Origin of the sequence: Kitasatospora sp. NPDC018619 (genome assembly GCF_044391605.1) — a bacterium.
In the GTDB taxonomy this organism is placed as follows: domain Bacteria; phylum Actinomycetota; class Actinomycetes; order Streptomycetales; family Streptomycetaceae; genus Kitasatospora.
In genome coordinates this window covers 441,007-498,677 of sequence record NZ_JBISAI010000002.1, presented here as the reverse complement: position 1 = coordinate 498,677, position 57,671 = coordinate 441,007, and the positions used below count along the sequence as shown (strand labels likewise).

Annotated in this window: 41 protein-coding genes and 1 pseudogene; 20 read left to right on the top strand and 22 right to left on the bottom strand. The window is 75.8% G+C overall.

Going from position 1 to position 57,671, the window contains the following annotated elements:
* Positions 1-684 precede the first annotated feature (684 nt).
* Positions 685-2,517, top strand: coding sequence for a BTAD domain-containing putative transcriptional regulator (locus tag ACH5AR_RS04770; RefSeq protein WP_396299934.1), 1,833 nt, complete (start codon positions 685-687; stop codon positions 2,515-2,517).
* A gap of 16 nt (positions 2,518-2,533) precedes the next feature.
* On the opposite strand, the gene lanKC is transcribed toward ACH5AR_RS04770, so the two are convergent.
* From lanKC to ACH5AR_RS04755, 3 genes are all read right to left on the bottom strand, one after another.
* Complete coding sequence (lanKC, locus tag ACH5AR_RS04765) at positions 2,534-5,083, bottom strand: class III lanthionine synthetase LanKC (RefSeq protein WP_396299933.1); 2,550 nt, start codon at positions 5,081-5,083, stop codon at positions 2,534-2,536.
* A gap of 97 nt (positions 5,084-5,180) precedes the next feature.
* Entirely contained in the window at positions 5,181-6,431 is a 1,251-nt protein-coding gene (locus tag ACH5AR_RS04760) for an MFS transporter (protein WP_396299932.1), read from the bottom strand.
* A 161-nt stretch (positions 6,432-6,592) separates the two neighbouring features.
* Positions 6,593-6,769 carry a hypothetical protein gene (locus tag ACH5AR_RS04755; RefSeq protein ID WP_396299931.1) on the bottom strand — a complete coding sequence of 59 codons (177 nt, stop codon included), beginning with the start codon at positions 6,767-6,769 and terminating at the stop codon, positions 6,593-6,595.
* Between the two features lie 396 nt (positions 6,770-7,165).
* Between ACH5AR_RS04755 and ACH5AR_RS04750 the strand changes: the two genes are divergently transcribed.
* The 3 genes from ACH5AR_RS04750 to ACH5AR_RS04740 are packed head-to-tail and all read left to right on the top strand — an operon-like array spanning position 7,166 to position 11,680.
* Positions 7,166-10,285, top strand: coding sequence for an adenylate/guanylate cyclase domain-containing protein (locus ACH5AR_RS04750; protein ID WP_396299930.1), 3,120 nt, complete (start codon positions 7,166-7,168; stop codon positions 10,283-10,285).
* A complete protein-coding gene (locus ACH5AR_RS04745) occupies positions 10,282-11,139 on the top strand; it encodes a S8 family peptidase (protein WP_396299929.1) in 858 nt (285 codons plus the stop codon). Before ACH5AR_RS04750 ends, ACH5AR_RS04745 begins: the two co-directional genes overlap by 4 nt.
* The gene (locus tag ACH5AR_RS04740) at positions 11,123-11,680 is read left to right on the top strand and encodes a GAF domain-containing protein (RefSeq protein WP_396299928.1); all 558 of its coding nucleotides are present in this window, start codon (positions 11,123-11,125) and stop codon (positions 11,678-11,680) included. Before ACH5AR_RS04745 ends, ACH5AR_RS04740 begins: the two co-directional genes overlap by 17 nt.
* On the opposite strand, the gene ACH5AR_RS04735 is transcribed toward ACH5AR_RS04740, so the two are convergent.
* The 6 genes from ACH5AR_RS04735 to ACH5AR_RS04710 form a co-directional block, all read right to left on the bottom strand.
* Positions 11,671-12,552 (bottom strand): virginiamycin B lyase, encoded by an 882-nt coding sequence (locus ACH5AR_RS04735; RefSeq protein WP_396299927.1) that lies wholly within the window; start codon positions 12,550-12,552, stop codon positions 11,671-11,673. The genes ACH5AR_RS04740 and ACH5AR_RS04735 overlap by 10 nt on opposite strands.
* Before the next feature lie 54 nt (positions 12,553-12,606).
* Positions 12,607-13,713, bottom strand: coding sequence for an AI-2E family transporter (locus ACH5AR_RS04730; RefSeq protein ID WP_396299926.1), 1,107 nt, complete (start codon positions 13,711-13,713; stop codon positions 12,607-12,609).
* Positions 13,714-13,887: 174 nt separating this feature from the next.
* Positions 13,888-14,592, bottom strand: a complete 705-nt coding sequence (locus ACH5AR_RS04725; protein ID WP_396299925.1) for a glycerophosphodiester phosphodiesterase — start codon at positions 14,590-14,592, stop codon at positions 13,888-13,890.
* Positions 14,589-15,038 (bottom strand): hypothetical protein, encoded by a 450-nt coding sequence (locus ACH5AR_RS04720; RefSeq protein WP_396299924.1) that lies wholly within the window; start codon positions 15,036-15,038, stop codon positions 14,589-14,591. The genes ACH5AR_RS04725 and ACH5AR_RS04720 overlap by 4 nt, the downstream gene beginning before the upstream one ends.
* A 51-nt stretch (positions 15,039-15,089) precedes the next feature.
* Complete coding sequence (locus ACH5AR_RS04715; protein WP_396299923.1) at positions 15,090-15,506, bottom strand: molybdopterin-binding protein; 417 nt, start codon at positions 15,504-15,506, stop codon at positions 15,090-15,092.
* 91 nt (positions 15,507-15,597) lie between these two features.
* Positions 15,598-16,782, bottom strand: a complete 1,185-nt coding sequence (locus ACH5AR_RS04710; protein WP_396299922.1) for an ROK family transcriptional regulator — start codon at positions 16,780-16,782, stop codon at positions 15,598-15,600.
* A gap of 121 nt (positions 16,783-16,903) precedes the next feature.
* Between ACH5AR_RS04710 and ACH5AR_RS04705 the strand changes: the two genes are divergently transcribed.
* The 7 genes from ACH5AR_RS04705 to ACH5AR_RS04675 all read left to right on the top strand — a co-directional run bounded on the left by ACH5AR_RS04705 (position 16,904) and on the right by ACH5AR_RS04675 (position 23,845).
* Entirely contained in the window at positions 16,904-18,154 is a 1,251-nt protein-coding gene (locus ACH5AR_RS04705; RefSeq protein WP_396299921.1) for an MFS transporter, read from the top strand.
* Between the two features lie 92 nt (positions 18,155-18,246).
* Positions 18,247-19,017 carry a dienelactone hydrolase family protein gene (locus ACH5AR_RS04700; protein WP_396299920.1) on the top strand — a complete coding sequence of 257 codons (771 nt, stop codon included), beginning with the start codon at positions 18,247-18,249 and terminating at the stop codon, positions 19,015-19,017.
* A gap of 456 nt (positions 19,018-19,473) precedes the next feature.
* Entirely contained in the window at positions 19,474-20,190 is a 717-nt protein-coding gene (locus tag ACH5AR_RS04695) for a TVP38/TMEM64 family protein (RefSeq protein WP_396299919.1), read from the top strand.
* A gap of 99 nt (positions 20,191-20,289) precedes the next feature.
* Entirely contained in the window at positions 20,290-20,805 is a 516-nt protein-coding gene (locus ACH5AR_RS04690) for a DinB family protein (RefSeq protein ID WP_396299918.1), read from the top strand.
* A gap of 294 nt (positions 20,806-21,099) precedes the next feature.
* The gene (locus ACH5AR_RS04685; RefSeq protein ID WP_396299917.1) at positions 21,100-21,492 is read left to right on the top strand and encodes a cell division protein SepF; all 393 of its coding nucleotides are present in this window, start codon (positions 21,100-21,102) and stop codon (positions 21,490-21,492) included.
* A 155-nt stretch (positions 21,493-21,647) separates the two neighbouring features.
* Positions 21,648-22,289, top strand: a complete 642-nt coding sequence (locus ACH5AR_RS04680; RefSeq protein WP_396299916.1) for a TetR/AcrR family transcriptional regulator — start codon at positions 21,648-21,650, stop codon at positions 22,287-22,289.
* The gene (locus ACH5AR_RS04675; RefSeq protein WP_396299915.1) at positions 22,286-23,845 is read left to right on the top strand and encodes an MFS transporter; all 1,560 of its coding nucleotides are present in this window, start codon (positions 22,286-22,288) and stop codon (positions 23,843-23,845) included. Before ACH5AR_RS04680 ends, ACH5AR_RS04675 begins: the two co-directional genes overlap by 4 nt.
* A gap of 109 nt (positions 23,846-23,954) precedes the next feature.
* Here the strand turns inward: ACH5AR_RS04675 and ACH5AR_RS04670 are convergent, their stop codons facing one another.
* The 7 genes from ACH5AR_RS04670 to ACH5AR_RS04640 all read right to left on the bottom strand — a co-directional run bounded on the left by ACH5AR_RS04670 (position 23,955) and on the right by ACH5AR_RS04640 (position 35,725).
* Positions 23,955-26,477: a SpoIIE family protein phosphatase gene (locus ACH5AR_RS04670; protein WP_396299914.1), complete on the bottom strand. Its 2,523-nt coding sequence runs from the start codon at positions 26,475-26,477 to the stop codon at positions 23,955-23,957.
* 146 nt (positions 26,478-26,623) lie between these two features.
* Entirely contained in the window at positions 26,624-27,244 is a 621-nt protein-coding gene (locus ACH5AR_RS04665; RefSeq protein WP_396299913.1) for a TetR/AcrR family transcriptional regulator, read from the bottom strand.
* 113 nt (positions 27,245-27,357) lie between these two features.
* On the bottom strand, positions 27,358-28,956 hold the full coding sequence (locus tag ACH5AR_RS04660) for a 4-coumarate--CoA ligase family protein (RefSeq protein WP_396299912.1): 1,599 nt from the start codon (positions 28,954-28,956) through the stop codon (positions 27,358-27,360).
* 322 nt (positions 28,957-29,278) lie between these two features.
* Positions 29,279-30,466, bottom strand: a complete 1,188-nt coding sequence (locus ACH5AR_RS04655; RefSeq protein ID WP_396299911.1) for an acyl-CoA dehydrogenase family protein — start codon at positions 30,464-30,466, stop codon at positions 29,279-29,281.
* Between the two features lie 59 nt (positions 30,467-30,525).
* Positions 30,526-32,448: an acetyl/propionyl/methylcrotonyl-CoA carboxylase subunit alpha gene (locus ACH5AR_RS04650; protein WP_396299910.1), complete on the bottom strand. Its 1,923-nt coding sequence runs from the start codon at positions 32,446-32,448 to the stop codon at positions 30,526-30,528.
* Between the two features lie 8 nt (positions 32,449-32,456).
* Positions 32,457-34,055: an acyl-CoA carboxylase subunit beta gene (locus ACH5AR_RS04645; protein ID WP_396299909.1), complete on the bottom strand. Its 1,599-nt coding sequence runs from the start codon at positions 34,053-34,055 to the stop codon at positions 32,457-32,459.
* Positions 34,052-35,725: an acyclic terpene utilization AtuA family protein gene (locus ACH5AR_RS04640; RefSeq protein ID WP_396299979.1), complete on the bottom strand. Its 1,674-nt coding sequence runs from the start codon at positions 35,723-35,725 to the stop codon at positions 34,052-34,054. Before ACH5AR_RS04640 ends, ACH5AR_RS04645 begins: the two co-directional genes overlap by 4 nt.
* 343 nt (positions 35,726-36,068) lie before the next feature.
* On the opposite strand from ACH5AR_RS04640, the gene ACH5AR_RS04635 reads away from it, so the two are divergent.
* The 3 genes from ACH5AR_RS04635 (at position 36,069) to ACH5AR_RS04625 (ending at position 40,499) form a co-directional block, all read left to right on the top strand.
* Complete coding sequence (locus ACH5AR_RS04635; protein WP_396299908.1) at positions 36,069-37,298, top strand: C40 family peptidase; 1,230 nt, start codon at positions 36,069-36,071, stop codon at positions 37,296-37,298.
* Positions 37,299-37,452: 154 nt separating this feature from the next.
* A complete protein-coding gene (locus ACH5AR_RS04630; protein WP_396299907.1) occupies positions 37,453-37,866 on the top strand; it encodes a VOC family protein in 414 nt (137 codons plus the stop codon).
* Between the two features lie 257 nt (positions 37,867-38,123).
* Positions 38,124-40,499: an ATP-binding cassette domain-containing protein gene (locus ACH5AR_RS04625; RefSeq protein ID WP_396299906.1), complete on the top strand. Its 2,376-nt coding sequence runs from the start codon at positions 38,124-38,126 to the stop codon at positions 40,497-40,499.
* A 152-nt stretch (positions 40,500-40,651) separates the two neighbouring features.
* Here ACH5AR_RS04625 and ACH5AR_RS04620 read toward each other — a convergent pair whose 3' ends face one another.
* The 4 genes and pseudogenes from ACH5AR_RS04620 to ACH5AR_RS04605 form a co-directional block, all read right to left on the bottom strand.
* Entirely contained in the window at positions 40,652-41,191 is a 540-nt protein-coding gene (locus ACH5AR_RS04620; protein ID WP_396299905.1) for a GNAT family N-acetyltransferase, read from the bottom strand.
* 61 nt (positions 41,192-41,252) lie between these two features.
* Positions 41,253-43,121: pseudogene (locus tag ACH5AR_RS04615) on the bottom strand (endonuclease/exonuclease/phosphatase family protein).
* Positions 43,122-43,344: 223 nt separating this feature from the next.
* On the bottom strand, positions 43,345-44,298 hold the full coding sequence (locus ACH5AR_RS04610) for a Gfo/Idh/MocA family protein (RefSeq protein ID WP_396299904.1): 954 nt from the start codon (positions 44,296-44,298) through the stop codon (positions 43,345-43,347).
* Between the two features lie 1,376 nt (positions 44,299-45,674).
* On the bottom strand, positions 45,675-46,586 hold the full coding sequence (locus ACH5AR_RS04605) for a LysR family transcriptional regulator (RefSeq protein ID WP_396299903.1): 912 nt from the start codon (positions 46,584-46,586) through the stop codon (positions 45,675-45,677).
* A 223-nt stretch (positions 46,587-46,809) separates the two neighbouring features.
* Between ACH5AR_RS04605 and ACH5AR_RS04600 the strand changes: the two genes are divergently transcribed.
* From ACH5AR_RS04600 to ACH5AR_RS04580, 5 genes are all read left to right on the top strand, one after another.
* On the top strand, positions 46,810-48,267 hold the full coding sequence (locus ACH5AR_RS04600) for a hypothetical protein (RefSeq protein WP_396299902.1): 1,458 nt from the start codon (positions 46,810-46,812) through the stop codon (positions 48,265-48,267).
* Between the two features lie 168 nt (positions 48,268-48,435).
* Positions 48,436-49,152: a hypothetical protein gene (locus ACH5AR_RS04595; protein WP_396299901.1), complete on the top strand. Its 717-nt coding sequence runs from the start codon at positions 48,436-48,438 to the stop codon at positions 49,150-49,152.
* Positions 49,149-49,961 (top strand): hypothetical protein, encoded by an 813-nt coding sequence (locus ACH5AR_RS04590; protein ID WP_396299900.1) that lies wholly within the window; start codon positions 49,149-49,151, stop codon positions 49,959-49,961. The genes ACH5AR_RS04595 and ACH5AR_RS04590 overlap by 4 nt, the downstream gene beginning before the upstream one ends.
* Entirely contained in the window at positions 49,958-51,361 is a 1,404-nt protein-coding gene (locus ACH5AR_RS04585; RefSeq protein ID WP_396299899.1) for a TolB family protein, read from the top strand. Before ACH5AR_RS04590 ends, ACH5AR_RS04585 begins: the two co-directional genes overlap by 4 nt.
* A 151-nt stretch (positions 51,362-51,512) precedes the next feature.
* Complete coding sequence (locus tag ACH5AR_RS04580) at positions 51,513-53,072, top strand: hypothetical protein (protein ID WP_396299898.1); 1,560 nt, start codon at positions 51,513-51,515, stop codon at positions 53,070-53,072.
* 256 nt (positions 53,073-53,328) lie between these two features.
* Here the strand turns inward: ACH5AR_RS04580 and ACH5AR_RS04575 are convergent, their stop codons facing one another.
* Both ACH5AR_RS04575 and tdh read right to left on the bottom strand, forming a co-directional pair.
* Entirely contained in the window at positions 53,329-54,522 is a 1,194-nt protein-coding gene (locus ACH5AR_RS04575) for a glycine C-acetyltransferase (protein WP_396299897.1), read from the bottom strand.
* Positions 54,523-54,551: 29 nt separating this feature from the next.
* Entirely contained in the window at positions 54,552-55,580 is a 1,029-nt protein-coding gene (gene tdh / locus ACH5AR_RS04570) for an L-threonine 3-dehydrogenase (protein ID WP_396299896.1), read from the bottom strand.
* Positions 55,581-56,122: 542 nt separating this feature from the next.
* On the opposite strand from tdh, the gene ACH5AR_RS04565 reads away from it, so the two are divergent.
* The gene (locus tag ACH5AR_RS04565) at positions 56,123-57,589 is read left to right on the top strand and encodes a serine hydrolase domain-containing protein (RefSeq protein WP_396299895.1); all 1,467 of its coding nucleotides are present in this window, start codon (positions 56,123-56,125) and stop codon (positions 57,587-57,589) included.
* Positions 57,590-57,671: the final 82 nt, after the last annotated feature.

Here is a 57,671-nt window from a genome sequence, read left to right as displayed (position 1 = left end):
GGCCCTGACCGCCCCGGCCGGGAGGGCCGTCGGCGGTGAGGTGGGGTCGCCCTGTGCCTGGGTGGCGCTCAAGGACGCACTCCTTCGGAACGTCGTGCGAATGGATGGCGATCCATGATCCGAACAGGCCGCCTCCGCACCCCAGGGCCCTTCGGCCCGCGCGCCCGGGGCCGCTGGGCCCGAGTTCCCGGGCCCCGACCGGGACCTCCCGACCGGGCGCACGGGGGCTCCCGACCGGGCGGCCGGTGCCCCGACCGGGCGACCGACGCCTCCCGACCGTACGGCGGGAGTGTCCTGACCGGCCGTCGGGCCGCCGCCCGGCCGTACGGCGCGCCGCGCTCGGGCCGCGCTCGCCGCGGCGCTGAGCCCCGGTCGAGAACCGCCGGAACCGGCCGCCGACCGCCGCTGCGCCCGGCCGCCCGACGCAGCGCCGGGAACCGCCCGCCCGCCCGGCCCGGGCGGGCCCCGCCCGCTCGCCCGACCTGCCGGAACACCGTACGAAACCCACCCCCGATCCCACCCGCCGGAGCCCCGCCTGTGTGCCCGGCGTGACCGGACCCGGTCGATTCGGTGCCCTTCAGCGCCGATCGGCCGTCCAGTAGCCTGCGCCCACCACCGAACGGCCGCCCGCCGCGCGCCCGAGCCCCGCCCCACCGCCGCCGACCACGCCCCGGAGGTACGCCGATGCCCCTGGCCCAGCCCGCCACCCCCGCCCGGGTGCGCTTCGCCGTGCTCGGGCCGCTCACCGGCGAGGCCGACGGCCGTCCGCTGGCCCTCGGCCCGCTGAAGCAGCGGCTGGTCCTGGCCGTCCTGCTGATCCGCGCCAACACCGCCGTCCCGGTCGAGCTGCTCACCGACGCCGTCTGGCCCGAGGAGCCGCCGCGCACCGCCCGCAAGAACCTCCAGGTCTACGTCTGCGCGCTGCGCACCCTGCTCGGCCGCGAGTCCGGGCCCGACCGGCTGGTGCACTCGTCGGCCGGCTACCTGCTGCGGGTCGCCGAGCCCGAGCTGGACCTGCTCCGGTTCCGGGCCCTCGCCCGGGCCGGCCGCGCCGCCGCCGACGGCGGGGCGCTCGCCCCCGCCGCCCGGCTGCTGCGCCAGGCCCTCGACCTCTGGCAGGGCCCGCCGCTCGCCGACCTGCGCCGCTCCCCCGCCGTCGAGGCCGAGGCGCGCCGGCTGGAGGCCCGCTGCCTGGGCGTCCACGAGGACTGGGCGGAGGCCGAGTTGGAGCTCGGCAACGCCGGCGCCGTCGCCGAGGACCTGGCCGAGCTCGCCGAGCGCCACCCGCTGCGCGAACGCCTCCAGGCCGCCCGGATGAACGCCCTCCACCTCTCCGGCCGCCAGGCCGAGGCGCTCGCCGTCTACGACACCCACCGCCAGCTGCTCGCACGGGAGTTGGGCCTGGAGCCGAGCCCGGCGCTGACCGCCCGCTACCGCGAGCTGCTCGCCCGCGGCCGCTCCCTGCCCCCCGCCTCCGGACCGGACCGCGGCACCGCCCCGAGCGGCGCCCTGCTGCCCACCGACACCGCCGACTTCACCGGCCGGACGGACGAACTACGATTGATCGTCGGGGAGTTGGGCGGTGGCGGCGGCCGCGTCGCGGTGCTCTCCGGCCCGGCCGGCAGCGGCAAGACCGCGCTCGCCGTGCACGCCGGCCACCTGCTCGCCGACCGCTTCCCGGACGGCCGGGTGCTGGTACGGCTGCGCACCGAGGACGGCACCGCCCGCCCGCTGGCCGAGGTGCTCGCCGAACTCACCGCCCTCACCGCCCGCCCGGGCACCGCCCCCGCCGCCGACCCCGGCGACCCGGGCCGGGCCGCCGCCCTGTGGCGCGCCTCGCTCGCCGGCCGCCGGCTGCTGCTGATCCTGGACGACGCCCCCGGCGAGGCCGTGGTCCGCGAGCTGGTGCCGGGCTCCGGCCCGGGCGCCGTGCTGGTCACCTCCCGCAGCCAGCTGGCCGGCCTCGCCTCGGTGCGCCGCGTCGCCGTCCCGCCGCTCGCCCCGGCCGAGGCCCTGGACCTGCTCGGCCGCATCGTCGGCACCGGCCGCACCGGCGCCGACCGCGCGGCCGCCGCCCGGATCGTGGCCGCCTGCGGGCTGCTGCCGCTCGCCGTACGGGTCGCGGGGACCCGGCTGGCCGTGCTGCGCCACCTCCCGCTCGCCGAGTACGCGGCCCGGCTGGAGGACCCGGCGGGCGCCCTGGACGAGCTGGTCGCCGGGGACGTCACCGTCCGGGCCCGGCTGGACTCCGGCTGGCGCGACCTCACCGACCAGGGCCGGCTCGCCCTGACCCGGCTCGCCGCCCTGCCGCTCGACCTGCTCTTCACCCTCCCGGAGGCCGCCGCCGCGCTGGGCCGGCCCGAACGGCTCGCCCTGCGCACCCTGGAGGCGCTCACCGACACCGGGGCGGTCACCTCCCCCACCGGCGAGGTCACCGCCCATGCCGCGCTGTACGCGCTGCCCCGGCTCACCCACCTGCACGCCCGGGAGCGGGCGCTGGAGGGCGCGCTGCCGTAGCGCACGGCGCCCCGGCTCACCCCAGCGTCAGCAGGTCCAGGACGTCCGGGCGCTCCTCCTCCAGGCCGCACAGCGCGAGCAGCACCCCCGCCGCGCCCGTGTGCAGGTCCGCCGAGAAGCGCCGCAGCCGCATCCCCGGCACCAGCAGGCCCTCCGGGCGGGCCACCAGGTGCCACTGGAGCCTGCGCACCTGCCCGAGCACGGCCTCGCGGTCCGGCGCCGGGCCCAGCCGGTCCAGCGCCAGCGTCAGCCCGACCCGCCCCCGGAACAGCCCGGGCTCCCGGATGAACCCGGGGGCGCAGACCTTCCGCACGTCCGCCAGGAAGGCCTCGCCCCCGGGCAGCTCCCCGTGCGCCAGGTACTCCCGCAGGACCAGCGCGATCCCGCTGCTGCCCCGGTCCAGGTAGGCCAGCCGCCGCCCGGCCTCCAGCACCTGCACCGACCCGTCGGGCACCCGGACGCACCGCGCGAGCGCCTGCTCCAGCGCGGTCCGCGCGGAGTCCAGCAGCCAGCGCTCGCCGGTCCGCCGGTACAGCCGCAGCTGGAGCAGCGCGATCCCGGCCTGCCCGTACAGCAGCCCGGCGGCCGCGGGCGCCTCCAGCCCGGGCACCGCCTCGCCGCGCAGCGCCGCGGCCAACTCCCGTGCGTCGTCCAGCGCGCGGGCCAGCTCGCCGGGGCTGTCCAGGGCGTCCGCCAGTCGCAGCCGGGCCAGCGCGGCGCCGGCCCGGCCGCCGAACAGGCCCGCCTCGCGCGCCGGGTGGGCGGTGCGGGCGCGCTCGGCCAGCTCCTCGGCCGCCTCCGGCCGGCCGATCCGGGCCAGCGCCAGTGCGGTGCCGAGCGGCCCCTCGTACAGCCCGCCGGCGCCCGGGCGCGTCGCCCGCCGGCGCACCGCCGCGACCAGCCAGTCCGCGTACTCCCCCGGCCAGTCGGCGCCGGCCCGGTGCAGCGCGTACAGCACCCCGGCCGCGCCGTGCGACACGCCCGTACCGCCGTCGGCGAAGCCCGCCACGTCCCCCGGGAAGAGCCGGTCCGGGCGGTCCGGGGTGGCCCCCGCGTGGATGCCCGCGACCAGCTCCCGGCGCGCCGGGTCCAGCGAGGGCCCCTCCAGCAGCTCCCGGCCGCGCCGCTCGCTCGCCGACTCCACCGGCGCGGACCGCGCCGACGCCACCGCTCCAGGCCGCACCGGCCCCTCCTCCGGTCCCAGTCCGAACCACTCCCGCGCCCGGCGTTCCAGCGCCGGGAGCTTGCCCGGATCGCAGTCGGCGAGCTCCAGCACCGGCATCAGCAGCATCAGCCAGGTGGCCCACAGCTGGTAGCGGTCGGCCTCGGCGCCGTCCAGGCCGGGCGGGACGTGCTGCCCCGCGGCCCCGGCGAGCGGCACCCGCCGGTCGTCCAGCCCGGCCGCGTACTCGAAGTCCACCAGCACCACCGAGCCGTCCGGCCGGAGCACCACGTTGGCCGGGTGGAGGTCCCCGAAGCGCACGCCCCGCGCGTGCAGGGCGTCCAGCGCCCGCGCCAGCCCGTCCACCACGCCGCCCACCCACCGCGCGTAGTCGGCGCGCTGCGCGGCGGTGCAGTCCTGGTGCACCAGCGGGTAGCGCCGGACGGCCTCGGTGAACAGCTGGACGCCCTCGATGTGCTCCTGCACCAGGAAGGTGTGCTCCCACACCGTGCGCACCTCGTGCAGCCGGGGCACGCACGGCAGCCCGGCCAGCCGCTCCAGCGCCCACTGCTCGCGCCGCAGCCTGGTCAGCGCGTCCGCCCCCGCGCCGTCCAGCCCGGCGTACGGGCGGGCCTCGCGCAGCACCACCCGCTCGCCGCTCCCGGGCCGCTCCGCCAGGTAGATCCCACCGGCGTTGGAGAACCGGAGCACCTCGACGATCCGGTACGGCAGGTCCCCGGCGGCCGCCTCCCGGGCGGCCAGGTGCGGGCGCAGCGCCGCCGGCGGCTCGACCCACGCGGGGAGCCGGAAGACCGGCTCGCGCCGGTCCGGCACCAGCGTGCCGGACGGGTCCCGCAGGGCCGGGACGCAGCGGCCCCGCTCGTCCCGGCACCACAGCTCGACGAAGGCCCCGTAGCGGGCGTACACCGGCGCGTCGCCGATCCGCAGGTCGGTGAGCACGTACGGCCCGGGGAAGCCCTCCAGCTCCCGCGCCAGCTCCTCGGCCAGGGCCAGGAAGCCGGCCTCCGTGGCCGGGTAGGCGGTGACGAACTTGCCGCTGCCGCCGCGGCCCGTGAACTTGCCGTTCGCCACCCGCAGCGCCGCCGGGCTGCGCAGGAACTTGAACGCCACCCGACGGGCGGTGCAGATCCGCGCGACGACGGCCAGCGTCCGCTCGGCGCCGTCCGGTACGGCCGACACGTGCAGCTTCCAGCCCTGCTCGGGCAGGGGGGCGCCGACGGGCCGCAGCGCCGTCCACAGCCCGCGCTGCTCGCGCCGCCAGCCCCGGGGCGGCTCGCCGAGGCCCAGCGGGTAGCGCTCCGCGCCGTCGCGAAGCCGTCCGGGGGTGTCGTAGTACGTCGGATCGGCGAGGCAGTACAGCTGGGTGGCGTGGGCGTCGGCCATGGCGCGCCTCCTGTTCGGGGTTCTCCGGGGGTTCCGAGGGCGTCCGGGGGTTCCGGCGCGGGGTGGGTCGGACGGCGGCGGGCCGGCCGGCGGTGGGTCAGCCGGCGGTCGGCCGGGCGGCGGTGGCCCGCACGGCGGGGCCGGGCACCGGCCCGCGCCGGACCGGCGGCGCCCAGGTCACCACCGCCGCGCAGAGCCCGACGGCCAACGCCAGCACGGCGAAGGTCCGGGTGCCGCCGAGCGAGCCCAGCAGGGCGCCGCCCACCAGCGGGCCGAACGGCTGGACGAGCGTGGACAGGAAGCCCGCCGCGCTCTGCACCCGGCCGAGCCGGTCGGGCGGCGCGGCGGTCAGCATCCCCGAGACGAAGCCGATGCTGGCCACCGTGGACAGGCTCATGCAGACCGCGCAAAGCAGCCCGATCACCAGCGGCGCCCGGGTCAGCACCAGCACCCCGGCGGTCAGCGCGCACGCCCAGCAGGCGAGCGCGACCAGGCTGCCGTCCCGGGCGCGGGCGCCGAGCCGGGGGGCGAGCAGCGCGCCGGCCAGGGCGCCGGCCGCGGTGCAGGAGACGACGGTGCCGGCGCCGAGGCCGGAGCGGCCGCCGTCGGAGGCGACGGCCAGGGTGGCGAACATCAGCGCGCTGAACGCGAAGTTCATCCCGAGACCGAAGATCAGCAGCAGGGTGCGCAGGTAGGGCTGGTGCCACAGGAAGGACAGCCCCGCGGTCAGCTCGGCCCGGCTGAACACCGGTCCGCGCGTCGCGGCGGGCCGCGAGCGGGTCCGGATCAGCGCCACGCACACCGTGGACAGCAGCAGCCCGACGCCCTCGGCGACGAACGGCAGCGCCGGGTGCCAGGCGAACAGCGCCCCGCCGCCGAGCGGTCCGGCCAGCCGGGCGGCGGCGCCGCGCGCCTGCATCCGCGAGGACGCCTCGCGGGCCTGCCCGGCGGGCACCACCGCGCGCAGCAGGGCGCCGGCCGCGGGCCCGTAGACGCTGGAGACCAGCGCCCCGGCGGCGGCGACGAGGAGCACCAGCGCCAGCGGGGCGCGCCCGCGCAGCACGGCAACGACGAGGGCGGTGACCGCGAGCAGGCTGAAGACGTCGCAGATCCGCATCAGCCGGCGCCGCTCGATCCGGTCGGCGAGCACCCCGCCGGGCAGCGTGGTGAGCAGCAGCGCGCCGACCGCCACGGTGCCGACGGCGCCGGCCCGGGCCGCCGAGCCGGTCTCCCGCAGGACCAGCAACGGAAGGGCGATCGAGGCGAGTTGGGATCCGAGCGAGGCCATCAGGCCGCCGGCCCAGAGCAGCCGGAAGTCCCGGTTGCGGGTGAGCGGGGTGGGCTCCATGGCCGTCCTCCGGGGGCAGGCGGGGCGCCGTCGGGCGCGCGGGTCGGGCCGGGGCGGCCCCGTCCCGGCGGGACCGCCCCGGTGGCCTTGCGGTGGTGGCCGGCGGCCGGGGGCGGCGGTGCGGCCGCCACCCTGCGCGCGGGCCCGGTGAGGCGCTCCGGTCAGGCGGAGGTCTCGGCGCCGGCGACGTAGCTGATCAGGCTGAAGCAGTTGCCGTCGGAGGCCTCGCTCAGGACCTTCATGGCCTGGAGGTCCAGGATGTTGGCCGCGTGCGCCTCGACCTCCGGGGTCTCCTCGCCGCTCTCGCCGACGTTCTGCTGCCCGATGTTCTCGGCCATGGTCGAACTCCTCTCCATACGGGGGCTGGTGACGGATCCGACGGGCGGCTGCCCGCCGTTGCCGACCATCGTGGGGCGGGCCGGCTGCGCACGGCTTCGGGGCCGGTCGGGAACCGGTATGGCCGCAGGTCGGGGCGGTGCCGGCGGCCCGCGCGGGGCGGTTCCACGCCCCCGGCGGGGCCCCGCACCCCGCCTCGCCTGCGGCCATACCGCCCGCCAGGCGCTCCCGAACCGGGCCCGAAGCCGGGCCCGCGACGCTGGGGCCCGGCCCCGGGCCGCGACGCCCGCGCCCCCGTGGCGCCGCTGCGCCGTACCCGCCCCGCACCCCCTGCACGCCAGTACGCCCGCACACCCCGCACACCCCGCACAGCGAAGGACGACCGAAGGACGGCCCCCATGCCCTGCCCACTCTGCGCCCAACTCGTCGGCACCAACGACCAGTTCTGCCCCTCCTGCGGAACCGCCCGAGGCGCCGCCCTCGACCTGGCCGGCGAGGAGCGCAAGCTGGTCACGGTGGTCTTCTGCGACCTGGTCGACTCCACCGCGCTGTCCGGCGCGCTCGACCCGGAGACCCTGCGCGAGGTGATCCTGCGCTACTTCGAGCGGATGCACCGCCGCATCGAGGCGCACGGCGGCACCCTGGAGAAGTTCATCGGGGACGCCGTGATGGCCGTCTTCGGCGTCCCGGTGGTCCGCGAGGACGACGCCCACCGGGCGCTGGCCGCCGCGCTCGCCATGCTGGAGGACCTGGAGGACCTCAACACCGAGCTGGACGCCACCCTCGGGGTCCGCCTGGACGTCCGGATCGGCGTCAACACCGGCCAGGTCGTGGCGGGTTCGGACGCCTCCGCGCGCCAGGCGCTGATCTCCGGCGAGACGGTGAACATCGCCGCCCGGCTCCAGACCCAGGCCGCCCCGGGCCAGGTGCTGATCGGCCCGCAGACGCTGCGCGCGGCGGGCCCGGCCGCCCAGGTGGACGAGGTCGGCCCGCTGCGCCTCAAGGGCAAGGCCGAGCCGGTCACCGCCTACCGCCTGGTCGGCCTGGACGAGGACGACCCGGAGCTGCTGCGCCGCTTCGACGTGCCGCTGGTCGGCCGTGAGCGCGAACTGGCCCAGCTGGACGCCGCACTGGCACGGGTGGCGGGCGGCCAGGGGGCCGAACTGCTGCTGGTGGCCGGCGAGGCGGGCATCGGCAAGACCCGGCTGGTACGCGACTGGCGCGAGCGCGTCGGCCGGCGCACCGCGCGCTGCGGCACCGCCCGCTGCCGCAGCTTCGGCGAGCAGGGCGTGCTGGCGCCGCTCGCCGAGGCGGTCCGGACGCTGCTGGACGAGCCCGCGGGCGCCGCCCCCGCCGAGGCGCTGGCCCGGCTGGACGAGGCGACGGCGCCGGGCCTGGGCACCGGCCGCTCGCTGGAGCTGCTGGCGGCGATCCTGCGGGGCCGCACCGTCGAGCGCCCGGCCGTCCTGGTCCTGGACGACTGCCAGTGGGCCGGCCCGGCGCTGCTGGACGCCGCCGGGCGGCTGGCCGCCGAGCTCGGCGCGGCGCCCGTGCTGCTGCTCTGCCTGACCCGCCCCGAGCTCCCGGCCGCCCGCCCGGAGCTGCCGGCGCTGCCGGTCGGCGGCCTGTCCTGGGACGAGTCCGCGCTGCTGGCCGCCCAGTTGACCGAGCTGAGCGCCCACCAGGACGCGGTGCCCACCCGGCTGCTGGAGCGCGCCGAGGGCAACCCGCTGCACCTGGAGGAGCTGCTCGCCGCCCTCACCGAGACCGAGGGCCCCGCGCCGTCCGACGAACTCCCGCCCACCGGACGGGCGTTGCTCAGCGCCCAGATCGACGGGCTGGAGCGCGACGAGCGCGCCACACTGGACCTCGCCGCCATCCTCGGCCGCGCCTTCACCGCCGCCGAACTCGCCGAACTCGCCCACGGCGGCAGCGACCGGGACGCCTTCGCCGATCCCGAGGACGACGTCTTCACCGGCCCGATCGACGGCCTGCCCGCCGGCCCCGCCGCCGGCGCCGACGACACCACCCCGCCGCGGCTGCACGCCGCGCTGGCCCGGCTGGCCGAGCTGCGGCTGGTCGAACCGACCGGCACCGGCTACCGGTTCAGCAGCGGGCTGGTCCAGGAGTCGGTCTACCAGTCGATGTCCAAGCGGGCCCGCGCCGAGCGCCACGAGCGCGCCGCCGACCTGCCGGCCGTCCGCGCCACCGGGGCCGCCGCCGTCGGCGGCCACCTGGAGCGCGCCCACCGCTACCGGCTCGAACTCGGCCTGCTGGACACCTGCACCGACGTCCTGCGCACCCGCGCGGCCGCCGCCCTCGGCACCGCCGGGGCCGGTGCGCTGGCCCGCGCCGACCTGCCGGCCGCCACCGACCTGCTGGAGCGCGCCGTGCGGCTGCACTACCCGGGCGAGCGCGCCGCCGGCCCCGCGCTGCGCCGCCTCGGCGAGGCCCGGCTGGCGCTCGGCCGCGCCGACGAGGCGCTGCCCGTCCTCGCCCAGGTGCGGGACGCCGCCGCCGACCCGCTGGACGCCGCGCACGCCCGGCTGCTGCTGGCCTCCCGCGGGCTGCCGCCCGGCCCGGACCAGCCCGCCGCGACGGCCCGCGCCGTGCTGCCGCTGTTCACCGACGCCGGGGACGACCTCGGCCGGGCCCGGGCCGGGCTGCGGCTCGCCGAGGAGCACCTGCTGGCCGGCCGGCACGCCGAGGCCGAGCGGCTGCTGGACCTGGCCCTCGACCAGGCCGCCCGCACCGAGGCGGAGCTGGACCGGGCCGCCGTGCTGGCCGCGCTGGCCGCCTCGCTGCTGGCCGGCCCCGAGCCCGTCCCGAACGCGACCTTCCGGCTGCGCGCCCTGCTCGCCGAGCACGGCAGCGGCCTGCGGACCGTCCGGGTCGCGCTGAACGGCCCGCTGGCCGTCCTGCTGGCGCTGCGCGACCGCCCGGAGGAGGCCGAGCTGCTGCTCGCCGAGGCCAACGGGCTGGCCGGGGAGCTGTCGCTGGCCGAGGCGATGGTCGCGCTGCCCGCACTGACCGCCCAGGCGGCGGCCGCGCTGGGGCAGAGCGGCCAGGCGCTGGACCTGCTCGCCGACGCCGCCGGCATCGCCCGCCACCAGGGCAGCCCCGCCCCGCTGCCGCGGCTGGCCCTGACCACCGCCAGGGTGCTGCTGGACACCGACCGCCCCGCCGAGGCGGCCCGGCACCTGGACGGCGCGGACGCCGTCGCCGCGCTGCCGCCGGTGCTGGCGATCGAGCTGGACGCGCTGCGCGGCCGGCTCGCCGCCGCCCGGGGCGAGGCCGCGCCGGCCCTGGACCTGACCGCCGCCGCGCTGGCCGCCGCCGAGGCCACCGAGTCGCTGCTGCTCCAGGCGCTGACCGCGCTCGACCGGGCGCACGCCCTGCTGCTGCTCGACCGCCCCGCCGAGGCCGCGGTGGCCGCCGCCACCGCCCGGGACCGGTTCGCCGCCAAGGGCCACCTGCCGGGCGTGCGCCGCGCCGAGCGGCTCGGCGGCGCCCGGTGACCGGCCCGGCCGGCCTCACCTGGAGCCTGCGCGACCGCACCCCGGCCGACCTCCCGGTGCTCGCCGACGCCGTCGGGCCCGAGGGCGACGCCGCCGGGGGCGCGGGCACCGGCAAGGGCGTGCGGGTCTGCGTGGTCGACTCCGGCGTCGAGCCCGACCACCCGCTGGTCGGGCCGCTGCAGGGCTCCTGGGCGGTGGTCAAGGACCCGGTGACCCGGGAGCTGACCGTCCGCCCCGACACGACCGGCGACACCTGCGGGCACGGCACCGCCTGCGCGGGCATCATCCGCCGCACCGCCCCGGACTGCGAGCTCTACAGCGTCCGGGTCCTCGGCGAGCGCTTCACCGGCACCGGCGACATGCTGATCGCCGGGCTCCGCTGGGCCGTCGGGCAGGGCTTCGACGTCGTGAACCTCAGCCTCTCCACCACCCGGACCCGCTTCCTGGAGCAGCTGCACGCGATCGCCGACGACGCCTTCTTCGCCCGCACCGCGATCGTCGCCTCCGCCCACAACACCCGGGTGGAGAGCTACCCCTGGCGGTTCTCCTCGGTCATCTCGGTGGGCAGCCACCAGGAGGACGACCCGGAGCTGCACCTGTACAACCCGGCGCCGCCGGTGGAGTTCTTCGCCCCCGGCCAGAACGTCCGGGTGCCCTGGCTCGGCGGCACCACCATCCGCACCACCGGCAACAGCTTCGCGACCCCGTACGTGGCCGGGCTCTGCGCCCGCGTCCTGTCCCGGCGGCCCCGGCTGACCACCTTCCAGCTGAAGGAGGCGCTCTACCTCGCCGCGGCCAACGTGCGGGTCCCTTCCACCCCCACCCCGGAGGCGCCCGATGACCCTCAGCACTGACCCCGCCGTCGACCCGCTGGCCCGCGAGCTGCTCCAGTCCGTGGTGGACGTGGCCCGGGCGATCTTCGGCGCGCAGGCCGGCTCGGTGTGCCTGCTCGACGAGGCGGCCGGGGAGCTGGTCTTCCAGGCCGTCTCCGGGCGGGGCGAGGAGTCGCTGGTGGGCCGCCGCTTCCCGGCGGGCCGGGGCATCGCCGGCTGGGTGGCCGCCTCGGGCGAGCCGATGGTGGTGGACGACCTGGGCGCCAACCGCACCTTCGACCGGGACTTCGCCGAGTCCACCGCGTACGTCCCGACCGCCCTGATGGCCGCCCCGCTGACCCACGGCAGCCGGGTGCTCGGCGTGCTGGAGGTGCTGGACCCGGCCCCGCAGGCCCGCGCCAGCCTGCCCGAGCTGGACCTGCTGGCCATGTTCGCCCGCCAGGCGGCCGCCGCCCTGCGGGTGATCGCCGAACGCTCCCCCGCCCCGGAGCCCGCCCCCGACCGCACCGCCGCCCTCGGCCTGCTGGCGGACCTGGAGGAGCTGCTGCGGCGTCAGCCCTGACCGGGCGCCAGACGGGCGAGCTGCCCGCGCTCCAGCGCCGCGTACACCGTGCCGTCCGGGGCGACGGCGATGCCGTGCGGCTCGGCGCCCTCCCCCGGGAGGCGGTGGCCGTCCGGCCGTCCGCCCGGGGCGAGCACCCCGATCCGGCCGGCGCCCCACTCGGTGAACCAGAGCCGGCCGTCCGGCCCGGCCGCGACGGCGTGCGGCCGGGCCGAGCGGTCGGCCAGCGGGTACTCCGTCACCTCGCCGTCCACCGTGATCCGCCCGACCAGGCCGCCGCCGATGCCGACGTACCACAGGGCGCCGTCGCGCCCGGCGGTGATGCCGACCGGCGCGGTGCCCGCGGTGGGCAGCCGGTGGACGGCCACCTCGCCGTCGACGGCGACCCGCGCCACCGCGTCCGCCCGGTTGAGGGTGCACCACAGCGCGCCGTCCGGCCCGGCGGCGATCAGTGAGGGGAAGGCCCCGGCCGCCGGCAGCCGGTACTCCGTCACCTCGCCGTCCACGGTGATCCGCCCGACCCGGTCGGCGTTCGGCTCGGTGAACCAGAGCGCGCCGTCCGGCCCGGCGGCGATCCCGTACGGCCCGGGCTCGCGGCCCGGCAGCGCGAAGGACGTCGCCGTCCCGTCCGGGGCGATCCGCCCGATCCGGTGGTCCCGCATACGGGTGAACCAGAGCGCGCCGTCCGGGCCTGCGGTGATCACCGCGGGCCCGCACCCCGGCGCGCCGAGCCCGTACCGCCGCACCGCCCCGTCCGGCCCCAGCCGGCCGACCTCCCCACTGTGCACCAGCGTGAACCACACGGCGCCGTCGGCCCCCACGGCCACCCCGTACGGGCCGGCCCCCGCCCCGGCCACCTCGATCAGTTCCATGCGCCCCCTCGACTCTCTATTGCGACTACTGTCGCTTTAGAGTCGCACACGGGTTCATGCCCCGGCAACCGGCTCCCTCGCCGCCCCGCGGTCCGGGTCCCCGCGCAGGACCGTGACCACGCCCATGGCGGCGGCGCAGACCGGGACGGCGAGCAGGGCGCCGATGATCCCCGCGATGCCGGATCCCGCCACCACCGCGACCATGATGGTGGCCGGGTGCAGCTCCACCGTCCGGCTCTGGATCACCGGCTGGAGGACGTTCCCCTCGACCAGCTGCACCGCGAGCACCACGCCGAGCGCCCACAGCGCCGTACCGAGGCCGCCGTCGGCCAGGGCCACCAGGACGGCCACCGTGCCGGACAGGAAGGCCCCGACGAACGGGATGTAGGCGCCGATGAAGACCAGCGCACCGAGGCCGGGGGCGCCCGGCACGCCCAGCGCCAGCAGGCCGACGGTGATGAAGCCCGCGTCGATCAGGGCGATCAGGGTGGTGCCGCGCATGAACCCGGCCATCGCGTCGAAGGCCCGGTCGGCGCAGGCGACCACGGTCGCCGCGCTGCGCTCCGGCAGGTAGGAGCGGATGGCGTCGCCGGTGCGGTGGCCGTCCCGCAGGAAGAAGAACACCAGGGCGAGCGAGAGCACCGCCCCGGTGATCAGCTGGGTGAGCAGGCCGAGCCCGGAGAGCACGCCGCTGGTGAGGGTGGAGACCAGCGAGTTGGTCTCGCCCTTCGCGTTGCTCAGCGCGTGCTGGATCTTCGCCCCGAACGGGCCCAGCCAGTCCGCCAGCCGCTCGCCGGCCTCCTGGAGCGAGGAGGCGATCTGCGGGGCGCTGTGCACCAGGGAGTTGACCAGCAGCGCGATCACCCCGCCGACCGCGGCGACCAGCACCGTGCAGGTCAGCCCGGCCGCCAGCCCCCGCCCGACACCCCGGCGCACCAGCCACGGCACCACCGGGTACAGCAGCGACGCCCCGAGCAGCGCCAGCACGAACGGCACCGTCGCGGCCCGCAGTTCGACCAGCGCGAAGACCACCAGCGAGGCGACGGCGATCAGCAGGATCACCGCCACCGACCAGGCCGCCGCCTGCCGCAGCCCGGGCGGCAGCATCAGGTACGGCCTGCGGTGGTCCGGCTGCCGCTGCTCGCCGGGCGCGCGCTCCACGGACACGGCCACCTCCGACCGGGGTCGTCGACGTTTCCGGACCGCCCCAGCTCAGCAGAGGTTCCGGCGCCCCGCGCGGCGGATCGGCCGGGAGCACCCGAACGAGCTACCCGGCCCCGGACCGCACGGCACCGCCGCCCGCCGGGGCCGGCCGGGCCCGCCGGCCGCCCGGGCTCACCGGCGGGCGTCCAGCACCGAGCGCAGCACGCCGACCCGGTTGGAGGTGATGGAGGCGACCCCGGTGTCGCGCAGCCTGCGCATGGTGCGCCGCAGGTCGGCCGTCCAGGTGGAGACGGCGAGCCCCTGCTCGGCCGCGGCGGCGGCGAAGTCGGCGGTGACCAGGCCGAACGGCGGGTTGAGGTAGCGCGGGCGCAGGTCCTCCAGCAGGGCGCGCCCGGGCAGCCGGGGCTGCTTCCAGGTGAGCGCGATCTCGGCGTCCGGGCTCAGTTCGCGCACCGCGAGCATGGCCGCCGCGGGGCCGCAGAAGGCGACCGCCCGCTCGGCGCCGAGCCCGGTGACCACCGACCAGGTGGCGGCGGCCGGCCGCGCGTCGTCCAGGTCGAGCAGCAGCCGGCGCCCCTCGGCGCCGGCCACCGCCTTGACCGCCTCGGCGAGGGTGGGGACGGTGTACGGGCCCTGCCGCAGCTGTGCCAGCTGCTCCTCGGTGACCCGGTCGATCGGGCGCCGGTCCCCCCAGAGCCGTTCCAGCGTGCGGTCGTGCAGCAGGACGGGCACCCCGTCCCGGGTGAGCTGGACGTCCACCTCCACGGCGTCGGCCCCGGCGGCGAGCGCCGACTCGACGGAGGGCAGGGTGTTCTCCCGGAACCGGAACGGATCCCCGCGGTGGGCGACGGCGAGCGGCTTGGCGGCGGCGGTCATCGGATCCTTCCGGCGAGCCAGGGGGTGAGGTCGCGCAGGCCGAGGTCCGCGCGGTGGCTCCGCTCCCCCGGGACGGTGACGATCAGCGTGGTGGACGGCGGGAAGGTGCGCGCCCTGACGTGCACCAGGTCGGACCAGACGGCGTTCAGGAAGCCCGGGACGCGGTCGCGGTCGACGTCGAAGGCGATGCCCTCGACGGTCACGGCGACCTCGTCGTGGGTGAACAGCCGGACGGTGACGGCGGGGCGGCCGTCGAACTCCAGCAGCGCCTCGTGCGGGACGGCGTCGTCCAGCTCACCGCCCGGGCCCTGCGGCTCGACCAGGCCGGCGAAGGTCCGGTCGCGGCCGATGTCGTGCTGGGCGCGGACGGTGCGGCCGTGCCGCCGGGCCACCGCCTCGATCGCGAGCACGGCGCTCTGGGTGGTCGGCAGGTGCGGGGGCGCCATCCGGGCATCTCCTTCGGTTCCGGGACGGGTGACGGGGGTCGTCGGGGGGCGTCAGCGCCGTTCGACCATCACGTTGGTGGACTTGATGACCGCCGTGGCGGGGGCGCCGGGCACGAGGTCCAGCTCCTCCGCCGACTCCCGGCTGATCAGCGAGACCACCCGGAACGGCCCGGCCTGGATCTCCACCTGCGCGGCCACGTCGCCGAGCACCACGTCGGTGACGATCCCCGGGAAGCGGTTGCGCGCCGAGGAGGGCCGGCCCTCCGCCTCGGCGTTCTCCGGCCGGGCCAGCTCCCGGGCGAAGGCGGCGAGCTCGGCGCCGGGGATGATCCGGTGCCCGTGCTCGTCCCGCGTGGCGGCGACCCGCCCGGCGTCCACCCAGCGCCGCATGGTGTCGGCGCTGACGCCGAGCAGCGCCGCGGCCTCGCCGATGCGGTACGGGTTGGCCGGCGCCTCGGGCTGGCCCATGGGTTCTCCTGACGGTGGTTCGAGTGGCGCGGGGCGGGTGCCCCCGCGCCATCCTGCCGTACGGGCGGTGCGGGTGGTCGCGCGAGGGCCGTCACGGCTCGCCGAAGAGGTCGCGCCGCACCGCGTCCCCGGCGGTGAGCACCGCCCCGGCGAGCACCGCGCCGCCGCCCGCCGTGCCGGCCCGCACCTCGGTGCTCAGCGGGGAGAGGCCGGCCAGCCGCCGTTCCACCCGGCCGGCCAGCTCCGGCCCGCCGGCCCGGCCGATCTCGCCGCCGAGCACCACGCAGCCCGGGTCCAGCACCACGCAGACGCTCGCCGCACCGATCGCGACGCGCTCGGCCAGCTCGTCCAGGAAGGCCCCGCCCGCCGGGCCGGCCGCGAGGGCGGCCCGGACGGCGGCCTCCGCGGCCGCGGCGTCCCCGGCCGGGTCGGCGGGCAGTCCGTGGGCGCGGGCCAGCTCGCAGACGGCGGCGCTGCCGACCAGGCCGTGGAAGCCGCCCTCGCAGCTGTCGGCGCTGGGCAGGCCGACGGTGCCGGGCACGGGCAGGAAGCAGATCTCGCCGGTGCCGCCGGAGAATCCCCGGCGCAGCCGCCCGTCCAGGACCACCGCGGCACCGACGCTGTGGCCGAGCCACAGCAGCACGAAGGTGTCGCGGTCGCGGGCGGCGCCGACCCGGTACTCGGCCCTCCCGGCGAGGTTGACCTCGTTCTCCAGGATCACCTGGGTACCGGGCAGCTCCCGCAGAGCGGCGAGGAGTTCGGCGTGCCAGGCAGGGAGCTTGCCGGTGCTCTGCAGCCGCCCGGTGGCCGGGTCGACCAGCCCGGGGGCGCCGACCGCGACGGTGTGCAGCCGCTCGACGCCGGCGCCGCGCGCGGTCTCCCGCAGGGCGGCGACGACCGCGGCGGCGGTGTCCGGCCCGCCGTCGCCCTCGACCGGCACCTCCGCCGTGCCGAGGCTGCGCCCGGCGAGGTCGGCGACGACGAGGCTGACGCCGCCGGAGCGGACGTCGAAGGCGGCGAGGTGGGCCCGGGAGGCGACCAGCGCGTAGAGCCGGGCGTTGGGGCCGCGCCGCTGCTCACCGCGCTCGCCGACGACGGCCACCAGACCGGTGCGCTGGAGGCGTTCGAGCAGGTCGGCGACGGTCGGCCGGGACAGCCCGGTGAGGTCGCGCAGCTCGGTCGCGGTGAGCGGGCCCTGTTCGAGCAGGAGGTTGAGCGCCAACCGGTCGTTGATCGCCCTGGCGGTGCTCGGCGTGGCGGCTCGCGCGGTGGTCATGGCGGCTCATCCTTCCAGATCATCCTTCCGGAGTGTTTCTATCAGGTTCCCTTCCTGATAATTTATCGACCGTCACAGGGCACTGTCGCGCCCCGCCCCGCGCGACCGGGAGGGAAACCGCATGACCGGGACCACCGCACCACCGCCGCCGGAGCCGGAGCCGTTGACGGCGCCGCGCCGGGCCCGGGCGAGCATCGCCCTGGTCTTCTGCGTGCACGGGGCCGTCGGCGGCAGCTTCGTCACCCGCATCCCCTGGCTCCAGGACCGCCTCGACCTCTCCGCCGGGCAGCTCGGCCTGGCCCTGGTGATGCCCGCCGTCGGCTCCTCCCTCGCCATGCCGCTGGCCGGCCGCTTCGTGCACCGCTACGGCGGCCGGGCCGCCGTCCGCGGGCTGCTCTCGCTCTGGTGCCTGGCCCTCGCCCTGCCCGCGCTCGCCCCCTCCCTGCCGGCGCTGTGCGCGGTGCTGCTGGTGTACGGCGCCACCGCCGGGATGGCGGACGTCGCGATGAACGCCCAGGGCGTGGAGATCGAGCAGCGGCTCGGCCGCTCGATCATGTCCGGCCTGCACGGGATGTGGAGCGCGGGCGGCCTGCTGGCCTCCGCCTTCGGCATCCTCGCCGCCCACCTGGACCTCGACGCCCGGCTCCAGCTGGCCGTCACGGCCCTGGTCCTGCTCGCCCTCGCCCAGCCGGTCTGCCGCGGCCTGCCCGACATCCGGGCGCACGAGGGCGCGCAGGAGCCGCCGCGGTTCGCGCTGCCGCCGCGCAGCTCGCTGGTGATCGGGCTGGTCGGCTTCTGCGCGGTCTTCGCCGAGGGCGCCTCGATGGACTGGAGCGGCGTCTACCTGCGCGACGTCACCGGCTCCTCGGCCACCGTCGCCGCCGCCTCGTACACCGCCTTCTCGCTCACCATGGCCGTCAGCCGGCTCGCCGGGGACGCCGCGATCCGCCGCCTCGGCGCCGTCCGCACCACCCGGGCCGGCGGCGCCGTGGCCACCGTCGGCGGCCTGCTGGTGGTCGCCGCCGACAGCCCGGCGCTGGCCATCCCCGGCTTCGCCCTCATCGGCGTCGGCATCGCGGTGATCGTCCCGCTCGCCTTCGCCGCGGCCGGCCGGATCGGCAGCAACCCCAGCCAGGCCATCGCGGGCGTCGCCACCGTCACCTACACCTCCGGCCTGATCGCCCCCGCCGTCATCGGCGCCCTCGCCCAGGCCACCTCGCTGACCGTCTCCTTCGGACTGGTCACCGCACTCGCCTGCGCGCTGCTGCTGAGCGCCGGCGCGCTGCGGCTGGCCGAACGGAACCCGGACGGCGAAAACGTGACCGCACCGTCATCGGAAAAGCCTTCCGGAAAAGATCTCTCCACGATATGATGGTGAATTCCCGAGGGAATTCCCCAGTAGAGTCCAGAACCGCCGGGCGCACCGCGTCCGGCGGTTTTCGTGCTCCGCGAGAGGAATTCCCCGTGTGCTACGACCCGGACGCCGCCCCGCCCGCGCTCGGCCCCGCCCCGTGGCCTTTGGCCGAGGCCGCGCCGCTCACCCTGACCTCGGCCGACGGCACCCGGTTCGGCGCCTTCCTGGCCCGCCCGGAAATCGCCACCGGCGCCGGCGTGCTCGTCCTGCCGGACAACAGGGGCCTCTCCCCCTTCTACCGGCAGACCGCCGCCCGGCTCGCCGAACACGGCCACCCGGCCCTCGTCCTCGACTACTACGGCCGCACCGCCGGCGCCGCCCCGGAAAAGCGGCCGAAGGAATTCGGCGAAATGCCGGGGCTGCTCCCCCACCTGCTCGCGCTCACCCCCGGCGGACTGGACGCCGACATCGCCGCCGGGCTGGAACGGCTGCGCGCCGTCGGGCCCGCCGAGGTGGTCGCGCTGGGCTTCTGCTTCGGCGGCCGGCAGGCCTTCCGCACCGCCGCCCCGCGCTTCGGCCTGGCCGGCGCGGTCGGCTACTACGGCTACCCGGACGCCATCAACGGCTCCCCGGGGCCCACCCAGCTGGCCGGGGAGCTGACCGCCCCGATCCTCGCCTTCTGGGGCGGTGCCGACGAGCACGTCCCGGCCGAGGCCGTCGAGGCGTTCGACGCGGCGCTCACCGCGGCCGGCTGCCCGCACGAGTTCGTCGGCTATCCGGGCGCACCGCACAACTTCTTCGAGCTCGGCGCGGTCGAGCACGCCGACGCGGCCCGGGACTCGTGGCACCGTCTGCTGCGGTTCCTCGCCCGGGCACGGTGACCGCCCCGGAGGTCGACCCGCTGTCCCGCCGCGTGCGCCGCCGCTGCCCCGCCCGCGGCCCTGGCCTCCGCCGCGGTGGCCCTCGCCGCCCCGCCCGCCTCCGCCGCCGACTTCGGCCCCGCGCAGATCCGCACCGGCGGGCACCCGGGCCCGGCGGACCTCCGCCTGGGGGCGGCCGACGGGCGCACCGACGACGGCGTGCCGGTCCGGATCGGGCCCAGCGACCCGCCGGCCGGCACCCCGGCACCCCGGCACCCCGCGCCGGATCGTCAACGCCCACAGCGGGCTCGTGCTCGACCCGGCCGGCCGCGTCCTCGCGCCCGGAACGCCGGTCGTCCGGCAGGTCTACGACGCCGGCGCCACCGAGTTCCGGCGCTACGACCCGCCGAAGGACCCGTACGCCTGAGCCGGCGCCCGGGCCGCCGGCCGCCGCCGGGGACGGGTTAGGCTCGGCCGGTGTCCGAGCCCGATGCCCTGCTCCTCCCGCCCGCCGTGCCGCAGGCCCCCGCCGCCGCGCCGCGCTCCCCGTGGTGGCGGTTCGCCCTGCTGGTGGCGGTGCTCGCGGCGGCGGCCGGGTCACTGCTGCTGTGGAGCCCGACCGAGCTGCTGTCGGGCGGGCTCGCGGACCGGATGCCGGGGTACTGGTTCGGCCCGCTGTTCGCCCTGGTCTACGCGGTGGGGACGCTCGCCTTCGTGCCCCGGCCCGCGCTGAACGCGGCGGCCGGCCTGCTGCTCGGCATCCAGCAGGGCGTGCTGCTGGCGGTGCTCGGCACCACGGTGGGCGCCGCGCTGGCCTTCGCGCTCGGCCGGGGCCTCGGCCGCGAGGCGCTCCGCCCGTACCTGCGCGGGAAGGTCCTCGGGGCGCTGGACCGGCGGTTCACCGAGCAGGGCTTCCGCAGCGTGCTGGTCCTGCGGCTGCTGCCCGGGATGCCGTTCCAGGCGGCGAACTACGGCGCGGCCTTCTCCGGCGTCCGCTTCCTGCCCTTCGTGCTCGCCACCGCCCTCGGCGTGGTGCCGACCACCGCGGTGTACGTCACGGCGGCGGCCAGCGCCGGCCGGCCGGGCTCGGCGGCCTTCCTGCTCTCCGCGGGGGTGATCGCCCTGCTGGTGCTGGGCAGCGTGGTCGGGCTCTGGCGGGCGGCCCGCGGCCGCCGACGGGCGGCGGCGGGCTGACCGGGGGCGGCGAACCCGCCGGGCCGACCGAGCCGCGCGCTCCGACCCGGGGTGAAATCCGCTCGCGCCCGCGCCCCGCCGGGCGCCAGGATGGCACGCATGACCGAACCGAACCCGCGGGTGGACCCGCCGATGACGGCCGACGAGGCCGCCACCCTGAACGCCTTCCTCGACTACCACCGCGGCACCCTCGCGCTCAAGTGCGAGGGCCTGACCGACGACCAGCTGCGGCGGCGCTCCGTCCCGCCGTCCAACCTCTCGCTGCTGGGCCTGGTGCGGCACATGGCGGAGGTGGAGCAGTACTGGTTCCAGTCCGTCCTGCTCGGCCGGGAGATCACCGAGGGGCACTTCTGGACCGAGGAGAACGAGGACGGCGACTTCGACGACGTCGACACCGCCGACGTCGCGGCCGACTTCGCCACCTGGCGCGCCGAGGTCGAGGGCGCCTGCCGCGCCGCCGCCGGCCTGCCGCTGGACACCGTCGGCAAGCGGCCGCGCCGCGGCCGGCCGGTGACGCTGCGCTGGATCCTCACCCACATGATCGAGGAGTACGCGCGACACAACGGCCACGCGGACCTTCTGCGCGAATTGATCGACGGTTCGACCGGCGAGTGACCAGGCGTCCGCTGCGGCGGGTGAAATCGTTTCCGCATCGTTGACAGAAGGTCAATTGTGTCGTGACGCCGACCGATAAGGTCAACGCGCGCAACCGTACGGCGCTGCGCCGCGTCAGTGGGAGTGCCCGGGTCCGCCCGGGTTTCCGGCGCGGCACGACTCGTACGGGGGTTGCGAGCGGGCACGGGACCGGTGAACAGTGCGATACTCGGACAGTTCCGACGAGTGGATGACGTGTCAAGAACGGCACGCGCCCCCGGGGGACCAGGACGGGACGAGACAGGGAGGCGCGGCATGGGAGCACTTCGCGACGAGCACCACAACGGGTGGCTGATGCCCTCGGGGAACTACCCGGCCGCGGTGTACGAGGACGAGTGGGTCGACCAGGAGACGGTTCCGGCCGTCCCCGCGCCCGCGAAGATCGTCTCCCTGCGGCCGACGGGCTTCGAGGCGGCCCGGACGGTGGGCGAGCACATCCGGGCGAGCATCCCGGTGGTCATGGACCTCACCGAGATGGAGGAGGCCGAGGCCAAGCGCATGGTCGACTTCGCCTCCGGGCTGATCTTCGGCACCCGCGGCGGCATCGAGCGGATCGCCCGGCGGGTCTTCCTGCTCACCCCGGCCGACGTCGAGGTCATGGTGATCGACCGCCCGATGGACGACACCGGCTTCTACAACCAGAGCTGAGCGGCGCCGACCGCGTCCGACCACCCCGCGCAACCGGGGACGGGAACCCGCCGTCCCCGGTTTTTTGCTGCCCGGCCACCGAAAGCTCGCGCATCATCTGAGATCTTGAACGAAAGAATGAGACGACCGCGTCTCATGTGAACTAGACTCGATGCATGGCCACCGATCGCGACACCGTCCTGGAAGCCGCCGTCGGCGTGCTCTCCCGCCGCCCGACCGCCCACCTGGACGAGATCGCGCGCGCCGCCGGCATCAGCCGCGCCACGCTGCACCGGCTCTTCCCCGGGCGCGACGCGCTGATCCGCGAGATCGGCCTGCTCGGGCTGCGGCGCTTCGCCGCCGCCCTGGACACCGCCGGGGTCGAACAGGGCGACGCCGAGGCCGCCCTGCGCCGGCTGGTGGACTCCGCCGTCCCGGACGCCATGCTCTGCGCCTTCCTGGCCGGCGAGAACCAGCTCTACGAGCACGACGACATCAACGACCTCTGGGAGGTCCAGATCGCCCGGCTGCACGCGCTCTTCCTGCGCGGCCAGCAGCAGGGCGTGTTCCGCATCGAACTGAGCGCCGCCTGGCTGAGCGAGGCCTTCTTCGACCTGGTGGCCGGCGTCGGCTGGTCCATCCAGGACGGCCGGCTCGCCCCGCGCGACGCCGCCTTCTCGCTCGCCGAGCTGTTCCTCGGCGGCGCGCTGCGCAGCGCGGACGCCGGCGCCCCCGCCGCCGTCCCCACCGCCCACCGCGCCGCCGCTCCCCCCGCCCCCAGCACCTCCGACCACAGGCCGGACACCGATACCCCATGAGCACCCTGACCGCCCGCCAGCGCTGGAGCGGCCTCGCCGTCCTCGTCCTGGCCGTGACCGTGGTCGCCCTGGACGCGACCGTCCTCTCCCTCGCCATCCCCTCCATCAGCGAGACGCTGGACCCGAGCGGCACCCAGCTGCTCTGGATCGGCGACTCCTACTCCTTCGTGCTGGCCGGACTGCTGGTCAGCATGGGCGCCCTGAGCGACCGGATCGGCCGCAAGAAGCTGCTGCTGGCCGGGTCCGCCGCCTTCGGCGCCGCCTCGCTGCTGGCCGCGTACGCGCCCGGCGCCGGCTGGCTGATCGTGGCCCGCGCGCTGCTCGGCGTGGCCGGGGCGACGATCATGCCCTCCACGCTCTCGCTGATCCGCGGCCTCTTCCCGGACGACCGGGAGCGGGCCACCGCGATCGGCATCTGGGGCGCGGCCGCCACCGCCGGCGCCGCCCTCGGGCCGGTGGTCGGCGGCTTGCTGCTGGAGCACTTCTGGTGGGGCTCGGTCTTCCTGCTGAACATCCCGGTGCTGGTCCTGCTGCTGGTGCTCGGCAGCCGGCTGCTGCCGGAGTCCAAGGACCCGTCGCCGGGCCGCTGGGACGTGCTGAGCGTGGCCCTGTCGATGGCCGGCGTGATCGGGGCGGTGTACGCGGTCAAGGAGGCCGCCGCCCACGGCGTGGACCGCTGGGACGTGCCGGCCGCCTTCGTGCTGGGCGCCGCCGCGCTGGTCCTGTTCGTCCGCCGCCAGCTGCGGCTGGAGACCCCGCTGCTCGATGTCCGGCTGTTCCGCGACCGGCGGTTCACGGCGGCCGTCTCGGCCTCGCTGATCTCCCTGGTCGGGCTGTCCGGTGTGATCTTCGTGGTCTCGCAGTACCTCCAGCTGGTCCGCGGCTTCCAGCCGCTCCAGGCCGGTCTGGCCGAGCTGCCGGCCTTCGCGGGGTCGGTGGCCGGTGGTCTGCTGACCGCCCGGATCGCCCGGCGCGTCGGCGCCCGCAGGGCGCTGACGGGCTGCCTGCTGGCGATGGGCCTGGGCGTGGGCGCGCTCGGCTGGCTGGAGCAGGACACCACCTACCTGCTGCTGGCCGCCTCCTTCCTGCTGGTCGGCACGGCCGAGGGGGTGGTCTACACGCTCGGCGCCGACCTGGTGCTGAGCGCCGCGCCCGCCGACAAGGCCGGCGCCGCCTCGGCCGTCTCGGAGACGGCGTACGAGCTGGGCACCGCGCTCGGCATCGCCCTGGTGGGCTCGGTGGTCGGCTCGATCTACGCGGGCGGGCTGTCCGTCCCGGCCGGGACGGACCCGGCGGCGGCCGCCCGGGCGGGCGAATCGCTGGGCTCGGCCGTCGAGACCGCGCACGGGCTGTCCCCGGAGCTCGCCGAGCCGCTGCTGGCGAGCGCCCGGGAGTCCTTCGTCCACGGCATGAACAGCGCCGGGCTGCTGTCCGCCGCGCTGCTGGTCGGTGCGGCGGCGATGGCCTGGCGGCTGCTGCGCGGGCTCTCCGAGCGGCGGGCCGGGGCGCCGGACGCCGTCGACGCGCCGTCGGACCAGCCGAAGGTCGAGGCGTAGCAGCGCCCGAGAACGGCCGTTTCCCGCAGGGAACGGCCGTTCTCGGCTGGGGAACGGCCCTTCTCGCCCCGCTTCCGAGAAGTACTCGGGGCGGGGGTGCCAAGGACCCTTAGGACGCCCCGAAGGGCAGCTCCAGCTCGGCCCAGACCACCTTGCCGTCCCGGGTCAGCCGGCTCCCCCAGCGCTGGGCCAGCTCGCTGACCAGGAACATCCCGCGCCCGCCCTCGTCCTGCTCGGCGAACGGGCGCAGCTGCGGGGTCTGGCCGCCGGCGTCGGCGACCTCCACGGTGAGCACCCGGTCGCGGAACAGCCGCAGCCGGCGCGGGGCGTCGGCGTGCAGCAGGGCGTTCGTCACCAGCTCGCTGACCAGCAGCTCGGCGTAGTCGGTGAGCGCGGACAGGCCCCAGGACTCCAGGGTGGCGCGGGTGAAGCGGCGGGCCCGGCCGGGCAGCCGGCCGCCGCCGGACAGCGGCAGGCTGGCGATCCGGTCGGCGGGCAGCGGCAGCACCCGGGCCATGATCATCGCGATGTCGTCCTCGGTGCCGTCGGTGACCAGCGCCCCGAGGACGGCGTCGCAGTTCTCCTCCAACGTCCGGCCGGGACCCGACAGCGTGCGGGCGAGCAGGTCGATCCCGGCGTCCAGGTCCTGGCCGCGCCGCTCGACCAGGCCGTCGGTGTAGAGCGCGAGCATGCCGCCCTCGGGGATGGTGAACTCGATCGACTCGAAGGCGACCCCGCCGACGCCCAGCGGCACCCCCGGCGGCACCTCGACCTTGCCGGCGGTGCCGTCGGGGGCGACCGTGACCGGCGGCAGGTGCCCGGCCGAGGCGACCTGGACGGTGTGCTCCAGCGGGTCGTAGACCGCGCAGATGCAGGTGGCGAACTGGCCCTCGCCGATTCCGGAGGCGGTTTCGTCCAGTCGGGTGAGCACCTGCTCGGGCGGCATGTCGAGGGTGGCGAGCGTGCGGGCGACGGTGCGCAGCTGGCCCATCGTGGCGGCGGCCCGGATGCCGTGGCCCATCACGTCGCCGACGACCAGGGCGACCCTCCCGCAGGAGAGCGGGACCACGTCGAACCAGTCGCCGCCGACCTCGCTGACCACGCTGCTGGGCAGGTACCGGTAGGCGATCTCCAGGCCCAGGGTGCGGTGCACCTCCTGCGGCAGCAGGCTGCGCTGGAGGGTGAGGGCGGTCTCCCGCTCGCGGCGGTAGAGCCGGGCGTTGTCGAGCGCCAGCGCGGTGCGGGCGACGAGTTCCTCGGCGAGGGCGACGTCGGCCGCGGTGAACGGCTCGGGGTTGCGCATCCGGATGAACTCGGAGCCGCCGAGGACCATGCCCCGGGCGGTGATCGGCACCATCAGGTACGAGTGGATGCCGGCCGCCACCCCGGGGGCCACCCGGTCCTCGCTGGCGACCAGCCCGCGCAGCGCCTCCTCGTCCACGTGGGCGCGCAGCAGCGGCTTCCCGCTGCGCAGGCACTGGACGTAGCTGCGGTCCGGGGCGTACTCGGAGGTCTCGCCGATCACGTCCACGGCGTGCGCGAGGCCGCTCTCGTAGGACTCGCCGACGGCGACGGCGCGCAGCGTGATGGTCCGGTCGGAGGGGATCGCGGTGGGCTCGGCACCGCGCAGCACCGGCTCCAGCAGGTCGACGGTGGCGAAGTCGGCGAAGCGGGGGACGACGGCCTCGATCAGCTCCTCGGCGGTGCGCTGGAGGTCGAGGGTGGTGCCGATCCGGGCGGTCGCCTCGGCGATGGTGGCGAGCCGTTCCTGGGCGCGGGCGGCGCGGGCCTCGGCCTGGAAGCGCTCGGTGACGTCGATGATCGAGGAGCAGACCCCGAAGACCCGGCCGGTGGAGTCCTCCAGCCGGAAGTAGGAGGCGGACCAGGCACGGTCCCGCTTCGGGTCGCCGGGGACCCTGCCGTGCGAGCGGGCGTCGACCACGGGTCTGCCGGTCTTCAGCACCTGGCGCATGATCTGCTCGATCTCGGCGCTGTTGATGCCGGGCAGCACCGCGGATATCCGGCGGCCGAGGTGGGCGGCGACGGGCACCCCGTTCATCCGGGCGAGTGCCTCGTTGATCCGCATGTAGCGCAGCCCGGTGTCGTAGACGGCCATGCCGATCGGCGAGCGGCCGAAGATGCCGTCGAGCACCGCGAGGTCGGCCTCGACGGCGTGCAGGGCGCGGGTGTCGGAGGCGGTGGCGAGCAGCAGCAGGGTGCCCGCCGGGCCGGCGATCGGGTAGGTGCGGAACTCCAGGTCGACCTTGTGGCCGTCGCGGTGGCGGACGGGGAAGACGCCGGACCACCCGCTGCCGCCCATGATCCGCCGGAACAGGTCGAGCACCTCGGCGCGGTCGGACTCGTCGGTGAGCAGCTGGGCGGCGTAGCTGCCGACGGCCTCCGCGGCGGAGTAGCCGAGCAGGGCCTCGGCGTCCTCGCTCCAGTGCAGGATCAGCCCGTCGCCCTGGAGCAGCGCCGTCGCGAGCGGGACGAGCCGGTGGCCCTCGGGGTGCGGGCCGTCGGGGTGCGGGCCGTCGGGGTGGACACCCTCCGGAGGGGTGCCCTCGGGACGTACCGGGGTGCCGCCCGGGGCCTGGCCGGCGGCGGTCGCGTCCCACTCGTGTCCGTGCATGATCAGGCAGCACCCCGGTTCGGCTCGTTCCCGGCCGGGTGGCCACGCGGTCCGTGCCGGCCGGGGTTCTTCTCCAGACTGCACGGACATCGGCCGCCCGGCGACCCCTTGGTCAGGGGCCTCCGGCCGCTCCGGGTGTACGGGCGTCATGGGCGTACCGGCCGCAGCGTACTCTCCAGAACGCCCGCCCACTGCCGGATCACTCCGGAACGTCGGTGGCTGTCGTCGGTGAGCAGGTTGGCCAGGCCCAGACCGCGGGCGAGGTCCAGCGTGGCCTGCACCGATTCGCGGACGCCGGGGCGGCTCTCGTCGGCGTCCAGGAACTCCACGGCGGCCCGGTGGGCCTCCCGTCCGACGTGGCCCTCCAGGGCGATGATCCGTTCGCGAAGCGCCTCCTCGGTGGCGGCGGCGGTCCACAGGTGGAGGGCGGCGCGGAACAGCGGGCCGGTGTAGAGCCGCACGATCATGTCGACCACGGCGCCGGTGCGGTCCGGTCCGGCGGCCGGCAGCTCGTCCGCGTGGGCGCGGACGGCGGCCAGCCGCTCGGCGGTGACGTGCTCGACGGCCGCGGTGAAGAGGTCCTCGCGGGTCGGGAAGTGGTGCTGGGCCGCGCCGCGGGAGACCCCGGCCCGCTCGGCGACGACGGCGACGGTGGAGCCGTTCCAGCCGAGCTCGGCCAGGCAGTCCACGGCCGCCGCGAGCAGCCGGGCCCTGGTCGCTCGGCTGCGGTCCTGCTGCGGGGTGCGGGCGGCGGGGTGGCTGGTCATGGCGGCGGGCGGTTCCTGTTCGGCTCGGGGCGCGGCGGGTCCCGGTCGGGTCGCGGCGGGACGATCCTCACAGACGCGCCCGGGGCGCCGCCCGCCGGGGCGGCCGCGGGCGGTCAGCGGGCGGCGGCGCGGTCCGCCTCGCGGGCGCGCAGTTCGCGGCGGAGGATCTTCCCGGCCGCGGACTTGGGGACGGCGTCCACGAACTCCACCGCGCGGACCTTCTTGTACGGGGCGACCTGGCGGGCGACGTAGCCGGTGACCTCCTCCGCGGTCAGCGCGCTGCCGGGGGCGCGCACCACGAAGGCCTTGGGGCACTCGGTGCCCTCGGCGTCCTGGACCCCGATCACGGCGGCGTCGGTGATCTGCGGGTGGCCGAGCAGGACGGCCTCCAGTTCGGCGGGCGCGACCTGGTAGCCCTTGTACTTGATCAGCTCCTTGACCCGGTCGACGATGTGCAGGTAGCCGCGGCCGTCCACGAAGCCGACGTCGCCGGTGTGCAGCCAGCCGTCGGCGTCCACCACGGCGGCGGTCTCGGAGGCGCGGCCGAGGTAGCCCTTCATCACCTGGGGGCCGCGGATCAGCAGCTCGCCGCGCTCGCCGGGGCCGAGGTCGTCGTCGGAGCCGTCCAGGGCGGTGATCCGCAGCTCGGTGGAGGGGACCATCCGGCCGACCGAGCCCGGCGGGGGGCCGCTCTCGCGCGGGGAGACGACGTGGGTGACCGGCGAGAGCTCGGTCATGCCGTAGCCCTGGAGCAGGTGCGGCAGGCCCAGGCGCCGGGCGCAGGCGTCGGCGAGTTCGTGGTCCAGCGGGGCGGCGGCGCACAGCAGGTACTCGACGGAGGAGAGGTCGTACCGGTCCACCACGGGGTGCCGGGCCAGCGCGAGGGCGATCGGCGGGGCCACCACCAGGGCCTGCACCCGGTACTCCTGGATGGTGCGGCAGAACTGCTCCAGGTCGAAGCGGGGCAGCACGACGACGGTGGCGCCGCAGCGCAGCGGCTGGTTGAGCAGCGCGGCCAGTCCGTAGATGTGGAAGAACGGCAGGACGGCGAGCACCCGTTCGCCCTCGGCGGGGCGGTAGAGGGCGTCGCACTGGGCGAGGTTGGTGGCGATCGAGCGGTGGGTGAGCATCACGCCCTTGGGCAGGCCGGTGGTGCCGCTGGAGTACGGCAGCACGGCGATGTCCTCGGCCGGGTCGACGGCGACCTCGGGGGCGTGGGCGGTGGTGGCCAGCAGGTCGTCGAGCGAGCGGTGGCCCTCCGCGCCGTCCAGCACGACGGTCTCGGCCAGGGGGCGGCCCTGTCCGGCGAGGAGTTCGGCGGCCGCACGGGCGGTCGGCAGGAAGGCGGAGACGGTGACGAGCCAGCGGGCCTCGCAGTCGCGCAGCTGGCGGGCCAGTTCGGCGGGGGTGGCGAGGGACGGGATCGTGGTGACGGTGGCTCCGGCCCTGGTCGCGCCGTAGTAGGCGATCGGGTAGGCGGTCGAATTGGGGCTGAAGAGGGCGACGACGTCACCGCGGCGCACACCTGTCTCGGCCAGCCCGGCGGCCATCCGCTCGACGCGGAAGGCGAGTTGGGCGTAGCTGACGGTCTCCCCGGTGACGCCGTCGATCAGGGCCGGGCGGTCGCCGTGCCCCGCTGCGGCGCCGAGCACCGCCTCGTGGATCGGCAGGTCGACCACCGGGACGTCGGGGAACTCACTGCGGAACACCAAGATGAGCCTCCACTAAGGAAGTTGACGTAGCAACAAAACGGGCGGGCAGTTCCGTGCGGGGCGCGTTCAGGAGCATACGGACAGTCAGGGGTCCGGCTCGGCCATTGCGGGGAACCCGTGCTGGTCCGTCCGTGGTGCGGGTCGCTCCCGGGGGGCGCCCGGCGGGGCGGCGCGCACCCCTTTCCCGCGCCCCCTTCGGCATCCGCCCGGCGTCCGCCCGGCATCCGTCCGGCGTCCGTCCGGCGTCCGTCCGGCGTCCGTCGGCCGCTCGTCCACGAACCGGCGGCGGTGGTGTTCGCGCGGCTGTTCGCCACGCGGTGGCTCAGTACGACCTGGGCAGTCCGAGGGTGTGCTGGGCCACGTAGTTGAGCACCATCTCCCGGCTGACCGGGGCGACCCGGCCGACCCGGGTGGCGGCCAGCAGCGCGCCCAGCCCGTACTCCTGGGTCAGGCCGTTGCCGCCGAGGGTCTGCACCGCCTGGTCGACGGTCCGGGCGGCGGCCTCCCCGGCCGCGTACTTGGCCATGTTGGCGGCCTCCCCGGCGGCGAGGTCCTCACCCGCGTCGTAGAGCAGCCCGGCCTTCTGGGTCATCAGCCGGGCCAGCTCGACCTCCACCGCGCACCGCGCGAGCGGGTGGGCCAGGCCCTGGTGGGCGCCGATCGGGGTGGACCAGACGGTGCGGGTCCGCGCGTACTCGACGGCCTTGCCGAGGGCCTGGCGGGCGAGGCCGAGCGAGAAGGCGGCGGTCAGGATCCGCTCCGGGTTGAGGCCGGCGAACAGCTGGAGCAGGCCCGCGTCCTCGTCGCCCACCAGCGCGTCGGCGGGCAGCCGGACGTCGTCCAGGAAGACCTGGAACTGCTTCTCCGGGGCGACGAGCTCCATCGGGATCGCCCGGTACTCGAAGCCCGGGGTTTCGCGCGGGACGACGAACAGGCAGGGCTTCAGCCGGCCGGTGCGCCCCCCGCCGGCGTCCGCGGCCTCGGTGCGGGCCACGAACAGCACCGCGTCGGAGTGGTCGATGCCGGAGACGAAGACCTTGCGGCCGGTCAGCAGCCAGTCGGCGCCGTCCCGGCGGGCGACGGTGGAGATCCGGTGCGAGTTCGAGCCGGCGTCCGGTTCGGTGATGCCGAAGGCCATCCTGCGGCTGCCGTCGGACAGGCCGGGCAGCCAGCGCCGCTTCTGCTCCTCGGTGCCGTAGCGGGCGATCACGGTGCCGCAGATCGCCGGGGAGACGATGAGCATCAGCAGCGGGCAGCCGGCCGCGCCGAGCTCCTCCAGGACGATGGCGAGGTCGGTGATGCCGCCGCCTCCGCCGCCGTACTCGGCGGGCAAGTTGACGCCGAGGTAGCCGGCCTTGCCCGCGTCCGCCCACAGTTCGTCGGCGGGCTCGCCGGCCCGGGCCCTGGCGAGGTAGTAGGCGGAGCCGTAGCGGCGGCCGAGGTCACCGACGGCCCGGCGCAGGGCCTGCCGTTCGGGGGTCTCCAGGAGCTGACTGCCGATGGTGGACATGCGGGTCCTTCCTCAGGCTTCGGGGCCGGGCGGGTCGCGGACGGGGACGGGAGGGCGGCTCAGGCCTCGGCGGGCCGGACGACCGCCAGCAGGGCGCCGGTGTCGACCTGCCGGCCGGGGGCCGTGCGCAGCTCGACGAGGGTGCCGTCGGCCGGGGCGGCGACGCGGTGCTCCATCTTCATCGCCTCCAGCACCAGCAGCGGGCGGCCCGCGGTGACGGCGTCCCCGACGGCGGCGAGGACCCGGACGACGGTGCCGGGCATCGGCGCGAGCAGCGCGCCGGGGTCGGCGCGGACGGCGGGGTCGGGGAAGCGCGGCAGGGCGGTGAGCGCGGTGGAGCCGGCCGGGGTGTCGACGTGCACGCGCTCGCCGTACCGGGCGACCAGGTAGGTGCGGCGCAGGCCGCCCTCGGAGAGCACCACCCGGCCCGGCGCGGCCTCGACCAGCTCGACGTCCGGGTGGTCCTCGGCCGCCAGGCCGGTGCGGGTGAGCCGGTAGCGCACGGCCTGCTCGGTGCCGTCCTCGGCCCGGTAGCGCTTGAGCTGCGGCTGGGAGGGCAGGTTGCGCCAGCCGGAGGGCAGGGCGCCGCGGCGGCCGGCGGCGTCGGCGAGGGCGGCGGCCAGCGCGGCGCGCCCGGCGACCTCGCCGTCCGGGGCGGTGAGGTCGGCCGTGTGCTCGGCCAGGAAGCCGGTGTGCAGCTGCGCGGCCAGGAAGGCCGGGTGGCGCAGCGCACGGACCAGCAGCTCGCGGTTGGTGGCCGGGCCGTGGACGCGGGCGCGGGCGAGCGCGTCGGCGAGCCGGCGGGCGGCGGCCGGGCGGGTGGGCGCCCAGGCGGTCACCTTGGCGAGCATCGCGTCGTAGTGCGGGGTGATCTCGTCACCGGCCTCCACCCCGGAGTCCAGCCGCAGCCCGGTGCCGGTGAACTCCTGGTACGGGACGGTGAGTTCGAGCCGGTGCAGAGTGCCGGTGGCGGGCTGCCAGTCCCGGGCCGGGTCCTCGGCGTAGAGCCGGGCCTCGATGGCGTGGCCGCGCGGGGCCGGGGGCTCGGGCGGCAGCCGGACGCCCTCGGCGACGGCGAGTTGCAGGGCCACCAGGTCCAGGCCGGTGACGGCCTCGGTGACGGGGTGCTCGACCTGGAGGCGGGTGTTCATCTCCAGGAAGAAGAACCGGCCGTCCTCGGCGAGCAGGAACTCGGCGGTGCCGGCGCCCCGGTAGCCGATCGCCGTGGCCGTGGCGCGGGCCGCCGCGTGCAGGGCGGTGCGGACTTCCTGCGGCAGGCCGGGGGCCGGGGCCTCCTCGATCACCTTCTGGTGCCGCCGCTGGAGCGAGCAGTCGCGGTCGCCGACCGCCCAGACGGTGCCGTGGGCGTCGGCCAGCAGCTGGAGCTCGACGTGCCGCCCGGCGGGCAGGTAGCGCTCGCAGAACACCTCGTCGGAGCCGAAGGCCTTGGCCGCCTCGGCGCGGGCGGCCGCCAGCTCGCCGGGGAGGTCGGCCAGGGCGCGGACGACCCTCATGCCGCGCCCGCCGCCGCCCGCCGCGGCCTTGACCAGCAGCGGCAGGTCGGCCTCGGCGGGCTCGGTGAGCGCGTCCAGCACCGGCACCCCGGCCTCGGCCATCAGGCGCTTGGCGGCGGTCTTGGAGCCCATCGCGGCGATCGCGGACGGCGGCGGGCCGATCCAGAGCAGTCCGGCGTCCAGCACGGCCCGCGCGAAGTCGGCGTTCTCGGACAGGAAGCCGTACCCGGGGTGGACGGCGTCGGCCCCGGCGGCGAGCGCGGCCCGGACGAGCAGGTCGGCGCGCAGGTAGGTGTCGGCGGGCGCGGCGCCGGGCAGCCGGACGGCGGCGTCGGCCTCGCGCACGTGCGGGGCGGCGGCGTCCGGGTCGGAGTGGACGGCGGTGGTCGCGATGCCGAGCTCCCGGCAGGTGCGGAAGACCCGGCGGGCGATCTCGCCGCGGTTGGCGACCAGCAGGTTGGTGATCATCCGTTCCCTCACAGTCGGAAGACTCCGTATCCGCGCGCGCCCCGGACCGGCGCGTTGTGGATCGCGGACAGGCACAGGCCGAGCACCGTACGGGTGTCGCGCGGGTCGATGACGCCGTCGTCGTAGAGCCGTCCGGACAGGAACACCGGCAGCGACTCGGCCTCGATCTGCTGCTCGACCATCGCCCGGACCGCCGCGTCCGCCTCCTCGTCGTACGGCTTCCCCTTCGCCGCGGCGGACTGCCGGGCGACGATCGACAGCACCCCGGCGAGCTGCTGGGGGCCCATCACCGCGGACTTGGCGCTCGGCCAGGAGAACAGGAAGCGCGGCTCGTACGCCCGGCCGCACATGCCGTAGTGGCCGGCGCCGTAGGAGGCGCCCATCAGCACGGACAGGTGCGGGACGGTGGAGTTGGCGACGGCGTTGATCATCATCGCGCCGTGCTTGATGATGCCGCCCTGCTCGTAGTCCCTGCCGACCATGTAGCCGGTGGTGTTGTGCAGGAACAGCAGCGGGGTGTTCCGCTGGTTCGCCAGCTGGATGAACTGGGCGGCCTTCTGGGACTCCTGGCTGAACAGCACGCCCTGGGCGTTGGCCAGCACACCGACCGGGTAGCCGTGCAGCCGGGCCCAGCCGGTGGCCAGGCTGGTGCCGTAGAGCGGCTTGAACTCGTCGAAGTCGGAGCCGTCGACGATCCGGGCGATCACCTCGCGCGGGTCGAACGGGACCTTGAGGTCGCCCGGGACGATGCCGAGCAGCTCCTCCTCGTCGTACCGGGGCGGCTCGGCCGAGCGGTCCGGCTCGGGGCCGGGCTTGCGGTGGTCGAGCCGGGCGACGATCCGGCGGGCGGTGCGCAGCGCGTCCGGTTCGTCCGCGGCGACGTGGTCGGCCAGGCCGGAGACCCGGGCGTGCATGTCGGCGCCGCCCAGCGACTCGTCGTCGGACTCCTCGCCGGTGGCCATCCGCACCAGCGGCGGGCCGCCGAGGAAGACCTTGGCGCGCTCCCTGACCAGCACGGTGTGGTCGGACATGCCGGGCACGTAGGCGCCGCCGGCCGTCGAGTTGCCGAACACCACGGCCACGGTGGGGATCCCGGCGGCGGAGAGCCGGGTGAGGTCGCGGAACAGGGCGCCGCCGGGGATGAAGATCTCCTTCTGGCTGGGCAGGTCGGCGCCGCCGGACTCGACCAGGTTGACCAGCGGGAGGCGGTTGGCCAGCGCGATCTCGTGGGCCCGCAGGGCCTTGCGCAGCGTCCAGGGGTTGCTGGCGCCGCCGCGCACCGTCGGGTCGTTGGCGGTGATCACGCACTCGACGCCCTCGACCACCCCGATGCCGGTGACCAGCGCCGCGCCCACCGGGTACTCGCTGCCCCAGGCGGCCAGCGGGGACAGCTCCAGGAACGGGGAGTCCGGGTCGAGCAGCAGCTCGATCCGCTCGCGGGCCGGCAGCTTGCCGCGCCTGCGGTGGCGCTCCACGTACGCCGGCCCGCCGCCGGCCAGCGCCTTGGCGTGCTCGGCGTCGAGCTCGGCGAGCTTGGCGGCCATCGCCGCGCGGCGCTCGGCGTACTCGGGCCCGGCCGGGTCGACGCGGGTGGTCAGGACGGTCACAGCAGGGCCTCCGGGATGTCGAGGTGGCGGGAGCGCAGCCACTCCCCGAGGGCCTTGGCCTGCGGGTCGAAGCGGTGCCGGGCGGCGACGCCCTCGCCGAGCAGGCCGGTGAGGGTGAAGTTCACCGCGCGCAGGTTCGGCAGCAGGTGCCGGGTGACGGGCAACCCGGCGGCCTCGGGCAGGAGTTCGCGCAGCTTCTCGACGGTGAGGACGTGCGCCAGCCAGCGCCAGCCGTCCGCCGAGCGGGCCCAGACGCCGAGGTTGGCGTCCCCGCCCTTGTCGCCGCTGCGGGCGCCGGCCACCGCGCCGAGCGGGGCGCGCCGGGTGGGGCCGGGCGGCAGCGGGTCGGGCAGGGAAGGGTCGGGCAGTGGGGGGTAGGGCTGTGGAGGGCAGGGCTGTTCGGCCTCCGGCGGGCCGGCCGGGGCGGTGACGGGCGCCGGCGGGATGGCGATCCGGCGGCCGTCCGGCAGGACGGCGGTGTGCTCGACGGCCTTCGGGTCGACGTACACGGCGCTGAACACCCCGTACGGCGCGCCCGGTCCGGGCGGGGCGGTCAGGTGGAAGCCCGGGTAGCCGGACAGGCCCGACTCGACGGCCGCCCTGCCGAGTTCACGGCCGACCTTCGCCGGGTCCCGGTCCCGTGCGGTCAGCCGGAGCAGCGCGGAGGCGGTCTCCTCGGTCGGGGCGTCCGGGTGGTCGGTGCGCACCAGCGTCCAGCGCAACTCGGCGGGGCGGGCGCCGGGCGGCAGGGAGTCGGCGAACTGCCGCCGCACCAGGGCGGCCTTGGCCTCGACGTCCAGCCCGGTGAGGACGAAGACCACCTCGTTGAGGTGGCCGCCGAGCCGGTTGAGGCCCGCCTTCAGGGTCGGCGGCGGGGCCTCGCCGCGCACCCCGTCGATCCGGACCCGGTCCGGGCCCACCTCGGTGAGCCGTACGGTGTCCAGCCGGGCCGTGACGTCCGGGCCGAGGTAGCGCGGTCCGCCGGTCTCGTACAGGAGTTGGGCGGTGACGGTGCCGGTGGTGACGGCACCGCCGGTGCCCGGGTGCTTGGTGACCACGCTGGAGCCGTCGGCGCGCAGCTCGGCGAGCGGGAAGCCGGGGCGGGTCACGTCGTGCTCGCGGAAGAAGGCGTAGTTGCCGCCGGTCGCCTGGGCGCCGCACTCCAGGACGTGCCCGGCCACCACGGCGCCGGCCAGGGCGTCCAGGTCCCGCGGGGTCCAGCCGAAGCGGGCGATCCCGGGCCCGACGACCAGCGCCGCGTCCGTCACCCGCCCGGTCACCACCACGTCCGCGCCGGCGGTCAGACAGGCCGCGACGCCGAACCCGCCGAGGTAGGCGTTGGCAGCCAACAGGCCCTCCGGCAGGCCGAGTTCGGCCCGGCGCGGGAGCAGGTCGTCGCCCTCCACATGGGCCACCGCCGCCTCGACGCCGAGCCGCCGGGCCAGCACGCGCAGCTCCTCGGCGAGCCGGGCCGGGTTGAGGCCGCCCGCATTGACCACGATCTTCACGTCGCGCTCGCGGGCCAGGGCGAGGCACTCCTCCATCTGGCGCAGGAAGGTCCGGGCGTAGCCGAGCGACGGGTCCTTCAGCCGGTCCCGGGCGAGGATCAGCATGGTCAGTTCGGCCAGGTAGTCCCCGGTGAGCACGTCCAACGGCCCGCCGGTGAGCATCTCCCGCACCGCGGCGAAGCGGTCCCCGTAGAACCCCGACGCGTTGCCGATCCGCAGTACCCCGCCGTCGCGCACCAAAGCGCCTCCCCTGCCGGTGAGTTGGCCCCGCCCTCGATCGGGCGCCGCCGCCAGCAGCGTGGCACCGGCCGGAGAAAAAAGCAATCACGCTTGCTTGTTTTCAGGCCACCCGGCCGGGCCGGTGCTGCCTCCGGGAGCGGCCGGGGGGCCGGGGCGGCCGGTTGCCTGCTCGTTGCCTGCGCAGCGGCAAGTAGGGGGCGCCCGGGGAGGTGTGGGGGTGGGCGCCGTTGCCGCGCAGTCGGCGGTTCCGAAAGGATGCGCGACCATGACTACGCGTGTGAACCTCCTCTCGCGGCGGCTGATCGCCCCGCTGCGGTGGGCCGCCCTGCTGTCGCTGCTGGTGTCGGTCGGGGTGTTCTTCGCCGGCGCCGGTACGGCCCAGGCCGCCCCCGCCTGCGGGGCGCTCTCCACCGGCGCGGCGGCCCAGGCCGACGCCGCCGTCCGCGCCGCCTGCGGGCTGATCGGCACCCCGTACTCGTGGGGCGGCGGCCACGGCTCGCAGCCCGGCCCGACGTACGGCCTCTGCGACCCGGCCAACGGCGCTCCCGACGACTGCCACGTCCGCGGCCTGGACTGCTCCGGCATGGTCCGCTACGCCTACGACCTGGCCGTCGGCGAGGACGTCGTCAACGGCACCACCCGCACCCAGTGGCCGACCTCCCGGGCCGTCGCCCGCTACTACCGGGCGGACGGCACCGCGCCGCTGCTCCCCGGTGACCTGGTGTTCTTCGGCAGCACCGCCTCCACCATCCACCACGTCGCGATGTACCTCGGGCAGGGCTGGATCGTCGAGGCCCCCTACTCCGGCGGCTACGTCCAGGTCGCGGCCCTCTCCTCGCACGGCGACTACTACGGCGCCATCCGGCTGTACGGCCCCGGCGGCGGCTCCACCACGCCTCCCCCCACCACTCCCCCGTCCACCGGCGGCCGGTACTGGGTGGACACCAACGCCGACGCCCCGGTCTACGGCTCGCCGACCTCGACCACCGGCACCGGCACGCTGTACCAGGGCACCAACTACGTGTACTGCAAGGCCTGGGGCCGCGAGGTCTCCAACGGCGGCAGCTACAACCACTGGTGGCTGAAGACCGACCCGGACGTCGGCCCCGGCGGCCAGTGGGTGTCCGCCTGGTACCTGGCCCGCTGGGGCAACGACGTCGCCAAGGACAACAGCGGCACGACCATCCCCACCTGCGCGGGCGGCGGCGCCCCGCCCGCCTCCGGCACGTACTGGGTGGACACCTTCGCGGCCGCGAGCGTCTACCCCTCGCCGACCTCCACCAACGCCACCGGCACGCTGAACCAGGGCACCAACTACGTGTACTGCAAGGCCTGGGGCCGCGAGGTCTCCAACGGCGGCAGCTACAACCACTGGTGGCTGAAGACCGACTCCGACGGCGGCCCGGCGGGGCAGTGGGTGTCCGCGTTCTACCTGGCCCGCTGGGGCAACGACACGGCCAAGGACAACAGCGGTACGACCATCCCCGACTGCTAGGGAAGGACCCGCCGGGGGCCCGCGGCGGCCGCCGGGGAGGCGAACGACCGTGCCGGTCGACCGCCGCTCCCGGCGGCCCCGGGGACCACCGACGGGCCGAACCGATCAGTTTTCGAGAAGCGCCCCACCCGGGTGCGCGCCTAGCGTTGCGGTCATGAGCGACATCACCATTCACTGGACCTTCCTCCCGCACACCGACCCCGAGGCCTCCCTCGCCTTCTACCGCGACCTGCTCGGCTTCGAGGTGCGCAGCGACGTCGGCGGCGGCCCGATGCGCTGGATCACCCTCGGCCCGGCCGGCCAGCCCGACGTCTCCCTCGTGCTGGAGCCGGCCTCCGCCGACCCGGGCCGCACCGAGGAGGAGCAGCGGGCCGTCGCCGAGATGATGGCCAAGGGCAGCTACGCCCGGATCGTCCTGGGCACCCGCGACCTGGACGGCGTCTACGACCGCTTGAAGGCCGGCGGCGCCGAGGTCGTCCAGGAGCCGACCCGGCAGCCGTACGGCGTCCGCGACTGCGCGTTCCGCGACCCGGCGGGCAACACCGTCCGCCTCAACGAGCTGGGCTGAGCCCCGGCCCGTCGGGCCTTCCGGCCCCGCCCCGCCCGTCCGCGTACCCGCCCCGCCCGTCCGCCGTGCCCGTTCGCACCGCCCTGCCCGCCCCGCCCGTCCCGCCGTCGGCCGTGCCCGGAACCGTTGGGCCGTGGGCCGGATCGATGGTTGGATCGAAGGGCCATCGAACGGTCCGAGCACACCGACGGCGGCGGGGCGGGCCGCCCGCCGGGCCCCCACCCCCGACCGCCGAGAGCCAGGGAGCGAAGAGAACGATGCCCAAGCGGACGGACGCCCAGCCGCACGTCGCCGACAGCCACGACCTGATCCGCGTGCACGGCGCGCGCGAGAACAACCTCAGGGACGTCAGCGTCGACATCCCCAAGCGCCGGCTGACGGTGTTCACCGGGGTGTCCGGCTCGGGCAAGAGCTCGCTGGTCTTCGACACCGTCGCCGCCGAGTCCCAGCGGCTGATCAACGAGACGTACAGCGCCTTCGTCCAGGGCTTCATGCCCACCCTGGCCCGCCCCGAGGTGGACGTCCTGGAGGGCCTGACCACCGCGATCATCGTCGACCAGCAGCGGATGGCCGCCGACCCGCGCTCCACCGTCGGCACCGCGACCGACGCCAACGCGATGCTGCGCATCCTCTTCAGCCGCCTGGGCACCCCGCACATCGGCTCGCCCAAGGCCTTCTCCTTCAACGTCCCCTCGATCAGCGGGGCCGGCGCCGTCACCGTCGAGCGGGCCGGCCGGACGGTCAAGGAGCGGCGCAGCTTCAGCATCACCGGCGGCATGTGCCCGCGGTGCGAGGGCCGCGGCACCGTCTCGGACATCGACCTCACCCAGCTGTACGACGACAGCAAGTCGATCTCCGAGGGCGCGTTCACCATCCCCGGCTGGAAGACCGACAGCTGGTGGACGGTCGGCGTCTACGCCAACTCGGGCTTCCTCGACCCGGACAAGCCGATCCGGAAGTTCACCGAGAAGGAGATGCAGGACTTCCTCTACCGGGAGCCGACCAAGGTCAAGGTCAACGGCGTCAACCTCACCTACGAGGGCCTGATCCCCAAGATCCAGAAGTCCATGCTCTCCAAGGACAAGGACGCCCTGCAGCCGCACATCCGGGCCTTCGTGGAGCGGGCTGTGACCTTCACCGCCTGCCCCGACTGCGAGGGCACCCGGCTCAGCGCCGCGGCCCGCTCCTCCAGGATCGCGGGCATCAGCATCGCCGACGCCTGCGCGATGCAGATCAGCGACCTCGCCGCCTGGGTCCGCGGCCTCGACGAGCCCTCGGTGGCGCCGCTGCTCGGCACGCTCCGCCAGACCCTCGACTCCTTCGTGGAGATCGGCCTCGGCTACCTCTCGCTCGACCGCCCCTCCGGCACCCTGTCCGGCGGCGAGGCTCAGCGGGTCAAGATGATCCGCCACCTCGGCTCCTCGCTCACCGACACCACCTACGTCTTCGACGAGCCCACCTCCGGCCTGCACCCGCACGACATCGAGCGGATGAACCGGCTGCTGCTGCGCCTGCGGGACAAGGGCAACACGGTGCTGGTCGTCGAGCACAAGCCGCAGACCATCGCGATCGCCGACCACGTGGTCGACCTCGGGCCCGGAGCCGGCACGGCCGGCGGCACGGTCTGCTACGAGGGCGACGTGGCCGGGCTGCGCACCAGCGGTACGGTGACCGGCCGCCACCTGGCCGACCGGACGCCGCTGCGGGACACCGTGCGCAAGCCCACCGGCCGGCTGGAGATCCGCGGCGCGAGCACCCACAACCTGCGGGACGTGGACGTGGACGTCCCGCTGGGGGTGCTCACGGTGGTGACCGGTGTCGCGGGCTCCGGCAAGAGCTCGCTGATCCACGGCTCGATCCCGCGCGAGGAGGGCGTGGTCTCCGTCGACCAGGGGGCGATCAAGGGCTCCCGGCGCAGCAACCCGGCCACCTACACCGGGCTGCTGGAGCCGGTCCGCAAGGCCTTCGCCAAGGCCAACGGCGTGAAGCCGGCCCTGTTCAGCGCCAACTCCGAGGGCGCCTGCCCGACCTGCAACGGCGCCGGGGTGGTCTTCACCGACCTGGCGATGATGGCCGGGGTGGCCACCACCTGCGAGGACTGCGAGGGCAAGCGGTACCAGCCGGCGGTGCTGGAGTACCGCCTGGGCGGGCGGGACATCGCCGAGGTGCTGGCGATGCCGGTGACGGAGGCGGCGGAGTTCTTCGGCTCGGGCGAGGCGAAGCTCCCGGCCGCGCACCGCATCCTGGAGCGGCTCGCCGACGTCGGCCTCGGCTACCTGAGCCTGGGCCAGCCGCTCACCACCCTCTCCGGCGGCGAGCGGCAGCGGCTCAAGCTGGCCACCCACATGGCGGACAAGGGCGGCGTCTACGTGCTGGACGAGCCGACCACCGGCCTGCACCTGGCCGACGTCGAGCAGCTGCTGGGGCTGCTGGACCGGCTGGTCGAGTCCGGCAAGTCGGTGATCGTGATCGAGCACCACCCGGCGGTGATGGCGCACGCCGACTGGATCATCGACCTCGGTCCGGGCGCGGGCCACGACGGCGGGCGGGTGGTCTTCGAGGGCACCCCGGCCGAGCTGGTCGCCGCCCGTTCCACGCTCACCGGCGAGGCGCTGGCGGCCTACCTGGGCTGAGCCGTCCAGACCCCTGCGCCGTCACAAACCCTGTGCCGTCCCGAACCCTGTGCCGTCACGAACCGAGCCGTCCCGAGCGAGCCGAGCCGTCCCCGCCGGGGCGGCTCGGGCCCGGCCCTTCGCCGGGCGCTCCGGCCGGGGCGCGCGGCCGGTCAGTCCAAGGGGAGGGCCATCTCCAGGATCCGCGCCGACGCGTCCAGCACGTACGGGGTGTCCTCCCCGGTGTAGGCGAACCCGCGCCGCAGGTAGAAGGCGGCGGCGCGGGGGTTCGCCTCGTGCACCCCGAGCAGCATCCGTCCGGCGCCCCGGCCCCGGGCCCAGGCGAGCACCGCGTCCAGCAGGGCGTCGGCGACGCCGTGCTCGCGGCCGCGGTGCTCCGGGGCGACCCAGACGCCGATCAGCTCGAACGCGCCGACCCGCGGCCCGTACCGGTCGGACGGCTTCGGCACCGACAGCATGGTGCCCACCCACTCCCCGGAGGCGTCCACCGCGACCAGCCCGAGGCGGTCCGGCTCGTTCACCCGGGCGCACCGGGCCGCCCACTCGCCCTCGCCCAGGCGGCTCGCGTCCTCGTGGGTCTCGCCGAAGGCCAGCGGGGTGTCGAGCAGCTGGGCCAGCCGCACCGCCCGCAGGCGCGGCCCGTCCGCCCGGCCGATCCGTTCGATCCGGTAGCCCATCGACTCCCCCGTCACGCGGTGCTGCCTGCGCCGCCGGTGGCCACCGGCGGCGCAGGCAGCGTAGCGGGTGCCCGGGTCACGGCTTGATGCGGACCACCTGCGGGTCGTGGTCGCTGGCCTGCCGGGCGAACTCGGCGTTGATGTGCACCACGTCGTACTTGGCGTAGCCGACCTCGGGGCTGACCAGGATGTGGTCCAGCACCTGCGAGTTGCCCTGGTAGACGTACGAGTACTGCTCGGTCTCCGGCAGCTCGTCGACCAGGTCGCGCAGCACGCCGTCCTTGGTGAGCGCGGCGAGCGCGGGCGAGAACTGGTAGTCGTTGAAGTCGCCGAGGGAGACGACCCTGGCCTCCTTGTCGGCGGCCAGCAGCCGGGCGACGAAGGACTGCTCGACGGTGGCCTGCCTGATCCGCTGCACCTCGGAGCCGCGGGTCGGCTGCTGGAAGCGGCTGTCGATGCCCTGGTCGCCGCCCTTGCTGTTGAAGTGGTTCGCGATGACGAAGACCTTCTTGCCGCGGAAGGAGAACTGGCCCACCAGCGGCTTGCGGCTGTTGGTCCAGGCCTCGTCGTTCGGCTCGATCCGGCCGGGCGAGGCGGTCAGCGCCGTGCTCGCGCCGGTGCCGGTCACGCCGACGGCGGTGGTGGCGCTGCCGCCGGGGATGTCGGTGAAGGACACCCGCTGCGGGTTGAACAGGAACACCTGGCGGATGTTGCCGCCGGGCTCGCCGCCGTCCTTGCCGTCCTGCGGGTCGATCGAGCGCCAGTCGTACGCCGGGCCGCCGGCCGCCCGGATCGCGGCGGTGAACTTGGCGACGGTCCGGCTCGCGCCCACCGTGCCGTCGTTCTTGTTGCCGTTGTCGTCCTGGATCTCCTCCAGGGCGACGATGTCGGGCGAGCGCAGGTTGGTGACGACGCCCTGGGCCAGCTCGGCGAACTTGGCGTCCGGATTGCCCGGGGCCAGGTTCTCCACGTTGTAGGTGGCGAGGGTGAGTTCGCGGTCGGCCGGCTGGGCGGTGACCTCGCGCTGGAGGTGGTTGTCCTTCAGGGCGCCCATGGTGCCGGCGACCAGCGTGTAGCCGCCGAAGCCGTTGTAGTCCAGCGGGCCGGTGGTGGCGCCGGTCAGCTCGTCGCCGACGTTGGCCACCGGGAAGGGCTGCTGGTTGACCGGGGCCTGCTGCTGGACCATCAGGCGGCCGACGTTGGGCTCGCGGTAGGACTCGTACAGCACGCCGCCGCGCTTGCTGCGCTGGTCCTGCTTGTCGGCGGCGACCCACAGCTCGTTGTACTTGTCGGTCGCCTGGATCACCCGGACGTCCTTGACCTGGACGAGCATGCCCTCCAGGGACTCGTAGAAGTCCAGGGCGTACTTCTCCGGGTTCAGCGCCACGCCGTCGACGGAGCCGTCCGGGCCGGCCGGCGGGGCGTAGGTGCCGGGGATGTTGCGGGTGTCCACGACCACCGGGGCGGGCAGCGGGTTGCCGGCCGACAGGACGGTGACGGCCGGGGCGGAGATCTCGGTGACGGACTGCGAGCCGCCGGCGAAGTTCGGGTAGTACTCGGTGACCTTGCCGCTCACCAGCACCGAGTCGCCGACCTTGACGGTCGGGTTGCCGCCGGTGAAGACGAAGACGCCCTCGCTGGTCGCCGGGTCGGCGTCCGGGTTCGGGTCCTGCAGCCAGAAGCCCTTGGAACTGCCTTACGCGCGCACGCCGGTGACGATGCCGGGCACGCCGGTGACGGGCTTGCCGGCCTCCGGGGATATCCGGGTGCGGCCCTGGACGTCGTGGATCCGCAGCGGACCGGCCTCGGTCGGCGCGGGGGTCGCGGGCGCGGCGGCGTTCGCCACCGGCAGCGGGACGAGCACCAGCGAGGCGGCCAGCGACGCCGGGATCAGGGCGGCGCGCAGCAGGGTTCTGCGGGGGCGGGGTGCGGGGGCGGTGGTCACCGGGCAGGGCTCCTAGCTCCGTCGTGCGGCACTGGTGCGCACGGCGGTCCGGGCGGAGACGCGCTTCGAGCGCGCGCTACTCGCGTAGAGAAGAAGCGGGGGACGGACTCCCGCCCCCCGCGGCGCCCCTCAAGATACGCGCGTAGAAAATGCCCCGACAAGACCCTGTCGGTGAACTCGCGGTTCCCTGGAGGTGTCCTGACGCCCGATCAGCCCGGGATTCTCACAGCCCGCTCCCAGCCGACTCCCAGGAAGCCTCGATCCGCTCCACGACCAGCTCGCACAGCTCGTGGGTGCGCAGCGCGTCGTGGGCGTCCAGGGTGTGCCCGGCACGGACGGCCGCCAGGAAGGCGAGCACGCACTGCTCGATGCCGCGCTGACGGGCCACCGGCACCCAGTCTCCGCGGCGGCGCACCGTCGGCTGGCCGCGGTGGTCGATCACCTCGGCCAGGTTGCGCACCTCGCGCTTGGAGTCGCCGCCGGAAACCTCCAGCACCTCCTCGGTGGAGCCGGACACCCGGTTCATGACGCCCAGCGCGGTGAACCCGGCGCCGCCGAGGGTGAGCACCACGTGCTCGACCAGGCCCTCCCGGACGCGGGCCCGGACGTCCACGTGCTCGATCTCCCCGGGCGCCAGGAAGCGCAGCAGGTCCACGACGTGGATGAAGTCGTCGTACACCAGGGTGCGGGCGGCTTCGGCCAGGCCCTCGCGGTTCTTCTGCAGCACGATCAGGTCGCGCGGGCGCTCCTTGGCCTGGACGTAACCGGGCGCGTGGCGGCGGTTGAAGCCCACCATCAGCGAGCGGCCGGTGCGGTCGGCGAGGTCGACCAGGCGGCGGGCGCCGTCCAGGGTGTAGTCGAGCGGCTTGTCGACGTACACGTCCACCCCGGCGGTGAGCAGCTGCTCGACGATCGGGACGTGCTGGTCGGTGGAGGCGTGCACGAAGGCGGCGCGGATGCCGCCGGCGACCAGCGCGCCGAGGTCGGTGTAGCGGTGCTCGGGGGCGATCCGGTGGGCCTCGCCGAGGCGCTCCAGCTTGGCCGCGTCCCGGGTCATCAGCCGCAGGTCCAGCCCGGGCAGCGCGGTGAGCACCGGCAGGTAAGCCTTCTGCGCGATGTCCCCGAGCCCGATCACCCCGACCGGAAGCCGGCTGTCGGTCACTGCGCTCGCGTTCATCGGATCTCCTGCCCCTGGGATGGTCGTACCGGTACACCCTAGAGCGCCCCGGGATCGCCGCGACGCAGGAAGTCGAGCGGGCCGACTTCTCGCGCGGCACAGGGACCCACCCCCAGCAAGCGAAAGCGCAGGGCACACAGGAAGTCGACCCCGCCGACTTCTCGCGCAACAACCCCAACACCCCAAGCCCCGGCACCCCGGGACTCCGCACCGGGCCCACGCACAGGAAGTCGGCCCCGCCGACTTCTCGCGCGACACCAAGGCCTGGCGCCCCCACACACGCGAAAAGACACGCCCACCGACCTCCCGCACACCACCAGGCCCACACCACCGCACCCCACCACCCCCACCACACAGGAAGTCGACCAGCCCGACTTCTCGCGCAGCACAGGGACGCACCCCCAGCAAGGGAAGGCGCAGGGCACACAGGAAGTCGGCCCAGCCGACTTCTCACGCGACACCAAGTCCTGGCGCCCCCACACACGCGAAAAGACACGCCCACCAACCTCCCGCACACCACCAGGCCCACACCACCGCACCCCACCACCCCCACCGCACAGGAAGTCGAGCAGGCCGACTTCTCGCGCAGCACAGGGACGCACCCCCAGCAAGGGAAGGCGCAGGGCACACAGGAAGTCGGCCCAGCCGACTTCTCACGCGCCCGGCCATTCGCCCCCCGGGAGCGGGCCCGGCGCGGACTCCGCGCCGGGCCCAGCGCAGGAAGTCGACCCAGCCGACTTCTCGCGCGCCCGACCGTTCGCCCCCCTGGGAGCGGGCCCGCGGCTCCCAAGCCACCGGCCCGACCGTCCAGCTCACCGCGCTCGCGCTCTCTCTGGGCCGGGCGGCACTTCACCGCCTCGCCCGGCCGCACCGCCGAGGCTCTGGGCGCCGGTCCAGCCGACGCACGGGACGGCTACGAGTCGCGGATCACCACCGTCCTCCCCGGCGGCCGGGGCCGCTGGCTCGTGCTGGACGACTACTCCGCGCCCGCCGCCGGGAACCACCAGGAGCGCTGCGGCCTGGCCGCCTCCGCCGACCTGCGCGCGTGGCGGAGTTCTCCGCCCGCGGCCGCTGGCGCCTCTCCTACCAGCAGAACCGCCCGGACGGCGCCCACGACCTGCGGTCCACCGGAGGACGACCACTGCCCGGCAACCCCGCAGGCCCCGGAGAAACCCCGGCCCCCGCACGACTCACACAGCCGAGCCGACCGCCTCCCCGAGCACGCCCAGGACCAGCCCCACCAGCGGATGCCCGCCCACCCACGGCGCGCCGGCAGAGCCAGCCTGACGGCGCCCACGACCTGCGGTCCACCGGAGAGCGGCCCACTGCCCGGCAACCCCACAGGCCCCGGAGAAACCCCGGCCCCCCCGCACGACTCACACAGCCGAGGCGGCCGCCTCCGCGAGCGCGTCCAGGACCGGCCGCACCAGCGGGTGCCCGTCCGCCCCCGCCCGCACGGCGGCGAAGACCCGCCGGGTGGCCAGCTCGCTGTCCACCGGGCGCACCGCGACCTCGCCGAGGTCGACGCCGCGCAGCGCCGAGCGCGGCACCAGCGCCACACCGAGCCCCGCCGAGGCGAGTGCGACCACGGCCCGGAAGTCGTCGGAGGAGTGCAGCAGCCGGGGCTGGAACCCGGCGTGCTCGCAGGCCAGCAGCACCACGTCGTGGCACGGGTTGCCGGGGTAGGGCCCGATCCACGGCTCGTCGGCGAGCGCCGCCACGGCCAGCGGGCCGGCCTCGGCGGCCAGCCGGTGGCCGAGCGGCAGCACGGCCTCGAAGGGCTCGGCGTACAGCGGCACCCTGGTCAGCCGGGCGTCGTCGGCGCGCGGGGCGCCCCGGTACTCGACGGCCACCGCGAGGTCGGCCCGGCCGTCCAGCACCATCGGCAGGCTGGCGTCGCCCTCGGCGTCCAGCACCTTGAGCCGCACCCCGGGCGCCCGCCCGGCGAGCAGGCCGACGGCCGGGGCGAGCACCGAGGCGATGGCGGTCGCGAAGGAGGCGACCGTCACCTCCCCCGCGACGCCCGCGCTGTACGCGGCGAGGTCGGCTTCGGCGCGCTCCAGCTGGGCGAGCACCACGTCGGCGTGGCCGAGCAGGATCTCCCCGGCGGCGGTCAGCCGCACGCCCCGGCCCTCCCGGGCGAGCAGGTGGTGGCCGGTCTCCTGCTCCAGGGCGGCCAGCTGCTGGGAGACCGCGGAGGGGGTCAGGTAGAGGGCGGCCGCCGCGGCGGTCACGGTGCGGTGGTCCGCCACGGCCCGCAGGGTCCGCAGCCGTCGTGCGTCGATCACGGACCAATTCTGCCAGCGCGGCGCGGCCCGCCGGCCCGGCGCAGCGGCCGGGGCCCGCCCGGGCGGCGGTTTCGGCCGCGGGCGCCGCGGGCGGCACCGGCGGTGGCGCATTTCCGGACGAGATCGCTCCAGGTCGTTGACCCGCCCTGCGCACGGCGCTTGGCTCTTACCGACCGGGCCACGGGGGCCGAGGGCCCGGACCGTCATCAGGGGAGGATGATCGATGACCACCGCACGCACCCGCCGCCGGCTGGCCCGCACCGCCGCCGTGCTGGCCGCCACCGCCGTGGCCGCCGGCGCCGCGCTGCCCGCCGCCGAGGCCCGGCCGCCCAAGGGCGCCACCGCCCGGGTCAGCGAGGGCGCCAAGGGCGAGGCCCTGGACGGGCCGTCGCTCGCGCTCGGCCTGAGCGGCGACGGCCGGTACGCGCTGTTCAACTCCTCGGCGACCAACCTGCTGCCCGGCGGCGCCGGGGCCGTCGGCGACGTGTACGTCCGGGACCTGCGCAACGGCCACACCGAGCGGATCAGCGTGGCCCCCGACGGCTCCGCGCTGGACGCGGGCAGCAACACCGCGGCGATCAGCGGCGACGGCCGGTACGTGGTGTTCAGCAGCTCCGCGGGCAACGTCGTCCCCGGCCAGACGAAGCACGCCACCGACGTGTTCGTCCGGGACCGCTGGACCGGCCGCACCGAGCTGGTGACCACGGGCGACGGCACCTCCGGCGCGGGCGACGACCAGAGCGGCCGCAACGCCTTCGACGCCGGCATCAGCGCCGACGGCCGTTTCGTGGTCTTCTCCTCCGATCGCACCGACCTCGCCCCCGGCGTGCGCCGCGGCAAGTTCAACGTCTTCGTCACCGACCGCTGGGCCCACACCACCCGGCTGGTCACCACCGGGGCGGACGGCAGCCCGGCCGACAACCACTCCTCCCGCCCGACGATCAGCGCGGACGGCACCGTCATCGGCTTCAACTCCCGGGCCGGCAACCTCCTCCCGGCCGACCAGGCCCCGCCCACGTCCGCCACCGCGGCGGCGGCGGACGATGCGGACACCGCAGACGCCGCAGACGCCGCAGACGCCGCGGGCACGTTGAACACCGCCGGCGCCCGCGCCAACCTGGCCGGGATCCGCGCCTACCCCTACTACACCTGGGACGCCCGCACCGGGAAGACCACCGGCGTCAGCTACGACGCAACCGGCCGGCTGATCGGCGCCGGCAACGACGGGCGGATCAGCCCCTCCGGCCGCTACGCCGTCTACACGGTCTTCGAGGAGGGCGGCCGGCCCGGCTCGCACGGCCGCCACCAGGACGTCTACGTCCGCGAGCTGGCCACCGGCGCGACCACCAAGGTCAACAAGCCGCTGTCCGACGCCACACCGCTGGACTCCTCCTACGATCCGGTGATGTCGCTCGGCGACCGCTGGGTGTACTTCACCTCCGACGCCGCCGACCTCGTCCCCGGCGACACCAACGGGCAGGCAGACATCTTCCGCACCGACCTGCGCAGCGGGCTCACCGAGCGGGTCAGCCTCGCCCACGACGGCGCGCAGAGCACCGCCTCCGCCTTCTTCCCGCAGGTCGACGACGGGGACACGACGCTGCTGTTCAGCGCCGAGGACGGCAACCTGGCGCCGGTCGCCGACAGTGCCACCACCGACGTCTTCCGGCGCCGCCTCTGACGCCCCGCGGCCCGGACGCGCCGACTCCCCTGTGGGATACGCCCGTTGGCGTATTTCCCGGCGGGATCACCCGCGGCCGTTGACCCGCGACCCTCCCGACGGTTGGCTCGGCCGGCGCCCGCCGCCGGGAGGGAGCGCGGCCGGGCCGATCCCAGGGGAGGACGATCCGTGACCGCCGCGCGCACCCGCAGACGACTGCCCCGCGCCGCCGCGCTGCCGGCCGCCACCGCCGTGGCCGCCGGCGCCGCGCTGCCCGCCGCCGAGGCCAAACCGCCCAAGGGCGCCACCGCCCGGATCAGCGAGGGTCCCAGGGGCGAGCAGCTCACCACCGCCTCGACCCCGCTCGGGCTGAGCGAGGACGGCCGCTCCGCCCTGTTCACCTCCGCCGCCCCCGAACTGCTGCCCGGCCCCGGCACCCCGAACTCCGACGAGGTCTACGTCCGCAACCTGCGCAACGGCCACCTCGAACGGGTCAGCGTCGCCGACGACGGCTCCCGGCTGAACGCCCCCACCACCCAGGCCTCGATCAGCGGCGACGGCCGCTACGTCGCCTTCAGCACCACCGCCACCAACGTCGTCCCCGGCCGGCCCGCCCACGCCAGCGGCGTCTTCGTCCGCGACGCTGGACCGGGCACACCGAACCGGTCAGCGCCGCCGCGCTGCCGAGCACCGACGACCAGAGCCGGTACGGGTCCGTCAGCCCCGGCATCAGCCGGGACGGCCGCTACGTCGCCTACCTGTCCAACCGCAGCGATCTCGCCCCCGGGCCCCTGCGGCGCGGCAAGAACAACGTCTACGTCACCGACCGCTGGACCCGCACCAGCCGCCTGGTCACCGTCGGCGCGGACGGCGAGGGCGCCGACAACGGCTCCTTCGCGCCGGTGATCAGCGCGGACGGCTCCGCCGTCGGCTTCACCTCCCGGGCGACCAACCTGCTGCCCGAGCCCCCGGCCGACCCCGCCGACCCGGCCGCCACCGACCCGGCGCCCTCCCTGGCGGGCCCCCACTACTACCGGTACGACGTCCGGAAGGCGGACACCGGCCGGATCATCGGCTCCGGCCTGGACGACGCCGGGGAGCGGACCGGTGTCGCCCTCGACGCCAAGGTCAGCCCGGACGGCCGCTACGCGGTCTACAGCCTCCCGGTGTTCGCCGGCGGCTCCCGCGGCCCGGCCCACGGCATCCGGCTGGACGTCTACGTCCACGAGCTCGCCACCGGCAAGGTCACCAAGGTCGACACCGACCTGCCCGGCACCGGCACCGTGCGCTCCTCCTCCGGCGGCGTCATGACGGCCGACAGCCGCTGGGTCTACTTCGGCTCCAGCGCCACCACGCTCGTCCCCGACGACACCAACGGCATGAACGACGTGTTCCGCCGCGACCTGTGGACCGGCCGGATCGAGCGCGTCAGCCTCACCCGGGACGGCGCACAGAGCACCTCCTCGTCCTTCAGCCCGTTCGTGGACGCCACCGGCGGCACGGTGCTCTTCACAGCTGAACACCAACGGCGTGCCGGACGTCTTCCTGCGCCGCCTGTGACAGCCCGACTCCCGTGCGGTGTACGGCCGGTGGCGTATTTCCGGACGGGATCGCCACCGGTCGTTGACCGGGCAACCGGACGGCGCTTGGCTCTCCCCGACCGGGCCGCGGGGGCCGTGGGCCCGGAACCACCGCCAGGGGAGGACCGACCATGACGCACGCACCCGCCCGCCGACGGCTCGCCCGCGCCGTCGCGCTGCTGGCCGCCACCGCCGTGGCCGCCGGCGCCGCGCTGCCCGCCGCCGAGGCCAGGCCGCCCAAGGGCGCCACCGCCCGGATCAGCGAGGGCCCCAGGGGCGAGCAGCTGAACGGCTCCTCGACCGCCCTCGGGCTGAGCGAGGACGGCCGGTACGCGCTGTTCGCCTCCACCGCGACCGACCTGCTGCCCGGCCCCGGCGCCCCGAACTCCGCCGAGGTCTACGTCCGGGACCTGCGCAACGGCCACGTCGAGCGGGTCAGCGTCGCCGACGACGGCTCCCGGCTGAACGCCCCCACCACCGACGCCTCGATCAGCGGCGACGGCCGCTACGTCGCGTTCAGCACCGCCGCCACCAACGTGGTGCCGGGCCGGCCGCGGCACGAGACCGACGTCTTCGTCCGCGACCGCTGGACCGGGCGCACCGAACCGGTCAGCGCGGGCGACCACGACGGCAGCTACACCCTCGGCCCGGCGATCAGCCGGGACGGCCGCTACGTCGCCTACCTGTCCAACCGCACCGACCTCGCCCCGGGCTCGAACCCGCGCTACTTCAACGTCCTGCTCACCGACCGCCGGACCGGCACCACCCGGGTGGTCAGCACCGATGCGGACGGCAGGGCCGCCGGCAACACCTGCTACGGAGTGACGATCAGCGCGGACGGCTCCGCCGTCGGCTTCACCTCCCGGGCGACCAACCTGATCCCGCGCGACCCGGCCACGGCCGAGCCCGACGGAGACGCGCCCGACGGGGACGCGCCCGACGGGGACGCGCCCGACGAGGGAGCACCCGGGCTGGCCCCGGCCCGCTTCTACCCGTTCTTCGTCTGGAGGGCCGACACCGGCAAGGTCTCCGGCGCCAGCCTGGACGGCAACGGCGCCCTGCGCGGCGTCAGCGTCGGGGCCCGGCTCAGCTCCGACGGCCGGCACGCCCTGTTCGGCCTGCCGTTCCGCCTCGGCGGGCCCGGCTCGAACCGGTTCCGGACGGACCTGTACGTCCGGGAGGCGGCCACCGGCCGGCTGACCCAGGCCAACGCCGGGCTGCCCGGCACCACGACGGAGGCCGGCGCCTCCGCCCCCGTCGTGACCGCCGACGGCCGCTGGGTCTACTTCGACTCCGCGGCCGACAACCTGGTGCCCGGCGACACCAACGGCGTCGGCGACGTCTTCCGCCGCGACCTGCGGACCGGCCTGGTCGAACGGGTCAGCCTCACCCGGGACGGCGCGCAGGGCACCGCTGGCTCCTCCGGCCCGTTCGTGGACGCCACCGGCGGGACGGTGCTCTTCACCGCCGACGACGGCGGCCTGGTACCGGGCGACACCAACGGGGCGCCGGACGTCTTCGTCCGCCACCTGTGATGGCCTGATTCCCTTGCGGTGTACGACCGTTGGCGTATTTTCGGTCGAGATCACCCCAGGGCGTTGACCCCTCTGCCCTCCCGACGGTTGGCTCGGCGAAAGCCCGCCGCCGGGAGGGAGCCCGGCCGGGCGACCAGAGGGGGGAGACCTCGTGACCCGTCCCGTCCGCACCCGGTGGTCGGCGGGCTGCGGCCTGCTGGCCGCAGCCGCCGTGCTCGCCGTCACCGCCGCGCCCGCCCAGGCCGCCCAGGCCGCCCCGGCGCCGCGCGGCACCACCCAGGTCAGCACCGGGGTGAACGGCACCGTGCCCGACAACCAGTCCTGGGCCCAGGGCCTCAGCGCCGACGGCCGCTACGCGCTGTTCACCTCCTGGGCCAGGAACCTGCTGCCCCGGGCACCGGTCGGCTGGAGCAACGCCTACCTGAGGGACCTGCGCACCGGCCGCGTCGAACAGGTCAACCTGACCGACGCGGGCGAGTCTGCGAACGGCTCGACCGACTCGGCCGGGATCAGCGCCGACGGCCGCTACGTCGTCTTCGAGAGCGAGGGCGAGAACATCGCCCCCGGCGCCCAGGTCAAGGACCGCACCGAGGTGTACCTCAGGGACCGCAGGACCGGCCGCACCGAGCTGGTCAGCAGCAGCCCCACCGGCACCGACCGGGACCAGTACCACTCCTCGTACAACCCGCAGGTCAGCGGCGACGGCCGGTACGTGGTCTTCGTGTCCTCCCGGACCGACCTGGACCCGACCGTCGTGGAGCCGGAGCCGGAGCCGGAACCCGAGCCGGAACCCGGCCAGGGCCCCGCCGCCGGCCCCTCGCTCGCCCGGCCCTACACCTGGAAGATCAACGTCTACCTCACCGACCGCCGGACCCACACCACCCGGCTGGTCACCCGCGACCAGCAGGGCCGGGCGGGCGAGAACACGTCCTTCCGTCCGACGATCAGCGCGGACGGCCGCACCGTCGGCTTCGGCTCCAGCTCCGCGCTGCTGCCCTCCGAGCAGGCGCCCGCCCCCGCCGGCACCGCCGACGTGGACCTGCCCCCGGGCGCCGGGGCCGGCCTGCCCTCCGGGGCCCAGCCGCTCCTGGCCCGCCCGACCACGGCCCCGTACTACACCTACGACGTGGCCTCCCGGACGATCTCCCCCGCGAGCTACGACACCGCGGGCACGTTCACCAACGCGGCCTTCGACGCCACCGTCAGCCCCGACGGGCGGTACGCCGTCTACGCGCTGCCCGAGCCCGGCGGCTCGACCGGCGGCCACCGCTACCACACCGTGCTGCACGTCCGGGACCTGCGCACCGGGGCCGTGACGCGGGTCAGCGGCGGCCTGCCCGGCACCGGCTCGGTCGGCTCCTCCGGGCACGGCACCATCACCGCCGACCACCGCTGGGTCTACTTCTCCTCCGCGGCCGACAACCTCGTCGCGGGCCCGCAGCACCCGGGCTGGGACGTCTACCGCCAGGAACTGCGCACCGGGCGCACCGAGCGGGTCGCCACCGCGCCGGACGGCTCCCTCGGCAACGGCTCGTCGACCGACCCGTTCGTGTCTGCGAGCGGCAGGACCGTGCTGTTCGGCTCGACCAGCGGCAACCTGACCGCCGGCGCCGGCGGCCCGGCGGTCGAGAACACCCAGGTCTTCGCCAAGCCCACCGGCCTCCACCCGGGCGACGGGGACGACCAGGGCGAGGACGGCGACGAGCAGTAGCCCTGCCCGGACAGGCCGCCGGGGGACCACGACGGGGGCGGGACGTCGGCCGGGCCGGCGTCCCGCCCCCGTGGCGGGAGGGTGGGGCAGGTGGTCTGGGGGCCGTGCGGCGGGGGCGGATCGGTTCGCCTCCGCCGCACGGCGGTGGTGAGCCCGCGGGCGGGACCGGTTCCGAGCGGTCCGGCCCACGGGCGGCTCCTGCGGGGCGCCGCAGCCGGTGCGGCTGCTCCCCGGTGCGGCTGCTCCCGTGCGGCGGCTACTCCCCCAGCGCGGCGCGCGCGTCCACGAAGGCCGCGACGGCGCGCTCGACGTCCTCGGTGGAGTGCGCCGCGGACAGCTGCACCCGGATCCGGGCCTGGCCGTGCGGCACCACCGGGTAGGAGAAGCCGATCACGTACACGCCGCGCTCCAGCAGCAGCTCGGCGAGCCGGCCGGCCCTCGCCGCGTCGCCGATCATGACCGGGGCGATCGGGTGGTCGCCGGGCAGGATCTCGAACCCGGCCTCGGCCATCCTGGTGCGGAACAGCGCCGTGTTGGCCGCCAGCCGCTCGCGCAGCTCGTTGGACTTCTCGACCAGGTCGAGCACCTTCAGCGAGGCGGCCGCGATCACCGGGGCCAGCGAGTTGGAGAACAGGTACGGGCGGGAGCGCTGGCGCAGCAGGGCGACGATCTCCCGGCGGGCGGCGACGTAGCCGCCGGAGGCGCCGCCGAGGGCCTTGCCGAGGGTGCCGGTGATGATGTCCACGCGGTCCATCACGCCGTGCAGCTCGGGGGTGCCGCGGCCGCCGGCGCCGACGAAGCCGACGGCGTGCGAGTCGTCCACCATGACCATGGCGCCGTAGCGGTCGGCCAGGTCGCAGATCTCGCGCAGCGGGGCCACGTAGCCGTCCATCGAGAACACGCCGTCGGTGACGATCAGCCGGCGGCGGGCGTCCTGGGTGTCCTGGAGCTGCTTCTCCAGGTCGGCCAGGTCGCGGTTGGCGTAGCGGTGGCGCCGGGCCTTGCTGAGCCGGATGCCGTCGATGATGCTGGCGTGGTTGAGCGCGTCGGAGATGACGGCGTCGCGGTCGTCCAGCAGGGTCTCGAAGACACCGCCGTTGGCGTCGAAGCAGGAGGAGTAGAGGATCGTGTCCTCCTGGCCCAGGAAGGCCGAGAGGCGGTCCTCCAGCTCCTTGTGGACGTCCTGGGTGCCGCAGATGAAGCGGACCGAGGCCATCCCGTAGCCCCAGCGGTCCAGCGCGTCCTTGGCGGCGGCGAGCACCTCGGGGTGGTCGGCCAGCCCGAGGTAGTTGTTGGCGCAGAAGTTCAGCACCTCGCCCGGGCGGCCGCCGCCGGTCACGGTGACCGCGGCGCTCTGCGGGGTGCCGATCACCCGCTCGGGCTTGAACAGCCCGGCCTCGCGGATCTCGTCGAGGGTGGTGGCGATGTCGGCGCGCACGTTGTCGAACACAGCTGGCTCCTTTTGCGTCGGCGGGTGGCTCAGGCGGTCCAGTCGAGGATGATCTTGCCGCAGTTGCCGCCGGCGGCGTCGTCGAAGGCCGCCTCGAAGTCGGTGGCGGCGTAGCGGCCGGTGATCACCGGGCTGAGGTCCAGGCCGCCCTCCAGCAGCACGGACATCGCGTACCAGGTCTCGAACATCTCGCGGCCGTAGATGCCCTTGATGGTGATCATCGAGGTGACGATCGAGGCCCAGTCCACCGGGAACTGCTCGGCGGGCAGGCCGAGCATGGCGATCTTCCCGCCGTGGGTCATGTTGGCGATCATCGACTGCATCGCCTCGGGGCGGCCGGACATCTCCAGGCCGACGTCGAAGCCCTCGCGCAGGCCCAGCTTCTGCTGGCCCTCCTCGATGGTGTGCTGGGAGACGTCCAGCGCCAGCGTGACGCCGACCTTGCGGGCCAGGTCCAGGCGGTACGGGGAGACGTCGGTGATCATCACGTTGCGGGCGCCGGCGTGCTTGGCGACGGCGGCGGCCATGATGCCGATCGGGCCGGCGCCGGTGACCAGCACGTCCTCGCCGACCAGCGGGAAGGACAGCGCGGTGTGCACGGCGTTGCCGAACGGGTCGAAGATCGCGGCCACGTCGAGGTCGACCGGCACCCGGTGCACCCAGACGTTGGAGGCGGGCAGGGCCACGTACTCGGCGAAGGCGCCGTCGCGGTTGACGCCCAGGCCGACCGTGTTGCGGCACAGGTGGCGGCGGCCGGCCAGGCAGTTGCGGCACTTGCCGCAGACCAGGTGGCCCTCGCCGCTGACCAGGTCGCCGACCGCGATGTCGGTGACGCCCGCGCCCAGCTCGGCGACCTCGCCGACGAACTCGTGGCCGAGCACCAGCGGGGTCCTGATGGTCTGCCGGGCCCAGCCGTCCCACGAGCGGATGTGCAGGTCGGTGCCGCAGATGCCGGTCCGCAGGACCTTGATCAGCACCTCGCCGGGGCCGATCTCGGGCATGGGGACGTCCATCAGCCGGAGCCCGGGCTCGGCCTGCTGCTTGACGAGTGCCTTCACGGCGGCTCCTGACGTGCGGGTGGGACGGCCTGCGGGTGCGGGGGCAGGCCGAGGAGGCCCGGTCCGGCCGCTCCTGACGGACGGCACGCTCCGGGCAGGCAGAAATCTGCCTGGTCGGGGCGGGTGCGGTCCATCGAGGAATTCTTAAGGGCGGCCACAGCTGGGCTGAACGATCGTGCCCGAGCGGGGCCCGGCAGCGGGTGCGGCGTGCCGGTGCTCACCCGTCCGGCCGAGCGCGGAGCCGGCCGCCGCGACACCAGGGGCACCCGCCGCGACACCACGGGCACTCGCCGCGGCGACCGGCCGCCCGGCACGCCCGCGCGAGCGGCAGGAGCGGCGGGCCGCCAGCCGGACGGGGCACTCGGCTGACCGCACTCCCGTTCGGTCCAGTCGGACGACGACCCGCGCGCGGCCCGCCGGCGGCGGTGCTTACGGTGGCGCTGCTCCCCCGCGCCCCCGTGGAGCAGCGCTCCGGCCCGGCCGAGCCGCGCTCCGGGGCCCTTCGCCAAGGGGCCGTCCGCCCCAGAGAGGCGCCTGCGCCGATGACCGACACCCGACGGCCGCGACCGGCCGTTCCCCGCTCCGTACGGGTGGCCTCCGCCGCCCTCGCGCTGACCGGCCTGCTCGCCGTCTCCGCCTGTTCCGGGGACTCCAAGTCCGCGCGCCCGGCCGACCCGGCGATCACCGCCGAACCGGCCGCGCTCAGCCCGTCCGCCACCCCGGGCGGCAGCCCCTCCGGTGGGGTGGTGGCGCTCACCCCGGACGTCACGGCCAAGCTGGACACGGCGATCAAACAGGCGATGAGCCAGGCCTCCGTCCCCGGGGTGAGCGTCGGCTACACCACCCCCGACGGCAGCTACCAGCGCAGCTTCGGCGTCGCCGACAAGGACGCCGGGACGCCGATGTCCGCCGACCTCTTCATGCGGATCGGCAGCGTGACCAAGACCTTCACCACCACCGCCGTCCTGCGGCTCGTGGACCAGGGCAAGCTGGGCCTGGACGACCCGGTCTCCAGGTACGTGCCGAACGTGCCCGGCGGCGACGGGATCACCCTGCGCCAGCTCGGCGAGATGCGCAGCGGCCTGTTCAACTACACCCTGGACCAGGGCTTCCAGCAGGCCCTGTTCAGCGATCCGAACCGCGCCTTCACCCCGGACCAGCTGCTCGCGTACGCCTTCAAGCACCCGGCGAACTTCGCGCCGGGCAGCGCGTACGAGTACTCCAACACCAACCTGGTCCTGCTCGGCCTGGTGGTCGAGAAGGCCGGCGGGCAGCCGCTCCAGGACTTCCTCCAGCAGCAGGTGTTCACCCCCGCCGGCCTCACCAGGACGAGCCTGCCGACCGACGCGACCTTCCCCTCGCCGCACGCCCACGGCTACACCGACCAGACGGCCGACGGCACGGTCGCGGACGCCACCACCTGGAACCCGTCCTGGGGCTGGGCGGCCGGCGCCGCCGTCTCCGACCTCGCCGACCTCCAGACCTGGTCGAAGGCGCTGGCCACCGGCGATCCGCTGCTCAAGCCCGCCACCCAGGCGGAGCGGCTGAAGTTCAAGGCCGTCGGGAACACCCCCGACCTCGGCTACGGCTTCGGGGTGTTCAGCACCCACGGGTGGATCGGCCACAACGGCTCGCTGCCCGGGTACGAGAGCGTGGTGCTCTACCTGCCGCAGGCCAAGGCCAGTCTGGCGATCCTGCTCAACACCGACATCCTCCACGACGGGTCGGAGCCCTCGACGCTGCTGGCCCGAGCGGTCACCCAGATCGTCTCGCCGAACAACGTCTACACGCTGCCCGCCCCGTCCGGCACGGGCTCGGCGTCGGGCTCCCCGTCACCGTCACCGTCGGCCTCCCCGTCCCCGACGGGCTCGCCGACGACCTCTCCGACCGCGTCCCCGACCGGCTCGCCCACCGCCTCGCCGTCGCCGTCGCCGGCGGTCTCGCCCACCGGGACGGGCGGGACCAGCCCGGCCGCGCCCACCGGCTCGGCCACCCTGCACGTCTCCTGACCCGGCGCCGCGGGGGCCCCCCCCGCCGGGGGGGGGCCCCCCGCGCGCCCCCCCCCGGGCGCGCCGGCCGCGACCCCCCACC

Excerpts from the sequence above, each read along its gene's own strand:
- ACH5AR_RS04750 (WP_396299930.1), top strand. The coding sequence starts at position 7,166 with ATGCCCTGCCCACTCTGCGCCCAACTCGTCGGCACCAACGACCAGTTC.
- ACH5AR_RS04675 (WP_396299915.1), top strand. The coding sequence starts at position 22,286 with ATGAGCACCCTGACCGCCCGCCAGCGCTGGAGCGGCCTCGCCGTCCTC.
- ACH5AR_RS04685 (WP_396299917.1), top strand. The coding sequence starts at position 21,100 with ATGGGAGCACTTCGCGACGAGCACCACAACGGGTGGCTGATGCCCTCG.
- ACH5AR_RS04720 (WP_396299924.1), bottom strand. The coding sequence starts at position 15,038 with ATGGCGCCCCCGCACCTGCCGACCACCCAGAGCGCCGTGCTCGCGATC.
- ACH5AR_RS04670 (WP_396299914.1), bottom strand. The coding sequence starts at position 26,477 with ATGCACGGACACGAGTGGGACGCGACCGCCGCCGGCCAGGCCCCGGGC.
- ACH5AR_RS04600 (WP_396299902.1), top strand. The coding sequence starts at position 46,810 with ATGACCACCGCACGCACCCGCCGCCGGCTGGCCCGCACCGCCGCCGTG.
- ACH5AR_RS04640 (WP_396299979.1), bottom strand. The coding sequence starts at position 35,725 with ATGCTCACCGGCGGGCCGTTGGACGTGCTCACCGGGGACTACCTGGCC.
- ACH5AR_RS04705 (WP_396299921.1), top strand. The coding sequence starts at position 16,904 with ATGACCGGGACCACCGCACCACCGCCGCCGGAGCCGGAGCCGTTGACG.
- ACH5AR_RS04655 (WP_396299911.1), bottom strand. The coding sequence starts at position 30,466 with ATGTCCACCATCGGCAGTCAGCTCCTGGAGACCCCCGAACGGCAGGCC.
- ACH5AR_RS04650 (WP_396299910.1), bottom strand. The coding sequence starts at position 32,448 with ATGATCACCAACCTGCTGGTCGCCAACCGCGGCGAGATCGCCCGCCGG.
- ACH5AR_RS04740 (WP_396299928.1), top strand. The coding sequence starts at position 11,123 with ATGACCCTCAGCACTGACCCCGCCGTCGACCCGCTGGCCCGCGAGCTG.
- ACH5AR_RS04755 (WP_396299931.1), bottom strand. The coding sequence starts at position 6,769 with ATGGCCGAGAACATCGGGCAGCAGAACGTCGGCGAGAGCGGCGAGGAG.
- ACH5AR_RS04735 (WP_396299927.1), bottom strand. The coding sequence starts at position 12,552 with ATGGAACTGATCGAGGTGGCCGGGGCGGGGGCCGGCCCGTACGGGGTG.
- ACH5AR_RS04725 (WP_396299925.1), bottom strand. The coding sequence starts at position 14,592 with ATGACCGCCGCCGCCAAGCCGCTCGCCGTCGCCCACCGCGGGGATCCG.
- ACH5AR_RS04690 (WP_396299918.1), top strand. The coding sequence starts at position 20,290 with ATGACCGAACCGAACCCGCGGGTGGACCCGCCGATGACGGCCGACGAG.
- ACH5AR_RS04770 (WP_396299934.1), top strand. The coding sequence starts at position 685 with ATGCCCCTGGCCCAGCCCGCCACCCCCGCCCGGGTGCGCTTCGCCGTG.
- ACH5AR_RS04665 (WP_396299913.1), bottom strand. The coding sequence starts at position 27,244 with ATGACCAGCCACCCCGCCGCCCGCACCCCGCAGCAGGACCGCAGCCGA.
- ACH5AR_RS04680 (WP_396299916.1), top strand. The coding sequence starts at position 21,648 with ATGGCCACCGATCGCGACACCGTCCTGGAAGCCGCCGTCGGCGTGCTC.
- ACH5AR_RS04635 (WP_396299908.1), top strand. The coding sequence starts at position 36,069 with ATGACTACGCGTGTGAACCTCCTCTCGCGGCGGCTGATCGCCCCGCTG.
- ACH5AR_RS04715 (WP_396299923.1), bottom strand. The coding sequence starts at position 15,506 with ATGGGCCAGCCCGAGGCGCCGGCCAACCCGTACCGCATCGGCGAGGCC.
- ACH5AR_RS04710 (WP_396299922.1), bottom strand. The coding sequence starts at position 16,782 with ATGACCACCGCGCGAGCCGCCACGCCGAGCACCGCCAGGGCGATCAAC.
- ACH5AR_RS04760 (WP_396299932.1), bottom strand. The coding sequence starts at position 6,431 with ATGGAGCCCACCCCGCTCACCCGCAACCGGGACTTCCGGCTGCTCTGG.
- lanKC (WP_396299933.1), bottom strand. The coding sequence starts at position 5,083 with ATGGCCGACGCCCACGCCACCCAGCTGTACTGCCTCGCCGATCCGACG.
- ACH5AR_RS04625 (WP_396299906.1), top strand. The coding sequence starts at position 38,124 with ATGCCCAAGCGGACGGACGCCCAGCCGCACGTCGCCGACAGCCACGAC.
- ACH5AR_RS04630 (WP_396299907.1), top strand. The coding sequence starts at position 37,453 with ATGAGCGACATCACCATTCACTGGACCTTCCTCCCGCACACCGACCCC.
- ACH5AR_RS04585 (WP_396299899.1), top strand. The coding sequence starts at position 49,958 with ATGACGCACGCACCCGCCCGCCGACGGCTCGCCCGCGCCGTCGCGCTG.
- ACH5AR_RS04565 (WP_396299895.1), top strand. The coding sequence starts at position 56,123 with ATGACCGACACCCGACGGCCGCGACCGGCCGTTCCCCGCTCCGTACGG.
- ACH5AR_RS04610 (WP_396299904.1), bottom strand. The coding sequence starts at position 44,298 with ATGAACGCGAGCGCAGTGACCGACAGCCGGCTTCCGGTCGGGGTGATC.